The organism is Isoptericola variabilis (assembly GCF_050311655.1).
Classification (GTDB): domain Bacteria; phylum Actinomycetota; class Actinomycetes; order Actinomycetales; family Cellulomonadaceae; genus Isoptericola; species Isoptericola variabilis.
This window is the reverse complement of the sequence record NZ_JBNOZM010000003.1, coordinates 1-57364: the sequence shown is the minus strand read 5'-3', so window position 1 is coordinate 57364 and position 57364 is coordinate 1. Positions and strand designations below refer to the sequence as shown.

General features: G+C 74.7%; 47 protein-coding genes and 3 tRNA genes (1 of these 50 cut by a window edge). 26 read left to right on the top strand and 24 right to left on the bottom strand.

The features are described 5' to 3' along the window. A protein-coding gene (locus tag ACQP60_RS07495; protein ID WP_429730134.1) for an ABC transporter ATP-binding protein crosses the window boundary here: on the bottom strand, positions 1–1574 show its 5' portion. 298 nt of this gene lie to the left of the window's left edge; only the first 1574 of its 1872 coding nucleotides appear in the window; it begins with the start codon at positions 1572–1574; its stop codon lies beyond the left edge, outside the window. A 130-nt stretch (positions 1575–1704) separates the two neighbouring features. Here ACQP60_RS07495 and ACQP60_RS07490 point away from each other — a divergent pair, with 130 nt between their 5' ends. Next, entirely contained in the window at positions 1705–2262 is a 558-nt protein-coding gene (locus tag ACQP60_RS07490; RefSeq protein ID WP_429730131.1) for a TetR/AcrR family transcriptional regulator, read from the top strand. Between the two features lie 74 nt (positions 2263–2336). Here ACQP60_RS07490 and ACQP60_RS07485 read toward each other — a convergent pair whose 3' ends face one another. The 7 genes from ACQP60_RS07485 to hemE all read right to left on the bottom strand — a co-directional run bounded on the left by ACQP60_RS07485 (position 2337) and on the right by hemE (position 9973). Next, positions 2337–2906 carry a cysteine hydrolase family protein gene (locus ACQP60_RS07485; RefSeq protein ID WP_429730128.1) on the bottom strand — a complete coding sequence of 190 codons (570 nt, stop codon included), beginning with the start codon at positions 2904–2906 and terminating at the stop codon, positions 2337–2339. 5 nt (positions 2907–2911) lie between these two features. Then, positions 2912–4261, bottom strand: coding sequence for a glutamate-1-semialdehyde 2,1-aminomutase (hemL, locus tag ACQP60_RS07480; RefSeq protein ID WP_429730125.1), 1350 nt, complete (start codon positions 4259–4261; stop codon positions 2912–2914). Beyond that, on the bottom strand, positions 4249–5211 hold the full coding sequence (hemB, locus tag ACQP60_RS07475; RefSeq protein WP_429731388.1) for a porphobilinogen synthase: 963 nt from the start codon (positions 5209–5211) through the stop codon (positions 4249–4251). The genes hemL and hemB overlap by 13 nt, the downstream gene beginning before the upstream one ends. A 56-nt stretch (positions 5212–5267) precedes the next feature. Beyond that, positions 5268–6086 (bottom strand): uroporphyrinogen-III synthase, encoded by an 819-nt coding sequence (locus tag ACQP60_RS07470; RefSeq protein WP_429730122.1) that lies wholly within the window; start codon positions 6084–6086, stop codon positions 5268–5270. After that, a complete protein-coding gene (gene hemC, locus ACQP60_RS07465) occupies positions 6083–7171 on the bottom strand; it encodes a hydroxymethylbilane synthase (RefSeq protein WP_429730119.1) in 1089 nt (362 codons plus the stop codon). Before hemC ends, ACQP60_RS07470 begins: the two co-directional genes overlap by 4 nt. Before the next feature lie 139 nt (positions 7172–7310). Further along, positions 7311–8822, bottom strand: coding sequence for a protoporphyrinogen/coproporphyrinogen oxidase (locus ACQP60_RS07460; RefSeq protein WP_429730116.1), 1512 nt, complete (start codon positions 8820–8822; stop codon positions 7311–7313). Beyond that, positions 8819–9973, bottom strand: a complete 1155-nt coding sequence (gene hemE / locus ACQP60_RS07455; RefSeq protein ID WP_429730113.1) for a uroporphyrinogen decarboxylase — start codon at positions 9971–9973, stop codon at positions 8819–8821. The genes ACQP60_RS07460 and hemE overlap by 4 nt, the downstream gene beginning before the upstream one ends. 49 nt (positions 9974–10022) lie before the next feature. Between hemE and ACQP60_RS07450 the strand changes: the two genes are divergently transcribed. The 3 genes from ACQP60_RS07450 (at position 10023) to ACQP60_RS07440 (ending at position 13045) form a co-directional block, all read left to right on the top strand. Continuing rightward, positions 10023–11429, top strand: coding sequence for a glutamyl-tRNA reductase (locus tag ACQP60_RS07450; protein ID WP_429730110.1), 1407 nt, complete (start codon positions 10023–10025; stop codon positions 11427–11429). A gap of 175 nt (positions 11430–11604) precedes the next feature. Continuing rightward, positions 11605–11979 carry an SHOCT domain-containing protein gene (locus tag ACQP60_RS07445; RefSeq protein ID WP_429730107.1) on the top strand — a complete coding sequence of 125 codons (375 nt, stop codon included), beginning with the start codon at positions 11605–11607 and terminating at the stop codon, positions 11977–11979. 115 nt (positions 11980–12094) lie between these two features. Then, positions 12095–13045, top strand: a complete 951-nt coding sequence (locus tag ACQP60_RS07440) for a Ppx/GppA phosphatase family protein (protein WP_429730104.1) — start codon at positions 12095–12097, stop codon at positions 13043–13045. A gap of 22 nt (positions 13046–13067) precedes the next feature. Here ACQP60_RS07440 and ACQP60_RS07435 read toward each other — a convergent pair whose 3' ends face one another. The 4 genes from ACQP60_RS07435 to ACQP60_RS07420 all read right to left on the bottom strand — a co-directional run bounded on the left by ACQP60_RS07435 (position 13068) and on the right by ACQP60_RS07420 (position 16132). Further along, positions 13068–13340, bottom strand: a complete 273-nt coding sequence (locus ACQP60_RS07435; protein ID WP_429730102.1) for a DUF6510 family protein — start codon at positions 13338–13340, stop codon at positions 13068–13070. Continuing rightward, entirely contained in the window at positions 13340–14050 is a 711-nt protein-coding gene (locus ACQP60_RS07430) for an FAD-binding oxidoreductase (protein ID WP_429730099.1), read from the bottom strand. Before ACQP60_RS07430 ends, ACQP60_RS07435 begins: the two co-directional genes overlap by 1 nt. Beyond that, positions 14047–14640 (bottom strand): molybdopterin-dependent oxidoreductase, encoded by a 594-nt coding sequence (locus ACQP60_RS07425; RefSeq protein ID WP_429730097.1) that lies wholly within the window; start codon positions 14638–14640, stop codon positions 14047–14049. The genes ACQP60_RS07430 and ACQP60_RS07425 overlap by 4 nt, the downstream gene beginning before the upstream one ends. 94 nt (positions 14641–14734) lie before the next feature. Next, positions 14735–16132, bottom strand: a complete 1398-nt coding sequence (locus ACQP60_RS07420; protein ID WP_429730094.1) for a CoA transferase — start codon at positions 16130–16132, stop codon at positions 14735–14737. 66 nt (positions 16133–16198) lie between these two features. Between ACQP60_RS07420 and ACQP60_RS07415 the strand changes: the two genes are divergently transcribed. From ACQP60_RS07415 to ACQP60_RS07395, 5 genes are all read left to right on the top strand, one after another. Beyond that, positions 16199–17032 carry a DUF5926 family protein gene (locus ACQP60_RS07415; protein WP_429730091.1) on the top strand — a complete coding sequence of 278 codons (834 nt, stop codon included), beginning with the start codon at positions 16199–16201 and terminating at the stop codon, positions 17030–17032. 366 nt (positions 17033–17398) lie between these two features. After that, on the top strand, positions 17399–18196 hold the full coding sequence (locus ACQP60_RS07410) for a glycosyltransferase family 2 protein (protein ID WP_429731386.1): 798 nt from the start codon (positions 17399–17401) through the stop codon (positions 18194–18196). Positions 18197–18349: 153 nt separating this feature from the next. Further along, the gene (locus ACQP60_RS07405; RefSeq protein WP_429730088.1) at positions 18350–19381 is read left to right on the top strand and encodes an ROK family protein; all 1032 of its coding nucleotides are present in this window, start codon (positions 18350–18352) and stop codon (positions 19379–19381) included. Next, the gene (locus tag ACQP60_RS07400; RefSeq protein WP_429730084.1) at positions 19378–20334 is read left to right on the top strand and encodes a ChbG/HpnK family deacetylase; all 957 of its coding nucleotides are present in this window, start codon (positions 19378–19380) and stop codon (positions 20332–20334) included. Before ACQP60_RS07405 ends, ACQP60_RS07400 begins: the two co-directional genes overlap by 4 nt. Further along, positions 20331–21698, top strand: a complete 1368-nt coding sequence (locus ACQP60_RS07395; protein ID WP_429730081.1) for an MFS transporter — start codon at positions 20331–20333, stop codon at positions 21696–21698. Before ACQP60_RS07400 ends, ACQP60_RS07395 begins: the two co-directional genes overlap by 4 nt. Here the strand turns inward: ACQP60_RS07395 and ACQP60_RS07390 are convergent. The 5 genes from ACQP60_RS07390 to ACQP60_RS07370 form a co-directional block, all read right to left on the bottom strand. Then, a complete protein-coding gene (locus ACQP60_RS07390) occupies positions 21650–22897 on the bottom strand; it encodes an MFS transporter (RefSeq protein WP_429730078.1) in 1248 nt (415 codons plus the stop codon). The two genes, ACQP60_RS07395 and ACQP60_RS07390, sit on opposite strands and share 49 nt — an antisense overlap. A 125-nt stretch (positions 22898–23022) precedes the next feature. Then, entirely contained in the window at positions 23023–24702 is a 1680-nt protein-coding gene (locus tag ACQP60_RS07385) for a glycoside hydrolase family 13 protein (protein ID WP_429730075.1), read from the bottom strand. 55 nt (positions 24703–24757) lie between these two features. Continuing rightward, the gene (locus ACQP60_RS07380; RefSeq protein WP_429730072.1) at positions 24758–25645 is read right to left on the bottom strand and encodes a carbohydrate ABC transporter permease; all 888 of its coding nucleotides are present in this window, start codon (positions 25643–25645) and stop codon (positions 24758–24760) included. Then, positions 25645–26571: a carbohydrate ABC transporter permease gene (locus ACQP60_RS07375; protein ID WP_429730069.1), complete on the bottom strand. Its 927-nt coding sequence runs from the start codon at positions 26569–26571 to the stop codon at positions 25645–25647. The genes ACQP60_RS07380 and ACQP60_RS07375 overlap by 1 nt, the downstream gene beginning before the upstream one ends. Before the next feature lie 45 nt (positions 26572–26616). Further along, positions 26617–27882 carry an ABC transporter substrate-binding protein gene (locus tag ACQP60_RS07370; protein ID WP_429730066.1) on the bottom strand — a complete coding sequence of 422 codons (1266 nt, stop codon included), beginning with the start codon at positions 27880–27882 and terminating at the stop codon, positions 26617–26619. Positions 27883–28075: 193 nt separating this feature from the next. On the opposite strand from ACQP60_RS07370, the gene ACQP60_RS07365 reads away from it, so the two are divergent. Then, positions 28076–29287: an ROK family protein gene (locus tag ACQP60_RS07365; RefSeq protein WP_429730063.1), complete on the top strand. Its 1212-nt coding sequence runs from the start codon at positions 28076–28078 to the stop codon at positions 29285–29287. Between the two features lie 58 nt (positions 29288–29345). After that, positions 29346–30368: a prolipoprotein diacylglyceryl transferase gene (gene lgt, locus ACQP60_RS07360; RefSeq protein ID WP_429730060.1), complete on the top strand. Its 1023-nt coding sequence runs from the start codon at positions 29346–29348 to the stop codon at positions 30366–30368. 4672 nt (positions 30369–35040) lie between these two features. Here lgt and ACQP60_RS07355 read toward each other — a convergent pair. Then, positions 35041–36156 (bottom strand): diacylglycerol/lipid kinase family protein, encoded by a 1116-nt coding sequence (locus ACQP60_RS07355; protein ID WP_429730057.1) that lies wholly within the window; start codon positions 36154–36156, stop codon positions 35041–35043. A 131-nt stretch (positions 36157–36287) separates the two neighbouring features. On the opposite strand from ACQP60_RS07355, the gene serS reads away from it, so the two are divergent. Both serS and ACQP60_RS07345 read left to right on the top strand, forming a co-directional pair. Beyond that, a complete protein-coding gene (serS, locus tag ACQP60_RS07350) occupies positions 36288–37559 on the top strand; it encodes a serine--tRNA ligase (protein ID WP_429730055.1) in 1272 nt (423 codons plus the stop codon). Next, entirely contained in the window at positions 37556–38374 is an 819-nt protein-coding gene (locus tag ACQP60_RS07345) for an HAD family hydrolase (protein ID WP_429730052.1), read from the top strand. The genes serS and ACQP60_RS07345 overlap by 4 nt, the downstream gene beginning before the upstream one ends. Before the next feature lie 51 nt (positions 38375–38425). Here ACQP60_RS07345 and ACQP60_RS07340 read toward each other — a convergent pair whose 3' ends face one another. After that, positions 38426–38746: a winged helix-turn-helix transcriptional regulator gene (locus ACQP60_RS07340; RefSeq protein WP_429730049.1), complete on the bottom strand. Its 321-nt coding sequence runs from the start codon at positions 38744–38746 to the stop codon at positions 38426–38428. A gap of 167 nt (positions 38747–38913) precedes the next feature. On the opposite strand from ACQP60_RS07340, the gene ACQP60_RS07335 reads away from it, so the two are divergent. Continuing rightward, entirely contained in the window at positions 38914–39210 is a 297-nt protein-coding gene (locus tag ACQP60_RS07335; protein WP_429730046.1) for a DUF1330 domain-containing protein, read from the top strand. A gap of 34 nt (positions 39211–39244) precedes the next feature. On the opposite strand, the gene map is transcribed toward ACQP60_RS07335, so the two are convergent. Continuing rightward, positions 39245–40027, bottom strand: a complete 783-nt coding sequence (gene map, locus ACQP60_RS07330; protein ID WP_429730043.1) for a type I methionyl aminopeptidase — start codon at positions 40025–40027, stop codon at positions 39245–39247. Between the two features lie 219 nt (positions 40028–40246). On the opposite strand from map, the gene ACQP60_RS07325 reads away from it, so the two are divergent. The 3 genes from ACQP60_RS07325 to ACQP60_RS07315 all read left to right on the top strand — a co-directional run bounded on the left by ACQP60_RS07325 (position 40247) and on the right by ACQP60_RS07315 (position 43688). Further along, positions 40247–41638 (top strand): ABC transporter substrate-binding protein, encoded by a 1392-nt coding sequence (locus tag ACQP60_RS07325; protein ID WP_429730040.1) that lies wholly within the window; start codon positions 40247–40249, stop codon positions 41636–41638. 110 nt (positions 41639–41748) lie between these two features. Continuing rightward, complete coding sequence (locus ACQP60_RS07320; protein ID WP_429730037.1) at positions 41749–42738, top strand: carbohydrate ABC transporter permease; 990 nt, start codon at positions 41749–41751, stop codon at positions 42736–42738. Next, entirely contained in the window at positions 42735–43688 is a 954-nt protein-coding gene (locus ACQP60_RS07315) for a carbohydrate ABC transporter permease (RefSeq protein ID WP_429730034.1), read from the top strand. Before ACQP60_RS07320 ends, ACQP60_RS07315 begins: the two co-directional genes overlap by 4 nt. A 77-nt stretch (positions 43689–43765) precedes the next feature. Here ACQP60_RS07315 and ACQP60_RS07310 read toward each other — a convergent pair whose 3' ends face one another. Further along, entirely contained in the window at positions 43766–44233 is a 468-nt protein-coding gene (locus tag ACQP60_RS07310) for a DUF805 domain-containing protein (protein WP_429730031.1), read from the bottom strand. A 245-nt stretch (positions 44234–44478) separates the two neighbouring features. On the opposite strand from ACQP60_RS07310, the gene ACQP60_RS07305 reads away from it, so the two are divergent. Then, on the top strand, positions 44479–45309 hold the full coding sequence (locus ACQP60_RS07305; protein ID WP_429731383.1) for an EamA family transporter: 831 nt from the start codon (positions 44479–44481) through the stop codon (positions 45307–45309). A gap of 34 nt (positions 45310–45343) precedes the next feature. On the opposite strand, the gene ACQP60_RS07300 is transcribed toward ACQP60_RS07305, so the two are convergent. Continuing rightward, the gene (locus ACQP60_RS07300) at positions 45344–45934 is read right to left on the bottom strand and encodes a bacterial proteasome activator family protein (RefSeq protein ID WP_429730029.1); all 591 of its coding nucleotides are present in this window, start codon (positions 45932–45934) and stop codon (positions 45344–45346) included. 45 nt (positions 45935–45979) lie between these two features. Then, the gene (locus ACQP60_RS07295) at positions 45980–46957 is read right to left on the bottom strand and encodes an NAD(P)H-quinone oxidoreductase (protein ID WP_429730026.1); all 978 of its coding nucleotides are present in this window, start codon (positions 46955–46957) and stop codon (positions 45980–45982) included. A gap of 181 nt (positions 46958–47138) precedes the next feature. On the opposite strand from ACQP60_RS07295, the gene ACQP60_RS07290 reads away from it, so the two are divergent. The 5 genes from ACQP60_RS07290 (at position 47139) to ACQP60_RS07270 (ending at position 52937) form a co-directional block, all read left to right on the top strand. Beyond that, positions 47139–50879, top strand: a complete 3741-nt coding sequence (locus ACQP60_RS07290; RefSeq protein WP_429730023.1) for an ATP-binding protein — start codon at positions 47139–47141, stop codon at positions 50877–50879. Between the two features lie 33 nt (positions 50880–50912). Beyond that, positions 50913–51362: a roadblock/LC7 domain-containing protein gene (locus ACQP60_RS07285; RefSeq protein WP_079573344.1), complete on the top strand. Its 450-nt coding sequence runs from the start codon at positions 50913–50915 to the stop codon at positions 51360–51362. Between the two features lie 10 nt (positions 51363–51372). Next, on the top strand, positions 51373–51789 hold the full coding sequence (locus ACQP60_RS07280; protein ID WP_429730019.1) for a DUF742 domain-containing protein: 417 nt from the start codon (positions 51373–51375) through the stop codon (positions 51787–51789). A 385-nt stretch (positions 51790–52174) separates the two neighbouring features. Then, a complete protein-coding gene (locus ACQP60_RS07275; RefSeq protein ID WP_429731380.1) occupies positions 52175–52729 on the top strand; it encodes a GTP-binding protein in 555 nt (184 codons plus the stop codon). A 123-nt stretch (positions 52730–52852) separates the two neighbouring features. Further along, positions 52853–52937: transfer RNA gene (locus ACQP60_RS07270), tRNA-Ser, on the top strand. Between the two features lie 69 nt (positions 52938–53006). On the opposite strand, the gene ACQP60_RS07265 is transcribed toward ACQP60_RS07270, so the two are convergent. Next, positions 53007–54851 (bottom strand): GMC oxidoreductase, encoded by a 1845-nt coding sequence (locus ACQP60_RS07265; RefSeq protein WP_429730016.1) that lies wholly within the window; start codon positions 54849–54851, stop codon positions 53007–53009. A 112-nt stretch (positions 54852–54963) separates the two neighbouring features. Here ACQP60_RS07265 and ACQP60_RS07260 point away from each other — a divergent pair. The 3 genes from ACQP60_RS07260 (at position 54964) to putP (ending at position 56994) form a co-directional block, all read left to right on the top strand. Next, a tRNA-Ser gene (locus ACQP60_RS07260) sits at positions 54964–55055 on the top strand. Positions 55056–55210: 155 nt separating this feature from the next. Then, positions 55211–55283 (top strand) — tRNA-Arg (locus ACQP60_RS07255). Between the two features lie 199 nt (positions 55284–55482). Continuing rightward, positions 55483–56994: a sodium/proline symporter PutP gene (gene putP, locus ACQP60_RS07250; RefSeq protein WP_429730013.1), complete on the top strand. Its 1512-nt coding sequence runs from the start codon at positions 55483–55485 to the stop codon at positions 56992–56994. The last annotated feature ends 370 nt before the right edge of the window (positions 56995–57364 follow it).

Genomic DNA, 57364 nt, shown 5'->3' with positions numbered 1-57364 from the left:
TCCGGCTCCTTGAGCAGCGCGCGGGCCAGGGCGATGCGCTGCCGCTGCCCGCCGGAGACGGCGGACGACACCAGCGAGGTGTCGAGCCCGTCCGGCAGGGCGTCGAGGTCGGCGGCGAGCCGGACGGCCTCGAGCACCGCGCGCACCTCGTCGTCGGTGGCGTCCGGCCGGCTGAACAGCAGGTTCTCCCGGATGGTGCCGGGCACGACGGGCGTCTCCTGCTCCACGTAGGCGAACCGGGCGCGCACCTGCGCGTGGGTCAGGTCGCGGTAGGGCACCCCGTCGAGGCGGACCTCGCCGCCGGTCGCCTCGAGGAACCGCAGCAGCAGCGAGAGGATCGTCGTCTTGCCCGCACCCGACGGCCCGACGAGCGCCACGTGCCCGCGGCGCGGCACCTCGAGGGTGACGCCGTGCACCACCGGCGCGTCCTCCGCGTAGCCCGCGGTGACGTCGTCGAGCACGAGGACCGGCCGGGCCGGTCGGCCGTCGTCCGCCGCGGCCTCGGGCGCGCGGGGCGCGGCCGCCGGGCGCGCGGCGTCGTCCTCCTCGAGCTCCATCGTCCCGACCTCGCGGATCCGCTCCGCGGCGGCGAGGCCGGACTGGAGGGTGGTGAACGCCTGGGTGAGCTCCGAGATCGGCCCCACGATGTTGAACGCGTAGAGCAGGAACGCCACGAGGCTGGACACGGCGAGCAGGTCCTGGGAGACGCGCCAGGCGCCCAGCCCGAGGATGACGATGATCGCGAGCTGGATGCCGCCCCACGAGACGGTCCACGCGACGGCCTCGGTCTTCACCGCCGTCACCGCGTGCCTGCGCGCCTCCTGCGCGTCGCCGAGGATCTTCGCCCCCTGGCGCTCCTCGGCGCCGCTGGCCTTGACCGTCCGCACCGCGCGCACCGCGCCCTCGACGGCGCCGCCGAGGCGGCCCACCGCCTCCTGCGTGCGGTGCTGCGCCTTGCCGATGCCCGGCAGGAGCAGCCCCATCGCGACGGCGACGACGACGATCGCGACCACCGTGGAGCCCAGCAGCGTGAGGTCCAGCACCGCCATGAGGACGAGCGTGCCGACCAGCGAGATGAACCCGTTGACGAGGCTGACCAGGCTGTTCGACGTCGCCTCGCGCAGCAGCAGGGTGTCGGAGGTGACGCGGGTGACGAGCTCGCCGGCGGGCTTCGAGGTGATGGCGCCGACCTTGGCCCGCAGGTAGCGCGTGACGATCGACGACCGGGCCTCGTAGACGACGTCCTCCGCCAGGCGCCCCAGCAGCACCCACTGGAACAGCCCCACGACGGAGCCGACGACCATGAGCGCGAGGAGCCAGGCGACCGGGCCGCCCAGCGGCGCGCCGGTCGACAGGGTGTCGAGCACCCACTTGGTGACCATCGGGGTGGCGAGGCTCATCGCCGTGGCCAGCAGGCCGAGCGCCAGCCCCAGGGCGAGCGTGCGGCGGTGCGGGCGCACGAAGCCGAGCAGGATGCGCAGGCGCTCGCGGCCGGAGCGCCCGGGCGCGGGCGCGGTCTCGGGTGCGGAAGCTTCGGGGGGCGGGTTCTCGACGGCGGCCATGCTGTCAACCATGGTTGACGCTCCTCAATTCGTCAACCCTGGTTGACGAGTTCGCGCGGCGGGGTGACTCTGAGCCCAAGTGGAACACTGCTGTTCCAACCTGGTCAAGCATTGGCCCATTCCCGGGTGTAGCGTTCGCCGCATGACGGAGGTGCACGAGGCCGAGACCGGCGCCCGGGCGCGCACCCGGCGCGCGATCGTGGAGGCCGCGGTGCGGGAGCTCGCGCGGGAGGCCGCGGCCTCGCTCGGGCAGATCGCCGACGCCGCCGGCGTCGGACGCACCACCCTCCACCGGTACTTCCCGGACCGCGCCGCGCTGCTTGAGGCGGTCGGCGCCGAGACGGTCGCGCGCCTCACCGACGCGCACGCGCGCGCCCGCCTCGACGAGGGCGACGCGCGGGCGGCGCTGCGCCGGCTGTGCCCCGAGTACCTGCTGCTCGGCGACCTGCTCACCCTGCTGTTCACCGGCGTCGTCCCCGACGCCGTCCTCGAGGGGGAGGGCGCCGCCCCGCTGGCCGCCCTCGTGGCGCGGGGGCAGCGCGACGGGAGCATCGACCCCGAGCTCGACGCCGAGTGGGTGGTCGGCGTCGTCTGGGCGCACCTCTACCTCGCGTGGGCCACCCTGCGCGAGGGGCAGGCGGCGCGGCACGACGTCGTCCCCATGCTCGTGCGCACCGTGGACAAGGCCGTCGCTCCCTGACGTCCTCGGACCGGGACCGGATCACCGAGCGCGAAGGCTTTCGCGCCCCGCGGGCCCCCGCCCGGGCGGTCGCGTCAGGCCTGCAGGTCGACGCTGTCGTGCGCGGCCACCCCGTGCGCGGCGCCCGGGTAGCGCAGCCCGGAGAAGTACATCGTCGTGTGCGCGACGATGTGCTCGGCCGGCACGACGACGCCCTCCCACTCGGCGTCCGTCGTCGTGTGGGCGTCGCTCACCAGCGTGACGTCGAGACCGCGGGCCGCGGCGGCCTGCGTGGTGGTGCGGATGCAGTAGTCGGACTGTGCCCCGGCGACGACGAGGCGGGTCGCGGCGAGATCGTGCAGCACGACGTCGAGGTCCGTGCCCGCGAACGAGTCGCGGTACGCCTTGCGCACCAGGGGCTCCCCGGGGGCTCGCTCGAGCGGCGGGGCGAGCTGCCAGCCGGGGGTGCCCTCGGGCAGGTCGCCGTGATCCTGCACCCAGACCACCGGTGTGCCCTCGCGCCGCGCGCGGTCCACGAGCGCCGCCGTGCGGCGCACCACGCCGTCGGCGTCGAGGCACCCGTCGAGCACCCCGACCTGCAGGTCGATCACGAGCAGCACGGTCCGCCCGGTCGCGGTGGACCGGGGCGCAGGAGTCGTGTCCACCGGCGTCAGGCGGTCGCCGCCGCGGCGGCACGGGCGCCGGCCGGCAGGGTGTCGAGGATGCGGTTCACGGCGTCGTCGTCGTGCGCGGCGGAGACGAACCACGCCTCGAAGACGGACGGCGGCAGGTTGACGCCGGCGTCGAGCAGGGCGTGGAACAGCGCGCGGTAGCGGTACGCCTCCTGCGCCTGGGCCTGCGCGTAGTCGCGCACGCCCTCGGCGGCGGCGAACGGGCCGAAGAACGTCGAGAACAGCGAGCCCGCGCGCTGCACGCGGTGCTCCACGCCCTCGGCGGACAGGGCGTCGCCGAGCGCGGTGGCGATCGTGTCCGCGACGGCGTCGACCCGCGCGTAGACGGCGTCGTCGGCCAGGCGCAGCGTGGTGAGGCCGGCGGCCACGGCCACCGGGTTCCCGGACAGCGTGCCCGCCTGGTACACCGGGCCGGTCGGGGCGAGCTGGTCCATGATCGCCGCCGGGCCGCCGAGGCCCGCCACGGGCATGCCGCCGCCCACGACCTTGCCGAACGTGATGAGGTCGGGGGTGTACCCCTCGCCGCCCTCGCCGCGGATGCGGGCGTTCTCCAGCCCCCACCAGCCGGACGGACCGACGCGGAAGCCGGTGAGCACCTCGTCCATGACGAACAGCGCGCCGTGCGCGCGGGTGATGCGGCGCAGCCCCTCGTTGAAGCCCTCGGCCGGCGGCACCACGCCCATGTTCGCGGGGCTCGCCTCGGTGATGACGGCGGCGATCTGCGAGCCGCGCTGGGCGAAGGCCTCCTCGACGGCGGCGAGGTCGTTGTAGGGGAGCACCAGCGTCTCGGCGGCCGAGGCCTCCGTGACCCCGGCGGTGCCCGGCATGGCGAGCGTCGCGACGCCCGACCCGGCCTCCGCCAGCAGCGCGTCGACGTGCCCGTGGTAGCAACCGGCGAACTTCACGACGAGCGGGCGGCCGGTGACGCCGCGCGCCAGGCGGATCGCCGTCATCGTCGCCTCGGTGCCCGTGGACACGAGGCGCACGCGCTCGGCGAGGGGCACCCGGCGGCGGACCTCCTCCGCGAGCTCCACCTCGGCCACGGTGGGCGCGCCGAACGAGAGGCCGCGAGCGGCGGCGTCCTGCACGGCCGCGACGACCTCGGGGTGGGCGTGGCCCAGCAGCGCCGGGCCCCAGGAGCACACCAGGTCCACGTACTCGCGCCCGGCGACGTCGGTGACGTACGGGCCGCGCGCGCTCGCGAGGAACCGCGGGTCGCCGCCCACGGAGCCGTACGCCCGCACGGGCGAGTTCACGCCGCCCGGGATGGCGGCCTGCGCGCGCAGGAACGCGGCGTGGTTGTCGAGGTGCTCCGTCACTTGATCCACTCCGCGATCTCGTTGGCCCAGTAGGTGAGGACGATGTCGGCGCCGGCGCGCCTGATGGCGGTCACGGACTCGAGCACGGCGCCCTTCCGGTCGATCCAGCCGTTCGCGGCGGCCGCCTCGATCATGGCGTACTCGCCGCTGACCTGGTACGCCGCCACGGGGACGTCGGACCGGTCCGCGACGGCGCGCAGCACGTCGAGCGACGTGCCGGCGGGCTTCACCATGACCATGTCCGCGCCCTCGGCGAGGTCGAGGTCCGCCTCGCGCAGCCCCTCGCGCGCGTTCGCCGCGTCCATCTGGTACGTGCGGCGGTCGCCCTGCAGGGCGCTGTCGACGGCCTCCCGGAACGGGCCGTAGAACGCGCTCGCGTACTTGGCGCTGTAGGCGAGGATGCTCACCTGGTCGAACCCGGCGTCGTCGAGCGCGTCGCGGATCACGGCCACCTGGCCGTCCATCATCCCGGACGGCGCCACGACCTCCGCGCCCGCCCGCGCCTGGGCCACGGCCATCGCCGCGTACCGGTCGAGGGTCGCGTCGTTGTCCACCGTGCCGTCGGCGGCGAGCACGCCGCAGTGGCCGTGGTCGGTGAACTCGTCCAGGCAGGTGTCGGCCATGACGACGGGGCCGGGCCTGCCGGTCGTGCCCGACGACTCTGCCTCGACGGCGGCGACGGCCTCGCGCGCGATGCGGATGCCGCGCTGCAGGACGCCGTCGGGGTCGTCCCCGGCGGTGCCGGTCGCGTCGCGCTCGGCAGGGATGCCGAACAGCATGACGCCGCCCAGGCCCGCGCGGGCGGCGTCGGCGACGGCGTCGCGCAGCGTGGCCTCCGTGTGCTGCACCTGGCCGGGCATCGACGTGATCGGCGCCGGCTCGTCCAGGCCCTCCTTGACGAACAGCGGCAGCACGAGGTCCGCCGCGTGCAGGCGCGTCTCGGCGGCCAGCCGCCGCATCCGGGGGGTGGTGCGCAGGCGGCGCGGTCGGTACACGATGCCGGTGCCCGAGGTGCTCACGGGTGCTCCTTCGTGGAGGTGGGGTCGGTCGCCGTCGGGTCGGCGGCGAGGGCGGTGGTGACGGCCGCGGCGAGCGCGTCGTCGGTGGGGTGCGCCGCGACCGCCGCGACGCGCAGCCCGGCCTCACGGGCGGCGTCGGCCGACGGCGTGCCGATGGCGACCACCGGGGTGCCGGTGCCGGCCTGCGCGGCGATCTCGCGCGCGACCGAGCCGGACGAGACCACGACGACGTCGAAGCCGCCGGCGCGGGCGCGCTCCGCGACGTCCGCGGGCAGCGCGTGGCGCACGGTGCGGTACGCCGTCACGACGTGCGGCGCCCAGCCCCGGTCGGCGAGCCCGTCGTCGAGGGTCGGGCGGGCGAGGTCGCCGAGCGGGAGCAGCACGGCCGGCGTCTCCGGGTCGGTGACGGCCGGGTCGGGGAACGCCGCGACCAGTCCTGCGGCGGTGGCGTCGTCCCCCGGCACGAGGTCGGTCGTGACGCCGGCCGCGGCGAGGGCGCGCGTCGTGGCGGGCCCGACGGCGGCCCACCGGGCGGGGGTCTCGGCGAGGCTGGTGCCGGTCCGGGCGGCGGCGTCGACGAGCGCGTCGACGGCGTTGACGCTGGTCAGGACCGCCCACACGTAGGCGCCCCGGGCCAGGCCGCGGACGGCGGCGTCGAGCGCGGCGAGGTCGTCCGCCGGGGCGCGCTCGATCACGGGGGCGACGACGACCTCCAGCCCGGCGTCCCGGAGCCGTGCCGCGAGGCCCGCCGCACGCGCGGGGGCCCGCGCCACCAGCACGGCGCGGGGCGGCGTCGCGGGGGCGGCGGGTGTCACGCGCCCTCCGGGTCGTCGGTGCCGGTGGGCGTGCGCAGGGGCTCGACGCCGGGGCGCGGCGCGACGTCGTCGTCCTCCCCGGTGCGGGGCTCGCCCGTGCCGCCCACCAACGGCGCGAGGCGGGCCGCGCCGTCCGCGAGCAGCGACTCGGCCACGCGGACGCCCAGGGCGGTCGCGGCGTCGTCCTGCGCGGTGTGGTCGAGGGGGGCGCCGTCGGCGGCGAGGGCCGCCGTCGCGCTGTGCGTGAGCTGCTCGGTCCCGTCGACGCGCGCGACGACGGCGGTGAGCTGCAGCTCGCCCGCCTCCACGCGGGCGTGCGCGCCGACCGGCGCCGCGCACCCGGCCTCGAGCCGCGCGAGCACCGCGCGCTCGGCCAGCACCGCCAGGCGCGTGGGGCGGTGGTCGAGGGCGGCGAACGCCTCCGCCAGGGGGGAACCGGGGAGCAGGTCGGCCGTGCGGGCCTCGACGGCGAGCGCACCCTGCCCGGGGGCCGGGGCCACGACGACCGGGTCGAGCGCCTGCGTGACCACCTCGGTGCGGCCCAGCCGGGTCAGGCCGGCGAGCGCGAGCACGACGGCGTCGAGGTCGGCGTCCGGGCCGAGCGCGCGGGCCAGGCGGGTCTCGACGTTGCCGCGGATGTCCACCAGCTCGACGTCGGGGCGCGCGGCCTGCACCTGCGCCGCCCGGCGCGGGGAGCCGGTGCCGACGCGTGCGCCGCGGGGCAGCGTGTCGAGGGTGAGGCCGTCGCGGGCGCACAGCGCGTCGCGCGGGTCCTCCCGCTCCGGGGTGACGATCGTGAGGTCGGCGGGCTGCGCCGTCGGCAGGTCCTTGAGCGAGTGCACCGCGACGTCGCAGCGCCCGTCGAGCAGCGCCTCCCGCAGCGCGGTGACGAAGACGCCGGTGCCGCCGAGCGAGGCGAGCGAGCCGGTCTTCACGTCGCCCTCCGTGCGAATGCGCACCAGCTCGACCGGCCGGCCCAGCAGCTCCTCCAGCCGGCGCGCGACCAGGCCGGACTGCGTCGTCGCGAGGGCGCTGCCGCGGGTGCCGAGGCGCAGCGGGGCGGGGGCGGGCTCGGGGGTGCTCACCGGTCCAGTGTCGCGCAGCGGCGGCGCCTGTGGACAACTCCCGGCGGGCCGGGCGACCGATCTCACACGGTTCTCCCCGACTGCCGCCGACATGGTGACGCCGGGTCACGACGATGCGTCACCACCGCCCCGCGAGCTGTCAGAGGGCGGCGACGGCGGCCTGCGCGTGCGCGACGATCGCGGCGAGGCCGGTGCCGGCCACCCACCCGCCGGTCACGGCCAGCCCCGGCGTGTGCCCGACGGCGGCGCCGAACGCGGCGACCTGCGCGCGGTAGGCGGGGGTCGGCGGGGGGAGGGCGCCGGCCCAGCGCTGGAGCAGGTGGTCGCGGACCCGGTCGGTGAGGTCGACGCCGAGCAGCGCGGACGCGTCGCGGGCAGCCTCCTCGGCCGACGGCGGCTCGGTGGCGGTGCCGATGCGCCCGTACGACAGCCGCACCACGTGCACCCCCGGCCCGGCGGCCGCGCGCACCCGGTCGGCCAGCCACGGCCACTTCGCCGTCGCGTGCGTCAGGGCCTTGGCGCGTACGCCCGACGCCGCGTCTTCGGCGTCCTCGGCGTCGGGCGCGACGAGCATCCCGGGGCCGCGGGGGGCGTCGTCGAGCTCGGGCGCGTCGAGCAGGAGCGTCGCGAGCCAGATGTCCGCGCCCGCCTCCGGCGTCGGCACGGCCACCGCCGCGCCGTCCCCGGGCCGGGTCACCCAGGGCGCCAGCAGCGGCGCGACGTGCGGCGTCGTCACGACCAGCCGCGGCGCCCGCACGGTGTCACCGACGGTCGTCGTGACCTGCCAGTCCGCGCCCACCCGCTGCACGCCGTCGACCTGTTGCCCCACCCGCACGGCGGCGTGGATGGGGCCGGTCGCGTCGGTACGCGGCGAGTCGGCGAACTCCTCGGCGCTCGCGGCGATCTCGCCGGTGAGCGCCTCGACGACGGCGTGGATGCCGCCGTCGATCCCGCGGACGGCGGACCCGGCGGGGGCGGCGGCCCGCAGCTCGGCGACGGCGCGTGACAGCGAGGCCGTGCGGCCGAACGCGTCGAGCAGCCCGGGCGCGACGGCGGCGACGTCGAGGCGGTCGAGCGGCGCGGAGTGCACGCCGGTCGCGACGGGCGCGACGAGCCGGTCCGCCACGCGCCGGCCCAGCCGGGACCGGACCAGCGTGCCGAGGTCGGAGGTGTCCGCGACGAACCGCGGCAGCACGCGGTCGAGAGCCGCCCGCGCGACACCGGGCCAGCCGATCGCGCGCCGGACGTCCGCGGCCCACGGCACGGACGGGATACCGAGCACGCCCGCCTTCGGCAGCGGGAAGGCGCGGCCCGCGGCGTACCCCCAGGCGGACAGCGGGGCCGGGCTCACGACGTCCAGCCCGAGCTCCTCGGCCAGGTCCGTGACGGCGGTGCCGCGCGCCGCGAACGACTCCGCCCCGAGGTCCAGCCGCACCGGCAGCGAGCCGAACGCGCCGCCGCGCACGGGCCCGCCCACGCGGTCGGACGACTCGAGCAGCACCACCTGCAGGCCGCGGTGCACCAGCGTGCGGGCCGCGACGAGCCCGCCGATCCCGCCGCCGACCACCACCGCGTCGACGTGCTCGGGCGGCCGCGCGGGCCGGCCGGAGGGCACGTCGTCGGGGGCGCCGAGCGGCGGGAGAGGGGTCACAGCGCGTGCACCAGCTCGACGACGCGCGTGAGCACGGTCGGGTCGGTGTCCGGGGGCACGCCGTGGCCCAGGTTGACCACGTGCCCGGGGGCGCCGGCGCCGCGGGCGACGACGTCGCGCACGTGCGCCTCGAGCACCGGCCACGGGGCGCCCAGCAGGGCGGGGTCGATGTTGCCCTGCACGGGCACGGCGCCGCGGGGGTGGTCCGCCAGCAGGGCGGCGGCCTCGTCCAGCGGGGTGCGGTAGTCGACGCCGACGGCGGGGTGCGTGACGCCGGCGGCGTCCAGCACGTCGCGCAGCGCGGGCAGCAGGTGCCCGGTGCCGGTGCCGAAGTGGATGGCCGGCAGCCCGCCGTCGTCCCCGGGGGCGCGCAGGTCGGCGACGTGCGCCAGCGCGGCGGTGGACGACGGCGCGACGTGCGCGGTGTAGTCGGCCAGCGACAGCGAGCCCGCCCACGAGTCGAAGAGCTGGACGGCCGACGCGCCGGCGAGCACCTGCGTGCGCAGGAAGCGCCCGGTGAGCTCGGCGGTCCAGGCGGTGAGGCGGGCCCACGTCTCCGGGTCGGCGTGCATGAGGGTGCGCGCGGCGAGGTGGTCGCGCGACGGCCGGCCCTCGACCAGATAGGCGGCGAGCGTGAACGGCGCGCCGCCGAACCCGAGCAGCGGCACGTCGCCCAGCTCGGCCACCGTCAGCCGCACGGCCTCCGCGATCGGGGCCAGCGCGCCGTCGTCGAGCGTGCGCGACGTGAGCCGGGCGACGTCCTCGGCCGTGCGGTACGGCTGGTCCATGACCGGCCCGACGCCGGGCTTGATGTCCACGTCCACGCCCGCGAGCCGCAGCGGCACGACGATGTCGCTGAAGAAGACGGCGGCGTCCACCTGGTGGCGCCGCACGGGCTGGAGGGTGATTTCCGCGGCGAGCGGTGGCCGGAGGCAGGAGTCGAGCATCCCTACCCCCTGACGGACCTCGCGGTACTCGGGCAGGGAACGGCCCGCCTGCCGCATGAACCACACCGGGGTCACGTCCGGACGGTCGCCCCGCAGGGCACGGACCAGCGGGGAGCGCGTCGTCCGGCCGCCGACCAGCGGGTGGTCGGCGGGCAGCGGACGGGTCTCGCGACTCGGCTCGGGAGCGATCGTGGGGGATGTCACGGTTCATGATTCTGCCCCGCCTGTTCGGCCCTCTTAAAGTGGAGCCACTGTGGTACTCCTCTCCCTCACCGCCTCGCACCGCGAGCTGGACCTGGACGCGCTCGAGCGGCTGTCCACCGGGTCCGGCTCCGTCGGGCGCGTCGCCGTGGGGTCCTGCGGGCCCGTGCAGGGCGCCGTCGTGATCTCCACGTGCAACCGGTTCGAGCTCTACCTGGACGTCGACGCGCCGGTGCACGGCGACGCCGTCCGGCACACGACGAAGCACGTCGCGGCCCTCGTCGCCGCCGGGTCCGGGGTCACCGAGGACGTCGCGGCCGACTCGTTCACCGTCCGCACCGGGCCGGAGGTCACCTCGCACCTGTTCACGGTCGCCGCGGGGCTCGACTCGATGGTCGTGGGGGAGCGGGAGATCGCCGGGCAGGTGAAGCGCGCCCTCGCCGAGGCCCGCGAGGACGGCACCACGTCCAAGACCCTCGAGCTGCTGTTCCAGACGGCGTCACGCACCTCGAAGCGCGTCGGCACGCGGACGGAGCTGGGCGCCGCCGGGCGGTCCGTCGTGTCGCTCGGGCTGGACCTCGCGGGCCGCGACCTGCTCCGCGGCCGGGGCGACCAGGACGGCTCGTGGCGGGGCGTGCGGACGGTGCTCATCGGGACGGGCTCGTACGCAGGGGCGTCGGTGGCGGCCCTGCGCGCCCGCGGCTGCGACGACGTGCGCGTGTACTCGCGCTCCGGCCGCGCGGAGGTCTTCGCGGAGGGTCACGACGTCGAGGCGGCGCCGGACCTGATCGAGGCGCTCGCCGACGCCGACCTCGTGGTGTCGTGCTCGGGCGCCCGCGGCCGCCGGCCCGCCGGCGGGTCCGGGGACGGGCGCGCCGAGGCGTCCCTGGAGTACGTGCTCGACGCCGCCGCCGTGGTGCGCTCGCGCGAGCGGGCCGCGGCCGCCGCGGGCGACGAGCCGGAGCCGCGCCCCCTCGTGGTGCTCGACCTGGCGCTGCACCGCGACGTCGACCCGCGCGTCGCGGACGTCGAGGGCGTGCTGCTGTACGACCTGGGCACGCTCAAGGCGCACGCCCCGGCCACCGCCGCGGATGTCGTCGACCGGGCCCGGCGGATCGTGGACGACGCGGCCGCGGACTTCGAGGAGACGCGCCTGGGCCGCGCCGCGGACGCCGCCGTCGTGGCGCTGTTCGACGCGGCCGAGGAGCGCGTGCGCGCCGAGGTCGACGCCGCCACCGCGCGGCTCGCCACCGAGCTCGCCGTCCGCGGCGAGACCCCCGACGAGTCCGACGTCGACGCCATCGCGCGCGACGTCCGCAAGCGGGTGCACGCCGCCCTGCACGGCGAGATCGTCGCCGTGCGCGCCGACGCGCTGGCCCGGGCGCGGGCCGAGGAGGCCGCCGTCGTCGCCGGCGCCGAGGAGCTCGTCGAGGACGCCGAGCGCGCCGGTCGTCGCTGATCGTCCCGCCTGTCGCGAACCTCCCGCAGAGCCCGGTTCGCCGGGTCGCGGCCCAGATCACCCCGTTTCGGCGCGCGCGTCCGGCATGTCGCCACTAGCGTTCCGAGCGCGGGCACCGGGTCCGCCGCCGGACGACCTCCGAAGGTCGTGACCGCCTCGAAAGGACACGCTGAGCATGGACACCTTCTGGGACTTCTTCTGGTACCTCGTCTGGATCTTCCTCTTCGTCGCCTACCTGATCGTCCTCTTCCAGATCCTCACCGACCTCTTCCGTGACCGGGAGCTGTCGGGCTGGTGGAAGGCCGTGTGGGTCATCTTCCTGATCTTCGTCCCGATGATCACCGCGCTGGTCTACCTCATCGCCCGCGGCCGCGGGATGTCGGAGCGGCAGATCGCGGCGGTGAAGGAGGCCAAGGCCGGCACCGACGCGTACATCCGGGAGGTCGCGGGTTCTCCGGCCGACCACATCGCCTCGGCGAAGAAGCTGCTCGACGAGGGCACCATCACGCCCGAGGAGTACGAGCGCCTCAAGGCCAAGGCGCTCTCCTGATCGTCCGACGCCGACCGGTCCACGACGCCCGGCCCCGCACCGCGGGACCGGGCGTCGTCGTGCGCGGACCGGTCCCGGTCCCCGGACGCGGGCGGCGCCGCTACGCTCGGCTGCCATGACCAGCGCAGCCCCGGCCCCGGCACGGCGTCTCGGCGTGATCGACATCGGCTCCAACACCGTGCACCTGCTCGTGCTGGACGCCCGGTACGGCGTGCGGCCGGTGCCGCACGCGGAGCGCAAGATCACGGTGCGGCTCATGCGGTACCTCGACGACGCCGGCGCGCTGTCCGACGAGGGGCGCCGCGCGATGCTCGCGGCCGTCGACGACGTCATGGAGCTCGCCCGCGAGTCCGCCGTCGACGAGCTGCTGCCGATGGCGACCTCCGCGCTCCGGGACGCCACGAACGGCGCGGCGGTGCTCGCCGAGATCGCCGGGCGGGTGGGGCGCGAGGTGCAGGTGCTGTCCGGCGAGGACGAGGCCCGGCTGACGTTCCTCGCCGCCCGGCGCTGGCACGGGTGGGCGGCGGGCCGGCTGCTGGTGCTCGACGTCGGCGGCGGGTCGCTGGAGATCGCGTCCGGCGTCGACGAGGAGCCCGACCTCGCCGCCTCCGTGCCGCTCGGCGCCGGCCGCACCACGCGCGAGTACCTGCCCGACGACCCGCCCCCGCCCGACCAGGTGCAGGCCCTGCGCGTGCACGCCCGCGCGCTCCTGGCGCCCGTCGTCGACCGGCTCGCCACGGTGCCCGCCCCCGACCACGTCGTCGCGACGTCGAAGACGTTCCGCTCGCTCGCGCGGCTGGCGGGCATGCAGGTGGAGGCCGTCGGCCCGGACGACCGGTGGCGGCTGCGGCTCGCCCAGCTCGCGGACTGGGTGCCGCGCCTGGCCCGCCTCACCGCCGAGGGCCGCACCGCGCTGCCCGGCGTCACGCCGGAGCGCACCTACCAGATCGTCGGCGGGGCGGTCGTGGCGGAGGAGACCATGCGCGCGCTCGGCGTGGACGAGGTCGAGATCTGCCCGTGGGCGCTGCGCGAGGGCGCCGTGCTGCGGTGGCTCGACCACCTGTAGGCGCCCGGCCGCACGGACGGGGTCAGCGGGGCGGGGCCTGCACCCACGCCGCGCCGGACGCGGACACGCGGACGCCGTCGGGCCGTTCGACGACGACGAGCAGGACGGCGGTGCACGTCGCGCAGCGCACGACGCCGCCCATGGCGGACAGGTGCACGGTCGTGCGGGCGAGGACGTCGGTGTGCCCGCAGGACGCGCAGCGCAGGACGGCGCGCGTGGCGTCGAAGGCGTAGACCTCGCTCAGCGTGCCGGCCAGGGCCGACCCGTCGAGGACGGCGCGGTCGACGGACGTCATCAGGCACCTCCGAAGCGTTCGGTGCGGACCCGGTCGGGCGGGTGCCCGAGGCCGGTGAGCAGGCCGGCCGCCGCCTCCACGAACCCGGTGGGGCCGCAGACGAACACGGCGGTGCCGTCGTCGGGGCCGAAGCCCGGGGCGACGAGGTCGTCGGCCGTGATCCGGCGGGGCGTGGCCGGCCACCCCGGCGGGGCCTCGCGGGTGAAGACCCAGCGCACGTCGAACCCCCGGTCGGGGGTGTCGACCTCGTCGCGCTCGATGGCGTCGGCGGGCGTGCGCACGGAGCACACGAGGTGGAACGGCGCCCGGCGCCCGGTGCCGCGGCGGGCGCGCAGCATCGCGAGGAACGGCACGACGCCGGAGCCGCCGGCCACGAGCAGCACCGGCGCGGTGTCGGCGTCGTGCCAGACGAAGTACCCGCCGAGCGGGCCCCGCACCTCGAGCTGGTCGCCCGGCCGGGCGTCGCGCACCAGGTAGGGCGACACCTCGCCACCCGGCACCTCGTCCACCACGAGGTCGACGCGCTCGTCGCGCCCCGTCTCGGCGAGGGAGTAGGCGCGGGTGGCCTGGTAGCCGTCGGGCGCGGTGAGCCGCAGGTCGACGTGCTGGCCGGGCAGCGCGCCGGCGAACCCCGGCACCGCCAGGGTCAGGGCGCGCGCGGTGCGCGTGAGGGGCCGGGTCCCGACGACCGTCGCGACGTGCCAGCTCACGCGTACCGCTGCTCGAGCCAGGGGTCGCCGTAGGCGTGGTACCCGTTCTGCTCCCAGAAGCCCAGGTCGTCGTCGTCCATGAGGTCGAGGCCGCGCAGCCACTTGGCGCTCTTCCAGAAGTACAGGTGCGGCACCAGCAGCCGGGCCGGGCCGCCGTGCACCGGCTCCAGCGGCTCGCCCTCGAACTCGTACGCCACCCACGCCTGCCCGTCGAGCAGGTCCTGCAGCGGCAGGTTCGTGGTGTACCCGCCGTACGAGCGCGCCATGACGAACTCCGCGCTCGTCTCGACGTCGGCCAGCAGCGTGTCCACGGAGACGCCGCGCCACGTCGTGCCGAGCTTGGACCAGTGCGTGACGCAGTGGATGTCGGTGACGACGTCCTCCGCCGGCAGCGCCAGGAGCTGCTCCCACGTCCACGAGACGCCCTCGCCCGTCTCCGTGCGGACGGTGAGCTCCCAGCGCGACTCGTCCACGTCCGGCGTCGGCCCCGCCGACAGCACGGGGAAGTCGTCGGTGACGAACTGCCCCGGCGGGACCTCGTGCTCCGGCTCGGGCCGCCGGCCCCCGAACCCCCGCGTCACGACCGCCATCGCCGACCCCTCTCGTCGTCGCCCGGGCGGTGCGCGCCGGGTCAGGTCCGATGAGACCAGAGGCTCGGCCGTCTCGCACGCGCCGGGCCGAGGATCACCCCGGGGGCGGCGTCGACCAGGCGGCGTGGTCGGTGCCCCAGGGGTGGGCGGGCGCGGGGTGGTCGTCGTGCCCGGGCAGCGCGGGGCGGGCGGTCGTGACGCGCGGGCGGTGGCCGTGGCTCACGACCGCCTCCAGGCCGGGAGCGGCGGCCGTCGGATGCCCGGGGTCTCGCCCGTCGGCGTCGAGCAGCCAGGCCGCCGTGCGGGCGAGGGCCGCCGCGACCTCGCGCCCGCGGCCGTCGGCGGCGCGGGCGGCGAGCGCGTCCACCACGCCGGCGGCGAGCAGGTAGCCCGTCGCGTGGTCCAGCGCCTGCGCGGGCAGCGCGCCCGGGGTGCCGCCGTCCGCGGACTCGAGCAGCGCCACGCCCGACGCGGCCTGCACGATCGAGTCGAACCCGCGCCGATGCGCCCACGGCCCGGCGTCGCCCCACGCGGACACGTGCGCGACGACGGCGCCGGGCGGCGGGCGCAGGCCGAACCGGTCGAGGGCGCCCGGGCGGTAGCCGCTGACCAGCACGTCGGCGTCGTCGAGCAGCGCCTGCGCGCGCTCGCGGTCGCCGGCGTCGCCCAGGTCGAGCAGGGTGGTGCGCTTGCCCTGCCCGACGTCGAGGTGCTGGTGGCGGATCTCGGCGGGCACGGGTGGGTCGACGCGCAGCACGTCGGCGCCGAGGGCGGCCAGCGCCCGGGTGGTGACGGGGCCGGCGATGACGCGGGTGAGGTCGAGCACGCGCAGGCCGGCCAACGGCGCGGCCCCGCCCGGGAGGGAGGTGGGCCGGGCGGCGACGTCGTCGCGCACCCCCGCCCGCACGAGGGGCCCGCGCACGGCGGCCCGGCCGGGCGCGGACGCCCGCCACTCCGTCTCTCTGCGCACGCGGACGACGATCGCGCCCGCCGCAGCGGCGTCGTCCTCCAGGGCGGCGGCGGAGGCGTCCGCGAGCCGGGCCGCGAGGTCGTCGCGGTCGGCGCCGTCGGGCAGGCCGAGCAGGTGCAGCAGCCGGGCCCGGTGGTGCGGGTAGTTGGCGTGGGTCCGCACCCAGCCGTCCCGGGTGCGGAAGAAGCCGGACAGCGGCGCGAACCCCGGGACCGGCCGCCCGTCGAGCCGCAGCAGCCGGTCGGAGCCGAACGACGCCGCGACCCGCGCCGGCGACGGCCCGCGCTCCACCAGCGGGCCCGTCGCTCCGGCCTGGGCCGTGGCCGAGCAGAGCGCCGCGACCGAGCCCAGCGCCAGGTCCAGCGCCGGCAGCGTGGCGGCGAGCCAGGCGTCCCGCGCGCCGTCGAGCGGCGGGCCGTCGCCCGGCCGGGTGTCGTCGGGCCGGGCGCCGTCGCCGAGGCCCGACCGGTAGTCCGCCACGAGGCGGCGCCACGGCTCCATCCCGTCACGGTACCCACCCACCTACCCACGCTCCGGGGCCACCTCCGAGGGCGGGCGGACAGGCCTCCGGCGGCTAGGATCGCGGGCATGGCCAAGAGCTCTGCGACCGCCCCTGTCCTGCGTCCGTTCGAGGGTCTTCCCGGGGAGGCGGACTGGGTCGCGCTGCGCGAGGTGGTGCCGTCCGCCACGGCGACGGCGCGCACGACGGCCGACCACGGCGGGCGCGACGTCACCGTCACGACCGTGCTGCCCGGCGGCTGGTGCGCGCTGCACCGCGAGGACGGCACGGTGCTGCTCGCGCTGCAGGGCCTGGGTGCGTCCGACGACCTCAGCCGCGACCTGGCCGCCGCGCTCCTCGCGGCGCTCGCGGCGGAGCCCGGCACGGGCCTGCTGCCCGAGGAGCTGCCGGCCCCGGCCGACGACGACCCGCGCCTCCAGGACGTGCTCGACCTCGACGTCCCGTTCGAGGTGACCGTCCACGACGGCTACGAGTACTGGATCGACGCCGGCACGCAGATGACGGACGAGATCCGCGCGTCCCTCGACGAGGCGGCGGAGTCGTCCATCCCCACCGTGAAGCTGGCGTCGGTCCCCGCCGCGTACTGGTGCCGGATGTCCCGCGAGTTCCTGCGCTGGGCGCGCACGGAGGACGAGGACGCCGTCGTCGACGCGATCGCACGGCTGCACGCGCGCCGCGAGTCGGGCCTCGCGGGCGGCAAGTTCCTCGGGATGTTCCGCGCCTGCGGTCTCGTCGTGCCGGTGTGGGAGCTGCCGCGCGGCACCGAGGCGGCGGAGCTGGAGGAGCCGGTGGCGGAGCTCGCGGCCCGGCTCGACGACGCGCTCGCGATCACCGAGCCGCTCGACGCGAACGAGCGGCGCGCCCGGGCCGGTATCGTCTCCCGACAGGTGACGCTGCGCTGACGCGGCGCCTCCCGGCGGTCCCGGCCGCCGGCGGTCCCCGCGAGGTCGCGGGCTCCGCACGATCTTCACGGACCGTCCCGCTCGACACCGTTTCTTGACCAGGGGTCGGGCGTTCCGGGGGAGTACAGTTTCTCAGGAAAAGATTGCTCTTCTGATCCCCGGTGATTCCCCCAAGGGGGCACCGCACAGCACGCCGGCGGACCGCCGGCCGACACGGGCGAGATACCCAACAGGCAGGGAGTCGTGAACACGGACCACGGGGCGACCCGTACGGGCGCTGAGGTGTCCACCAGCCAGGACGAGGCCGGCGAGCGGAACTCCGTCGCCGGCGGCGAGGGCAGCGGGACGACGACGCGTGTCGGCGCGCTGCCCGTCGCCAAGACCCCACGACCTCCGGTCGCGCAGGGGCGGCGCAACCCGCAGCGCGTCGCGGTGATCATCCCCGCGAAGGACGAGGCGGCGCGCATCGCGGCGACCGTGCGCTCGGCCCGCGCGATCCCGCACGTCGACCTCGTGCTCGTGGTCGACGACGGCTCGACCGACGACACGCAGCACGTCGCGCGGGACGCGGGCGCCGTCGTCGTGCGGCACTCGCACAACCGCGGCAAGGCGGCCGCGATGGAGACCGGCGCGGCGGTGGTCGCGATGCGCGACGCCGACGGCCGCGCCCCGCGGCTCCTGCTGTTCGTCGACGGCGACCTCGGCGACACCGCCGTCAACACGGCCCCCCTCGTCGCCCCGGTGCGCGAGGGCGTGGCCGACCTCGCCATCGCGCTGCTGCCGAAGCAGACCGGCGCCGGCGGCCGCGGCATCGTCGTCGGCACGGCGCGGCGCGCCATCCAGCACCTCACCGGGTGGAGCCCCAGCCAGCCGCTGTCCGGCATGCGCTGCCTCACCCGCGAGGCGTTCGAGGCCGCGACGCCGCTGGCGCACGGGTGGGGCGTGGAGACCGGCATGACGATCGACCTGCTCCGCCAGGGGTACGTGGCCGTCGAGGTGCCGTGCGATCTCAAGCACCGCGCGTCGTCGAACGACCTCAAGGGCCAGCTGCACCGGGCCGGGCAGTACCGGGACGTCGTGCTCGCGGTCAACGCGCGGCGCGTGCGCGGGGCGGTGGACGCGGTGCGCGGCATCGGGCGCTCGCAGGAGAGCGCGCAGTCCTGACGCGCAGTCCTGACCGGGCCCCCTGAGCCGGCCGCTCGGGGTCGATCTGGCACCTGAGCAGCGCCGACACCTCGCGTCGACAACCTCGCCGGGGCGTGGCTAGGCTCGCAGCGCCGGGACGAACGCGTCCCGTCCCGCCCCGACGGAGGCCAGATGCCCACCACCCCTGACACCGGAACTCCAGGCCCGCTGCGCGGGTCCGACGTCCTGGAGGTGGACCCGGACTCCGCCTTCGGCCTGGGCGTCGACGTCGCCCGCGACCGGGTGCGCGTCGCCCTCGTCGACGCGTCCGGTGCCGTCCGGGCGCGCGCGGAGCGGCGCGACGTGCAGCGCACCCCGGTGGCGCGGGCGCGCGCTGCGGCGGTGCTCGCGAACTCCTGCCGGGAGGACGTCGAGGCGCGGCTCGAGCCGGGCCGCCGGGTCGACGTGCGCCTCGCGGTCGTGGCGTTCCCCGCCGTCGTGGGCGCCGACCGCACGACGGTGCTGCACGTGCCCGGCTACGAGAAGGGCGGCACGGCCCTGCACGACGCCCTGGTGGACGCCCTGGGCTGCCCCGTGACGCTGGACAACGACGTGAACCTGGCGGCCGTGGCGGAGCAGCACCGGGGCGCCGGGCGCGGGCGCTCGTCGTTCGTGACGGTCGCGTTCGGTGACGGCTTCGGCGCCGGGATCGTGCTCGACGGCCGGGTGCACCGCGGCGCCGCCGGCATCGCGGGCGAGGTGGCCTTCCTGCCGCAGCCGGGGCACGCGCTGGGGGAGCAGGTGCTCGGCGACGTCGCCATCGCGGCGCTCGCCAAGGACCACGACCTGCCGGAGGACGTCACCGTCCACGAGCTGATCGACCGGGCGGAGCAGGGCGACGGCGTCGCCGACGACGTCGTGGCGGAGCTGGCCCGCCGGGTCGCCGTCATCGTCGCGTCGCTCGCGATCGTGCTCGACCCGGAGGCGTTCGTCCTGGCCGACGAGGCGGCGCGTCCCCCGATCCACGAGCGGGTGGCCACCTACCTGCGCGACCGCATCGGCGTCCTGCCCGTGCGCGTCGAGGCGTCGCCGCTGGGCGCGGACGGCGTCGTGCTGGGCGCCGCGTGGGCGGCCGGCGAGGCGCTGCGCGCAGCAGCCCCCGACCGTGCGGCGGACGACACGGTGAAGGACGACGCGGCGGCCACCGACGGGGCGACGCGGTGACCGCGGCCGACGCACCGCCGTCCGACCTCACCGCACGCCTCGGCCTCGGCGCCGACGCCCGCGCGATCATCCTCAACGCGGACGACCTGGGCATGTGCCGTGCCGCCAACCGCGCGATCCTGCCGCTGCTCCGCGAGGGGTTCCTCGACTCGTCGACCGTGATGGTGCCGTGCCCGTGGGCGCCGGACGCCCTCGCGGCGGCCGCGGCGGACCCGGGGCTGGACGTCGGCGTGCACCTCGTCCTCACCAGCGAGTGGACCCGCTACCGGTGGCGCCCGCTCACGGGGACGGGCACGTCGCTGGTGGACGGCGCGGGCTACTTCCCGGGGGCGGTCGACGTCGTGGAGCGGCAGGCGCGCGACGAGGACGTCGCGGCGGAGCTCGCGGCGCAGCTCGACGCGGCGCTCGCGGCGGGCGTCGACGTCAGCCACCTCGACAACCACATGGGCTCGGTCTACGGGCTGGCGACCGGGCGGTCGTTCCTGCCGCAGGTGCTCGAGCTCGCGGCCGCGCGGGGCCTGCCGTTCCGGCTGCCGCGCTCGCTGGACGGGCTCGGGGCGATGGGCGCCGACCCCGACGCGCCGGGCTCGCAGGCGATCCTCGACGCCGCGACCGCCGCCGCCGACGCGGCGGGCGTCGTCATCCTCGACCGGTTGTGGACGCACCCGTTCGAGCTGGCGGGGGAGGGCACCCCCGACGCGGAGGGGTACGACGCGGTGAAGGCGGGCTTCCTCGACCTGCTGCGCGGCGTGCACCCGGGGGTCACGGAGATCTTCCTGCACCCGATGCTGCACGACGACGAGCTGCGCGACGCCGTCGACTACGCGGCGCCCAAGCGCGGCTACGAGGAGCGGCTGCTGCGCGACCCGGACGTGGCCGCGGTGATCGCGGACGAGGGCCTGGTCCGCGTGGGCTGGCGCGACCTGCGCGCGGTGCAGCGGGGCGAGCGGTGAGCGACACGCAGGCGCGGGCGGGCGCGCTCGCGCGGCTGCGCGACCGGCGCCTCGAGGGCGCTCCGACGCGGGCGCAGTCCGTGGCGTACGGGGCGTCGGCGTTCCCGGCGAACCTCATGCTGCAGACGTTCTCCGCGTTCGTCGTCTTCTTCTACGTGGACCACCTGGGCGTGCCCGCCGGCTGGGTCGCGGGCGCGATGGTGGTGCACGGCGTCCTCAACGCCGTCCTCAACCCGGTGGTGGGCGCGGCGTCCGACCGGCGCCGCACGCGCTGGGGCCGGCGGGTGCCGTGGATCGTGCTGGGGATCGTGCCGCTCGTCGTGTCGTTCGCGCTGGTGTGGGCCCCGCCGCCCCTGCCGCCGGCGGGGCTCGTGGTGTGGTTCCTGCTGGTCGTCGCGGTGTTCGACGTCGCGTACGTCGCGGTGGTGCTCAACGTGTCCGCGCTGTTCCCGGAGATCTTCCGCACGACGGCGGAGCGGGCGCGCGGGAACAGCCCGCGGCAGCTCTTCGCGCTGGTCGGGATGATCCTCGGCACCGCGGGCGCGCCCCTGCTGTACGACGCGATCGGCTGGGCCGGGATGGGCGTGGCGCTCGCCGCGGTGTGCGCCGCGTTCTTCGCCTGGTCGTTGCTGGGGATGGTGGAGCGCGACGCCGACGAGGCTGTGCGGGCCCGCGAGTCCGCCGTCGGGCTGCGCGACCAGCTGCGGTACACGTTCGCCAACCGCGCGTTCGTCACGTACGTGCTGGGGTCGCTGCTGCTGCAGAGCACCACGGCGGTGCTGCTGGCGGGCGTCCCGTTCTACGTGAAGTACACCGTGGGCGGCACGGACGCCGACGCGACACTGCTGCTCGCGCCGATCTTCGTGGCCGCCATCCCCGCGATCTTCGGCTGGTCGTGGGTGGTGCGGCGGCTCGGGCCGCGCACCACGATGCTCGCCGTCGTCGCCGTGTACGGCCTCGCGACCTGCCTGTACCTGCTGCCCACGACCGTGCTCGGCGCCGCGGCGGCCGGGCTCGCCGTCGGGCTCGGCGTGGCCGGGCTCATGCAGGTGCTGGAGGTGGCCCTCGGCCAGGTGATCGACGACGACGAGCGCCGCACCGGCCTGCGCCGCGAGGGCATGTACTTCGGCGCGAACGGCTTCGTGGTGCGCGGGTCCGTGGTGGTGCAGGCGGTGGTCGTGGCGGGCGTGCTGGCCGCGAGCGGGTACGTCGAGGGCGCGGCGACGCAGGTGCCGCAGGTGGCCACCGGCATCCGGCTGCTCCTCGGCGGGGTGCCGGTGGCCCTCGCGGCCCTGGCGTTCGTCTGCTTCTGGCTCTACCCCCTGCGTTCCGCCGCGCCGACCGCCCCCGCCGTCGCACCCTGATCCGGCCCGGCGCCCCGCCGGGCGACGAGCCGGTTGAGCCGCTCGGACATGAGCAGGCCGAGAGCCACGAGCACGGCGAGGAACAGCGGGAACACCCCGGCGCCCACCCAGGCGGACAGCACGCCGAAGGCGGGCGGCGCGAGCGTCGAGCCGGTGTAGGCCGCGGCCATCTGGATCCCGATGACAGCCTGCGAGCTGCGGGCGCCGAAGTTGGCCGGGGTGGAGTGGATGATCGCGGGGTAGATCGGCGCGCACCCCAGGCCCGCCACCACGAGCCCGACCAGGGCGGGCACCGGGGTGCCCACCGGGAGGGCGATGAGCACGACGGCGAGGCCCACCACCGCGAAGCCGCCCCGGATCAGCCGCTTGTCGCCGACGCGGTCGGCGAAGAAGCCGGCGAGGAAGCGCCCGGCGGTGATGCCGAGCAGGAACAGGGAGGCGAACGCGGCCGCGGTGGCCGAGTCGACGCCGCGGTCCGTGACCAGGTATGTCGAGGCCCACAGGATCGCGGTGCTCTCGAGCGCGCAGTAGGCGAAGAAGGCGGCCAGGATCAGCAGGACGCCGGGGATCCGCAGCGCCGTCGCGAGCGGGACGTGGGAACGGCCACCCGAGGGTTCGGCGTCGTCGGGGTGCTCGGCCTCGGGGGCCGGCTTGACCTTCCCCCAGAGCGGGATGCTGGCGATCAGCACGACCGTGAGCACGGCCTGCGCGACGCCGACGATGCGGTACGCGCTCGACCAGCCGAGCCCCGACGTGAGGGCGTAGCTCATGATGAACGGGCTGATGGAGGCGCCGAGCCCCCAGAAGCTGTGCAGCCAGTTCATGTGCCGCGCCGCGAAGTGCAGGGCCACGTAGTTGTTGAGCGCCGCGTCGACCGCGCCGGCGCCCAGGCCGTAGGGGAGCGCCCACAGGCAGAGCAGCCAGAACGAGCCCGAGACGGAGAAGCCCACGAGGGCGGCGGCCGTCAGCCCGACGCTGACGGCGGTGACGACCCCGGCGCCGAACCGCTTCGTCACCCGCTCGGACGCCAGGCTGGAGAGGATCGTGCCGCCGGCGATGATCATGGTGATGATGCCGGCGAAGGAGACGGGGACGCCGAGGTCGGTGTGCATGACCGGCCAGCCGGCCCCGACGAGGGAGTCCGGGAGCCCGAGGCTGACGAAGGCGACGTAGATGATCGCCAGGAGGAGCGAGTACACGGCGGGGTGGTGGGCCTTTCAGGTGCTTGCGGGAGTCACGGCCGGGTCCATCCTCGCAGCCGTCGCCCTCGGGTCGAGCCTGCCGCACTCCGGGCAGGGGTGCGGCAGGCGGGACGCGACAGGTGTCAGGACCGGAGCCAGACGGTCGTGCCGCCGGGCAGCGCGCCGTCGGCGAGCGGCGCGCTGCTCAGCAGCACCTCGCCGTCGGGCAGCGGCACGGCGGTCGCGCCGAAGTTGGTGACGCTGGTCCACCCGTTCGGCCGGCGGAACCCGAGGACGTCCGGCGAGCCCGTCTCCAGCCACTCGAGCTCCTCGGCGGTCTGCAGCCGGCGGCGAAGGGCCAGCGCGGCGCGGTAGAGCTCCAGCGTCGAGCCCTCGACGCCGTCCTGGGCGTCGGCGGCGTGCTCGGCGAACCACGCCGGTTGCGGCAGGTGCGCGGGCCCGTCGCCGAAGCCGAGCGACGGCCCGTCCGCGGTCCACGGCAGCGGTACGCGGCAGCCGTCACGGCCGACCTCCACGCCCCGGTTGCGGAAGAACGTCGGGTCCTGGCGCTCGCCCTCGGGGATGTCCGCGACCTCGTGCAGGCCGAGCTCCTCGCCCTGGTAGAGGTACGACGAGCCGGGCAGGGCCAGCTCGAGCAGCGTCGCGGCGCGCGCCCTGGCCACCCCGGCCTCGCGATCGAGCTGGTCCTCCGGGCCGCCCGCGAGCAGCCAGTCCGTGCCGCCCTTGCGCGGGTCGTCCCCACGGGGGGCGAGGCCGTAGCGGGTGGCGTGCCGCACCACGTCGTGGTTGGAGAAGACCCAGGTGGTCGACGACCCGGACGCCGCGGCCAGCTCCAGGTTGGCCGTGATGATGCGGCGGAACTGCGCGGCGTCGAAGTCGGCCTCGAGCAGGTCGAAGTTGAACGCCTGTCCCAGCCCGTCCTGGCTGGCGTACCGCGCGCGGCGTTCGGCGGAGCCCACCCACGCCTCCGCGACGGCGGTGCGGGGCGGGTCGTAGGAGTCGAAGACCTCGCGCCACCCGGCGTACACGTCGTGCACGTCGTCGCGGTCGAACAGGGGATGCTGGCCGTCGCGCGGCAGCGCCTCGAGCTCGTCCTGGGAGGGGAGCGGCTCGCCCTCGGGCGGCAGGTCCTTGGTGAGCATGTGCGCCACGTCGATGCGGAAGCCGTCGACCCCGCGGTCGGACCAGAACCGCAGCGTGCGCAGGAAGTCCTCGCGCACCTCGGGGTTGTCCCAGTTGAGGTCCGGCTGCTCGACGGCGAAGTGGTGGAAGTACCACTGCCCGTCGCCCACCGGCTCCCAGGCCGGGCCGCCGAACGTGGAGGTCCAGTCGGCGGGCGGCAGCTCGCCGTGCTCGCCGAGGCCGTCGCGGAAGAGGTAACGGTCGCGGGCGGCCGAGCCCTTCGGGGAGGCGAGCGCCTCGGCGAACCACGGGTGCAGGTTCGAGGTGTGGTTGGGCACGATGTCGACGACCACGCGGATCCCCGCGCCGTGCAGGGCCGCGACCATCTCGTCGAAGTCGGCGAGCGTGCCGAGCCTCGGGTCGACGTCCCGGTAGTCCGCGACGTCGTACCCGCCGTCGGCCAGCGCGGACGGGTAGAACGGGCTGAGCCACACGGCGTCGATCCCGAGCGCGGACAGGTAGTCCACCCGAGAGGTGATGCCGCGCAGGTTGCCGATCCCGTCGCCGTCGGAGTCCGCGAAGCTGCGGGGGTAGATCTGGTAGACGGCGGCCTGGCGCCACCAGGTGGCGTCGGCGGCGTCGAGCCCGCGGGTCGTGGGGAGGTCGAGCAGGTCGCTCATGGGTGCAGTGCCCTTCGTCGGTGGTGCGGTCTTCGGTGGTGCGCTCCGGCGCCGGTCAGCCCTTCACCGCGCCCTGGGTGACGCCTTCCATCACCCAGCGCTGCGTGAACAGGTACGCGACGATCGCCGGCGCCATCGCCATGAGGTACGAGGCGAACGAGACGTTGTAGTTGTTGCTGAACTGGGTCTGGAACAGCTGCTGGCGCACCGGCAGGGTCTGCAGACCGGGGTCGGAGATGATGAGGGACGGCATCATGAAGTCGTTCCAGGCGTAGAGGAACGCGAAGATGCCGACCGTGGCGCTCATGGGGGCCAGCAGCGGGAAGATCAGCCGCCAGAACGTCTGCCACGTGGTCGCGCCGTCGATCCGTGCGCTCTCCTCGAGCTCCAGGGGGATCGAGCGCAGGAACGCCGTGAACAGCAGCACGCTGAAGCTCAGCTGGAACATCGTGGCGAGCAGGATCACGCCGGCCGGGTTGTCGAGGCCGAGCCGCCCGGTGAGCTGGATCTGCGGCAGCGCGACGACCGGGAACGGGATGAACATCGCGCCGAGCAGGTAGAAGAACGACCAGCGGAAGAGGCGGCGCTCCCAGTTGCGCATGATGGCGAACGACGCGACCGCTGCCAGCAGGATCGTGGCGGCGACGGTGCCCGCCGTCACGAGCAACGACACCGCCAGCCCGACGGGGAACTCGGTGAGCTGCCAGGCCTGGACGAAGCCCTGCACGTCGAACGGCGCCGGCAGCGAGAACGCGTTGCCGTCCACGGCCTGGCCGGTCGTCTTGAACGCCATCGCGACGGTGACGTACAGGGGGAGCAGCACGGTCACCGAGCACAGCAGGAGGAGCAGGGTGCCAGACCTGTTCCGGCGCTCGCGCGTCGGGCGCAGGGGGCGGACGGCGGTGCGTGAGGCCCGCGAGGTCGGTGCGGTGAGCGTGGCCATCAGAGGGAGTTCCTTCCGCGGGTGACCGAGAGCTGGAGGAAGGCGATCAGCACCGTGACGACGAAGAAGATCGTCGCGTTGGCCATCTGGTACGCGTAGTCGCCGCCGTTGAAGCCGGTGATGATCGTCATCGCGATGCTCCGGGTGGCCGTGCCGGGCCCGCCGTTCGTCAGGCCGACGATGATGTCGTAGGCGTTGAGGAAGTTCTTGAAGCCGAGGATCACGTTGATGACGACGTACCCCGCCATGAGCGGCAGCGTGATCCGGGCGAGCCGCTGCGCCCTGGTCGCGCCGTCGATCTCGGCAGCCTCGTACACGTCGCCGGGGATGGCGAGCAGGCCGGCGATGTAGATGAGCAGGGTGCCGGGGACGGCCTGCCAGGCCGTCACGACGACGATCGCGAGCCAGGCCAGGTCGGGGTTGGCCAGGAGGCTCGTCTCGAGGAACGGGATCCCGACGGCCTGCCCGGCGGCGGGCAGGGAGTTCGAGAACAGGAAGTTGAAGACGTAGGCGATGATGATGCCGGAGACGACCATCGGGATCACGAAGACCGCGCGCAGGCCCACCTTCAGCCGGATGCGGGAGGTCAGCCCGACCGCCAGGAGGAACGCGACGACGTTCACCAGCACCACGGTCACGAGCGAGAAACCGAAGGTGAACAGGTAGCTGCGCAGGATGGCGGGGTCGGTGAACGCCACGGCGTAGTTCGTGAGGCCGACGAAGTCCCAGTCGCCGATGCCGACCGAGTTCGTGAAGCTGAAGAAGATGCCGATGATCGCGGGGACCGGGATCGCCAGGGTGAACAGCACGAGGCTCGGCAGCAGGAAGAGGTAGTAGATCGGTTCGGTCCGCCGGGCGCCCCGCGGGCGGTGCCGCGCGGCGTCCGGGGCGGGCACGGCTGCCGCGGTCGTGGTGAGGGTGGACATGAGCAAGGACTCCTTCGTTCCGCTCGGGCTGCTGGCGGCGGGGCTCTACTGACGCCGGGCCAGGCGGGCCCAGTCCGTGTCGAGGGTGCGCATCGTGGCGCCGACGTCGGCGCCGAACGCGATCCCCTGGGTGTAGGCCATGACCGGGATCGTCTTGGGCACGAGCACCGAGGCGCCCTGGTAGACCCGACCGTCGTCGTAGTACTCCGTCATCCCCGCCAGGCGCGGGTCGGAGGGAGGCGGCGCGTCGGTCGTCGGGGTGTAGCCGAGCTGCGACTCGTTGTAGGCCTCGATGATCTCGGGCCGGTACAGGTACTCGAGGAAGTCGCGCGCGGCGTCCTGGTGGTGCGATCCCTCGGGGACGATCGCCGCGAGGTCGACGTTGACGCGCACCTTGAGGTCGGCAGGGTCCTCGGTCATGGGCAGGGGGAAGGTGCCGAGGTCGAGGTCGGGCGCGGTCTTCGCGATCTCGCTGAACGCCCACGGGCCCTGGAGGTACATCGCCGCCTCGCCCTGGGCGAAGGCGAGGTTCCCGTCGCCGTAGCCGCGGCTCGCGGCGTCGTCGTTGGTGAAGTCCGCGAGCTGTGTCATCTGCTCGAGCGGGCGGCTGAAGTCCTTCTCGAAGGACACGGTCGAGCGCGGACCGACGTCGGCGCCCTCGGCGGTCAGGCGGTCGAAGAAGTCGAGGGTGTCGACCTGGCCGCCCACGGCGTAGTCGAACCACCCCTGCGCGACGGTCCAGTCGTCCTTGAACGTGCCGTAGAACGGCGTGACGCCCTCGTCCTGGAGCGTCTCGGCGACGTCGAGGAGCGCGCTCCAGGTCCGCGGCACCTCGAGGTCGTGCTCCGCGAAGATCTGCTTGTTGTAGATGACCGAGGCGGCCATCACCGAGTAGGGCAGGGCGCTCGTGCGGCCGTCGCAGCGGCCGTACTGGTCCATGAGGGGCTGCAGGTCCGGCCGGATCCGGGCCGCGGCCGCCGTGTCGCCCAGGTCGCTCAGCGTGCAGCGGTCCACGAACCGCGCGACCTCCATGTTGTAGTTCGCGAGCATGAGGTCGGGCGGGTTGCCGCGCACGAAGCTCGCGGACACGACGTCGACGCCCGAGGTGTCGAGCTCCACGCGCACGTCGTCCTGCGACGCGTTGTAGTCGGCCACGACCTGGGTCATGTACGGGATGGCCTCGCGCTTGCTGAACGTGAAGCGGACCGTCTCGGCTCCGCCGTCGCCGCACCCCGCGAGGAGGCTGCCGACCAGGGCCAGCCCCAGCGCCCCGGCGATCCCGCGCGCCGCACGTCTCGGTTCCTCAGACACCGTCGTCCTTCCGTCGAGAAGCTCGGAGCGGATAGATTTCCGCACTAAATGTTGTGCCGAAATTAACTCCGTGGAAGCACCCTCTCACCGGCGTGCGCGCAGGGTCAACCCCTCCGGGCGAGAAAATCTCGGCCTAGAATCAACCCGCCCGGCGGTGGGAGGCCGGGACCGGACCACGACGCGAGGCGGAACGATGACGAACGGCCCGGAGGCGGCTACGACGCCCTCGTCGCACCTGGTGCGACGGCTCAACGCCGACCGCGTGCTCCAGGAGGTGTGGGACGGCGAGCCGGTGACGGCCAGCGACCTCATGGCCGCCACCGGCCTGGCGCGCTCCACCGTCCTGGCGCTGTGCCGGGAGCTCATGGACCGGGGCTGGCTCGTCGCCCTCGACGACGCCCGTGCCGCCGGTGCCTACACCAAGGGGCGCCCCGCGCTGCGTTACGCCTTCCGGCCCGACGCCGCGCTCGTCGTCGGCGTGGACGCGGGGCAGCACCGCGTCTCGGCGGCGGTGGCGGACCTGCACGGCCGGGTGCTCGCCGAGGAGGCCGTGCGGGTGGACCCCGCGAGCGACGCGGACGCGCGCCGGGCGACGGTCCGCGACGCTGTGGACGCCGCCGTGGCGAGGTCCGGCCGCGACGGTCGGGCCGTCGCCGCCGCGGTATTGGGCGTCCCCGCGCCCGTGGGGACGGGGAGCGAGCCGGCGGGCGCGCGGAACCCGTTCTGGGCGCTGATGAACCCGGGCCTGGGCGACCTGTTCACGGCCCGCGGCTGGGACGTCGTCGTCGAGAACGACGCGAACCTCGCCGCCGTCGCGGAGACCGAGCACGGCGACGGCGCCGCGGCCTACGCAGCGCTCCTCGTGGGGGAGCGGATCGGCGCCGGGATCGTGCTGGACGGCGCCCTGCGGCGGGGGCCGCGCGGGGCGATCGGCGAGATGCGGATCCTCGACCTGGTCGAGGGGGTGGGAACCAGCGACGGACTGGGCGCCCTGGCCCGGGACGAGGCGGGCCGCCTGCTCGACGCCGGACGGGCCGGGAGCGTGCTCGCGGACGTCCCGCGCGACCGCCTCGACGCCGAGCACGTCCTGGCGGCGGCGGACGCCGGCGACGCCGTGGCCCGGGAGGTCGTCGACGGGCTCGCCGACCGGCTCGCCCGGGTGTGCGCCGTCCTGTCCGGTCTCCTCGACCTCGACCGGGTGATCGTCACGGGGGCGATGGCGCCCGCGCTGGGGCCCGTCGTCGAGCGTGCCCGCGCGCTGCTCCCGGATCACCTGCACGACCCGGCGGTCGAGGTGGTGCTGTCCGACCTCGGCCCGGACGTCGTGCGGACGGGGGCGGTGCGCCTCGCGGTCGAACGCGTCCGGGCCCACGCCCTCGACCGTGACGTGCACGTCGGCGCCTGACCTGCCGCGCGCGCTCGTCCCGGTCCGGCGGCCCGGGCGCGCGCGGTAGGTTCGGGACATGCTCGCCGCCGGAGGACTCTCCACCTCGATCCCCAGCCCCGACCCCGCCTGGGCGGTGCTCGAGCTGGGGCCGCTCTCGGTCCACGTCTACGCGCTGTGCCTGCTGGCCGGGATCGTACTGGCCACGTGGATCACCCACCGCCGCCTCGTCGCGCGCGGCGCGGACGCGGAGGCGACCCTCGACATCGTGATGTGGGCGGTGCCGCTGGGCATCGTCGTCGCGCGGATCTACCACGTGCTCACCCACCTGGGCGACTACTCGGACGGCACCGGCCCGTGGGGCTACTGGGAGTGGGTGCGGATCTGGGACGGCGGCATCGCCATCTACGGTGCGCTCATCGGCGGCGCGCTGGGCGTGTGGATCGGCTGCCGGCGCGCGGGGCTGCGGTTCTGGTCGTTCGCGGACGCGCTCGCGCCCGGCATGCTCGCGGCCCAGGCGGTGGGCCGGCTCGGCAACTACATGAACCAGGAGCTGTTCGGGGCGCCGACCACCCTGCCGTGGGGGCTCGAGATCGACCACCCCGTGGCGGGCTTCCCGGACGACACCCTGTTCCACCCGCTGTTCCTGTACGAGATGCTCTGGAACCTGCTGGGCGTCGCCGTCCTGCTGCTCGTCGAGCGCGCGGTGCGGCGGCGGGCCGAGGTCCGCGCGGACGCCGTCGGCGAGCCCGGCTATGGGCTGCGCTGGGGCCGCCTGTTCGCCCTGTACCTGATCTGGTACGGGCTGGGCCGCAGCTGGCTCGAGGCGCTCCGCATCGACCCGACGAGCAACGCCTGGCTCGGCATCCCGGCGAACATCTGGACGTCGTTCGTCGCCGTCGCGCTGGGGGTCGCGCTGTTCGTCGTCCGCGGGCGGCAGCACCCGGAGCCCGAGACCTCCGTCTACGTGCCGGGGCGGTCCGCGCGGTCCGCCGACGACGCGCCGTCGTCCACCGACGACGCGCCGTCGTCCACCGACGACGCGGCCGACGGCGCCGCGACCTCCGACGACGCGGGCAGCCGCTCCGCCGACGCGGGCTGACCCGGCTCGTCGGGCGCGGCCATCCACGACCGCACGACGATGATCCCGACGAGCGGCACGGCGGCCATGAGCATGATCGACACCATGCGGATGCCGTAGTCGTTGACGACGGCGCCGCCGACGCCGGCGAGGAGCAGGCTGACCAGCACGGGGCGCAGCAGCGGCCAGTCGTCCTCGGTGCGCTGCAGCCACCGGGCCCGCAGGCGCGGCCCGCCCCACAGCACGGCGACGAGGCCGACGAGGACGGCGAGCGCGAGCCACGCGGGCACGCCGCCGCCGAGCGACCGCAGCGCGTAGCCGGCCTTGCGCGCGATGGTCTCGAGGGCGGTGCCGTCGACGACGGACTGCACGAACGCGCCGAGGTGCGTGCGCTGCGCGGGCGGGCGCAGCCAGTCGACGACGCCGATCGCGGCGACGAGCGCCACGCCCGCGAGGCCCGCGAGGAGCAGCCGCTTCCAGGTGACGCGGGCCTCCAGCACGCCGAGCACGAGGACGACGAACACGGGCAGCAGCACGAGCCCGCCGCCGACGTCGGCGCCGAGGGTGGGCCACACGCTCACGACCAGCGTGACGAGGCCGACGGCGGAGGCGACCACCGCCGCGGGGAGCTTCCCCCAGCGGCGCCGGACGGCCGTGGCGAGCCCCGCCGCGGCGATCACCGCGGCCGTCGCGTAGATCGAGTAGGTCGGGTTGCCGAAGCCGTAGTAGCGGCCGCCCAGGGTCGGGGCCGAGCCCAGCGGGCTGCCGCGGTGCAGGGGCGTGCCGAGCATCGCGTCGACGGTGAGGAGCAGGAAGGTGAGCGTCGCGATCACGGTCGCCCCGGCCCACGCGGGGCGGCGGGGCGCGAGCGCACCGACGAGCGCGACCACGACGGTGCTCAGGCCGAGCGTCACCCACAGGGAGGTGGCGGGCTCGGCGAGGCGCCACCAGCCCCACGCCGTCATGAGGAACGCGGCGGCGGGCACCGCGGCGCACGCCAGCAGGACGACGTCGAGCACGCGCGCCCACGCCCCCGCGGCCCGCGGCGACCTGCGGCGCAGGCGCGGCAGCAGCAGGACGACGAGGGCGAACGCCGCGAGCCCTACGTACGCGGGGGCGGTGGTCACCGTGCCGGTCGTGACGCGGAGCATGTGGTCGCGCTCGGTGAGGCCGGCGAGCTCGCGCACGGTGGCCCCGGTGCCGCCGGGGCGCTCGGCCGCGAGCTCGATGGGCGAGCCGCTGAGGTCAGCGGGCACGGGCAGCCCGAACGCGGTGACGAGCGTGGTCGGCACGTCGAGCAGCCGTACGACGCCGAGCCAGTGCGTGGCGCCGGACGTGAGGTAGGCGGGCGCGTCGTCCGCGTCCGCGTCGGCCACGCCGACGCCGAGGGCGGGGCGGCCGGGCGCGGGGTTGCCGACGTCCATGACGAGCACGGTGGCGTCGGCGGGCACGGCCGCGAGCACCCGTCCGACGGTCGCGTCGACGGCGCGCAGGGCGGCGTCGCGCTCCGGGCCGTCGGCGGTCGCGTCGTCGGACAGGGGCACCAGCCCGGTGTAGCCCTCCGGGTCCGGGTGGTACGGGGCGCTGCCGGCGTCGACCAGGGTGACGGGGCAGGAGAAGGTGTCGGCCGGGTCGGCGAGCGCCGTCTCGAGGTCGCGGTAGCGCGGCACGGTGCCGTCGCGGCCGGCGAGGGCGAGGGCGGCGCCGGGCGCGACGGCGGTGGTGCACACGCCGCCGTCGGCGAGCGCGTCGCCGAGCACGCCGAGCGTCGGGCGGAACTCGGACGACGACTGCAGCGCGGCGAGGTCGTCCCAGCCCGCGACGGTCGCGGAGCCGTCGTCGCCCGTGCCACCGGACGCGCCGTCCGGGGTGACCTCCCACGGCGCGCACGACCAGGCGCCGTCCGCGGCCTGGCCGGTCACGGGGCTGCGCCCGGAGGACAGGCCGAGCCACCCGGCGGCGGGGCAGGTGGCCGAGGCGCCACCGACGGCGGGCGTGACGCCGGCGCCGCTGGCGCCGTCGCGCAGCACGTTCCACAGGGTGGGCGTGGCGGACGGGCTGACGTCCTCCCAGCGCACGCCCTGCGTCCCGACGACGACCACGGGGTGCGCGTCGTCGACCACGGGCGCGCCGGCGCTGGAGACGTCGCCGGCGCGCGCGGACGTCGGGCCGGGCAGCGCCGTCGTACCGACGAGCAGCGCCACGAGCAGCCCCGCCGACGCGCCGACCAGCACGGCCGGCACGCGGGTGAGCACCGGCCCGGCGGCGCGTGCGGCGTCGCCCCGGACGGGCGCGTCGGCGGCGTCGGCAGCGTCGGCATGGGCGAGCCGACCGGCGAGCAGCACGGGCAGCGCGAGGGCGAGCACGATCACGGCCACCGCGACGCCGGAGTCGTTGAGCAGGGTGCCGACGCCGGCCGTCACGACGAGCGCGACGACGAGCCGCCACAGCACCGGGTCCTGCCGGTAGGCGCGGTCGAGGCCGTCCAGGCGCGCGCGCCCCGGGGCGAGCACGGCCCACGCGGCGCCGACGCACACGAGCAGGGCGGCGGCCCCGGCGGGGTTGGCGACCGTCGCCCACGCACCGGCGGCCTTGCCCGCCACGACCCCGAGAGCCTTGCCCTCGACGACGGACTCGACGAAGCCGCCGAGGTGGCTGCCCGGGCCGGGCAGCAGCCAGTCCACGACGGACACGACGGCGACGACGAGCACCGTCCCGGCGGCCACGAGCAGCACGCGCCGCCAGGTGATCCGCACCCCGGCGACGCCGAGCGCCAGCACCGCGAAGCCCGGGACGAGCGCGAGGATGCCGCCGAAGTCCGCGCCGAACGGCGGGAGCCCGTCGACCAGCACGGTCACCAGGCCCACCGCGGCCACCGTCCACCCGGCCCGCGCGGGGCTGCCGCCGCGGGCGCGCACGGCCGCCGCGAGCCCGGCGGCGAGGACCAGGCCCACCACCGCGTAGACCGCGAAGACGGTGTTGGAGAAGCCGTAGAACCGCGCGCCGAGGGAGGGCGCCGGGCCCAGCAGCGAGCCCTGCTGCAGGGTCGTGCCGGTGAGCCCGTCCACGGTGACGACCAGCCAGGTCACGCCCGCGAGGCTCGTCGCCAGGCGCCACGGCGACCGCGGCAGCAGCAGGCGGGCGAACCACGCGACCAGCGCGGCGACCAGGGCCGCGACGGTGAGCGACAGCACCAGCGTCGTGACCGGCGACGGCGCCGCCCACCAGCGCGACAGGGTCGCCAGCGACGCCGCGACGGGCAGGCTCGACGCGACCACGAGGACGGCGAGGCCCACGCGGCGGGCGGCACGGGTCACGGGGGAGGCGGGGGCGGACGTCGACCCGCGGCGGCGGGCCAGCAGCAGCGCGCCCACGACGACGACGTCGGCCAGGCCGACGAGCCCCAGCACCAGCGGGGACAGGCGCGGCACGGTGTCCGTGAGCACGCTGAGGTACTGCCGGTTCTCCACCGTGCGGGACACGGAGATGCGGCGGTCGTCCCCGCGCTCCAGCGGGGAGCCGGTGAACGGGGTGAGCGCCTCGGTGAGCGTGTCGTCGGAGTCGTCCGCCTCGTCGGCGTCGTCCGCCGTGCCCGTGGGAGTCTCGGTGTCGGTGCCGGCCTCCTCCTCGGGCGCGGTCCCGGACAGGGCGCCCCCGGTGAGCGTGTCGGCGAGGGTCGCGGACAGGTCGGCCAGCACCACCACGCCGGCCCACCGCGACGACGTCGAGCTGAGCCACGTGGCGCTGCCGCCGGGCGACGTCCAGTCGACGACGACCTGGAGGTCGGACGGCCCGAGCGGCGTGTCGGAGATCCCCGCGACGACGAGCCGCCCGCCCGCGGGCAGCAGGTCCGCGAGCCGGCCGACCTGGGCGTCGAGCTCCTCGACGGCGGAGGTGCGCTCGCTCGCGGCGTCGGGCAGCACGCCCAGGTCGACGACGGTGGCCGGGCACTCGGCCACCTGCGCGGCCGTCAGCCGTCCCGCGTCGGGGAGGTAGCGCGGCACGTCGCCCGCCGCGTCGGCGAGCGCGACGGCGGCGCCCGGGCCGACGGCCGTCGCGCAGGACGTCGCGACGTCGGCGACGTGGCCGAGCGCGCCCGGCTCCGCCGCGTTCGGCGTGAGGGGGTCCGTCGCGGCGAGCTCGGTCCATCCCGGGACGTGGGTGCGCTCCGGGTTCTCCGCGCTGCCGGCGTTGTCCGCCGTGCCGCCCGCCGTCGTGGGCGGCACGGGCACGGTGGGGCAGCCGACCGCGGGCGCGCCGTCGAGCGGGGCCTGCCCGGCGTCCTCCTCGGTGTCGTCCGCGTCGTCGGTGACGGCGGGCTGGGCCACGGCCTTGCTCCCGGCGGACAGGGTGAGCCAGCCCTCGACCGGGCAGGTGGGCGTGAGCGTGCGCACCGCGATCGACGCGACCGACCCGCCCCCGATGAGGCGCCACAGGTGCGGGGTGCGCGCGGCGTCCACGTCCGACCACTGCAGGCCGGACACGCCCGCGAGGACCAGCGGCGTCTCGGGCGGCTCCGCGTCCGCCGGCGCCGGGGCCGCGGACGCCGCGGGTGCCCCGAGGAGCAGGGCGACGAGGGCGGCGACGAGCACGAGCGCACGGGCGCGGACGGGGCGGATCACGCGGGCCAGCCTATGCACCGCCCGGTCGCGGGGGCCGCGAGGCCGCCGCGGGGCGCCGGACGTTCACGCGATCATCCCGTCCGGACCACGAGCGCGCCGGGCTCCACCCAGGTCTCCAGCTCGACGGCGTTGCCCAGCGGGTCGCCGTCGACCTGCGCCTGCTCGCCGTCGTCGACCCGGATCGTCGCGCGGCGGGCGCGGGTGTGGTCGATCCGGCCGATCTTGCCCGGCAGGTCGTTGCGCACGCCCAGGCCCTGCGCCACGACCTCGCCGAACAGCTGCGCCCACCCGGCGAGGCCGCCGCGGGTGTCGATGGCGGCGACGTCGAGCTCGCCGTCGTCGATGACGGCGTCGGGCAGCAACGTGATGCCGCCGGGCAGCTTGCCGCAGTTGCCGACCATGATGCTGCGCAGGCGCGCCTCGACGGGCTCGCCGCCGTCGAGGCGGATGGTCGCGCGCATGCGCCGGCCGTGCAGGTGCCGGGCCCCGGCGAGGAAGTAGGCCACCCAGCCGACCTTGGCCTTGAGCTGGTCGTCCGCGTCGGCCACCATCGCGGCGTCGAAGCCCAGCCCCGCGATGACGAGGAAGAGGTGCGCCTGGTGGGGGTCGCCGTCGACGAGGGGCTCGGCGTCGGGGGCGAACTCGCTGACCCGGGCGCGGCCGACGTCGATCGCGCGGTCCGTGCCGCCCAGCACGATGGCGACCGCGTCGGTCACGGAGGTCAGCGGCAGGTCGAGGTTGCGGGCGAGCAGGTTGCCGGTGCCGACGGGGATGAGGCCCATCGGTCGGCCGGACCCGGCCAGAGCCTCTGCCACGGCGCGCACCGTGCCGTCCCCGCCCGCCGCGACCACGACGTCCGCGCCGTCGGACAGGGCGCGCCGGGCCTGGCCGGTGCCGGGGTCGTCCACGGTGGTCTCGTAGAAGAGCGGGTCGGGCAGCGCCGCGTCGGCGCACACGCGCTCCACGACGGCCCGGACGTCCGCCGCGCCCTCCTTGGAAGGGTTGATGACGACGGCGAGCCGCATCCCGCGCGACTCGTCGTCCTGGGCGCGCTGCGCGTCCCGCGCGGCGAGGGCGTGCTCGCGGGTGCGGGCTCGCCGCAGCAGCACCAGCGTCGCGACGAGCGCGCTGAGCACGATCACCAGCGCGACGACCAGCGCGACGATCCCCGCATACTCGTCCGGCATGACGGCAACCTACGACGGATCGGGCGGACGGACCCGGCGAAGTCGCCCATCTCATGCCCGCCCCGTGCGGCACAGGCATCCCCGCGGGTATCCGTGGGGCCGCGAGCGGCCCGGCCGTTAGGCTTGCGGGCGTGATCGACCTCCGACTGCTGCGCGACAACCCCGACGTCGTCCGTGCGAGCCAGCTGGCCCGCGGCGACGACCCCGCCCTCGTGGACGCGGCGCTCGACGCCGACGCGCGCCGTCGCTCCTCCCTCACGGAGTTCGAGTCGCTGCGCGCGGAGCAGAAGGCGCTCGGCAAGCAGGTGGCCAAGGCGCAGGGCGACGAGAAGGCCGAGCTGCTGACCCGCACCAAGCACCTCGCGGAGCAGGTGAAGGCGCGGCAGGCGGAGGCGTCGGACGCGGAGAAGCAGCTCGACGAGCTGCTCTACGGCATCGCGAACGTCGTCGAGGGCGCGCCTCCGGGCGGTGAGGACGACTACGTCGTCGTCAAGGAGGTCGGCACGCCCCGCGACTTCGCCGCCGAGGGCTTCGCCCCGCGCGACCACCTGGAGCTCGGCGAGGGCCTGGCCGCGATCGACACGGCGCGCGGCGCCAAGGTGTCGGGCTCGCGGTTCTACTTCCTCACCGGCATCGGGGCGCGCCTCGAGCTGGCGCTGCTGAACGCGGCGGTCGACCAGGCGGTGGGCGCGGGCTTCACGCCGATGATCACCCCCACGCTGGTCAAGCCGGACACGATGCGCGGCACCGGCTTCCTCGGCAGCCACGCGGACGAGGTGTACCACCTGGAGAAGGACGACCTGTACCTGGTCGGCACCAGCGAGGTGGCGCTCGCGGGCTACCACGCCGACGAGATCATCGACCTCTCGGCGGGCCCGAAGCGCTACGCCGGCTGGAGCGCCTGCTACCGCCGCGAGGCCGGCGCCGCGGGCCGCGACACCCGCGGCATCATCCGCGTGCACCAGTTCCACAAGGTCGAGATGTTCAGCTACTGCGACCCGGAGGACGCGGCCGCTGAGCACCAGCGCCTGCTGGCCTGGGAGGAGGCCATGCTGGCCAAGGTCGAGCTGCCCTACCGCGTCATCGACACGGCCGCCGGCGACCTCGGCACGTCCGCCGCGCGGAAGTTCGACTGCGAGGCCTGGCTGCCCACGCAGGAGCGCTTCCTCGAGCTCACCTCGACGTCGAACTGCACCACGTTCCAGGCCCGGCGCCTGGGGGTGCGCGAGCGGACCGTGGACGGCACCACGCGCCCCGTCGCCACGCTGAACGGCACGCTGGGCACCACCCGCTGGATCGTCGCCATCCTCGAGAACCACCAGCAGGCCGACGGCTCGGTCCGCGTGCCCGAGGGGCTGCGGCCCTACCTGGGCGGCCTCGAGGTGCTCGAGCCGGTCGCGTGAGCGGGCAGCCCGCCCCGCAGCCGACCGGGCGGCTCGTCGCCCTCGACATCGACGGCACGCTGCTCGGGTACGACGGCGGTCTGTCGCCCGCGGTGCGCGACGCGGTCGCGGCGGTCCAGGCGGCGGGGCACCACGTGGTGCTGTCGTCGGGGCGGTCGCTCGTCGCGATGACGCCGGTGGCGGAGCTGCTCGGCATCACCACCGGCTGGATGGTGTGCTCCAACGGCGCGGTGACCGTGCGCCTCGACGCGGGCCTCCCGCACGGCTGGGAGCTCGACGAGGTGCGCACCTTCGACCCGGGCCCGGCGCTGCGCCTGCTGCGGACCGAGCTGCCCGACGCGCGCTACGCCGTCGAGGACATCGGCATCGGCTTCCGCATGAACGCGCTGTTCCCCGACGGCGAGCTCGACGGCGTCCACGAGGTCGTCGACTTCGAGCAGCTGTGGGCGCGCGAGGTGACCCGCGTCGTCATCCGCAGCCCCGAGCGCACCCCCGAGGAGTTCAGCGAGATGGCCGCCCGCATCGGCCTCGGCGACGTCACCTACGCCGTCGGCTGGACCGCCTGGATGGACGTCGCGCCGAAGGGCGTCACCAAGGCGTCCGGGCTGGAGCGGCTGCGCGAGCGGCTCGGCGTCGACCCCGCCGACACCGTGGCCGTCGGCGACGGGCACAACGACGTCGACATGCTGCGTTGGGCCGGCCGCGGCGTCGCCATGGGGCACGCGGACGACGTCGTGCGCGCCGCCGCCGACGAGGTCACGGGCACCGTCGACGAGGACGGCGTCGTGCCCGTGCTGCGCTCGCTCCTGCGATAGCTCCTGCGTGGCCCGGCCCCCGCAGCTCGAGGTGGTTCGGGGACGACGGCGTCAGTGGTCGGGCCGGCCGTCGCCCGTCTGCTCGGGGGAGGGCGAGGGGTCGGAGACCTCGGCAGCCCACCGCAGCGACCATTCGATGAGCGGACGGAGAGCTTCGCGCGCGTCGTGGCCGAGCGGGGTGAGGGTGTAGCTGCCGTCGCTCAGCACCGCGGCGAGCCGGGCTTCCTGGAGCTCGGCGAGACGTTGCTGCAGGACGCTCGACGACATGTCGTCGCAGCGCCTCTGCAGGAGCCGGAAGCCGAGCGGCTCGTCCCCCAGCTCCCAGACGATGCGCAGGGTCCAGCGGCGCCCGAACAGGTCCAGCGCCGCCATCAAGGATCGGCCGGTCGTGGACCCGCGGACCGGTCGGCCCGGCATGGGCGTCTGCGGCGCGTTCATGGCTCCCGCCCCTCTTGTGCTTCGGATTCCGAATCGGTAGCGTCGCACACCATGGCGCTTCGAATTTCGAAGCGCACTCTCGTACGCGAGCTGGAGGTGCCATGTCCAAGGGCTACTGGGTCAGCGTCTATCCCGCCATCGACGACCCCGCGACGCTCGCCGCCTACAACACGCTGGCCGGGAGGGCCGTCGCGGCGGCGGGCGGGCGGGTGCTCGCCAGCATCGGCAGCCGGATCGTCGCGCACGAGGCCGGGATCGCCGATCGCGTCGTCCTGATCGAGTTCGACGACTTCGAGCAGGCGGTCGCCGCATACGAGAGCGCGGCGTACCGGGAGGCGCTGGCTGCACTCCCTGAGGGATTCGAGCGCGACTTCCGCATCGTCGAAGGGCTCGGCTGACGAGCGGCGCGGCCCCCCGCCGTGCCGCGCCGGGTCAGTCCCGCGCGGTGAGGACGACCGGCCCGTCGGCGGTGATGGCGATGGTGTGCTCACTGTGCGCGCCGCGGGACCCGTCGGCGGACCGCAGGGTCCAGCCGTCGGGGTCGGTGAAGATCTCGTCGGTGGTCTCGAGGAACCACGGCTCGATGGCGATGACGAGGCCCGGCTTGAGGGGGAAGCCGCGGCCGGCGCGGCCGTCGTTCGGCACGTGCGGGTCGCCGTGCATCGTCCGCCCGACGCCGTGCCCGCCGAAGTCCGTGTTGATCTCGTAGCCGGCGCCGCGTGCCACCTTCGCGATCGCGGCGGAGATGTCGCCGATCTTGTTGCCGGCGACGGCGGCCGCGATCCCGGCCTCGAGCGCCACCTCGGTGGTCTCGATGAGCTTCGCGTCGGCGGCGGCGCGCTGCGGCGACGTGGAGGTGCCGACGACGAACGACACGGCGGAGTCGGAGACCCAGCCGTCCACCGACGCGGCGAAGTCGATGCTGAGCAGGTCGCCGTCGCGCAGCGCGTAGTCGTGGGGCAGCCCGTGCAGGACGGCGTCGTTCACGGAGGTGCAGATCACCTTGCCGAACGGCATGGCCCCGAACGACGGGTGATAGTCGATGTAGCAGGACTCGGCGCCGCGGTCGCGGATCATCCGGTGCGCCAGGGCGTCGAGCTCGAGGAGGTTCACCCCGACGTCCGCGGCGTCACGCACGGCCGTGAGCACCTCGGCCACGAAGCGTCCCGCGGGGCGCATCTGGTCGATCTCGCGCGGGCTCCTCAGCTCGATCATGGGTGTCCTCTCGGAAGTATGTGACGGGTCCGGTTCCCAGGGTGTCATGGATCGTCACCGAGTCGTGACCGTGAAACGCGTTGCAGGAACTTGCACCCGCAGGTCAGGGTGCGATGGACTCTGGGTGGAGGCAGTATCCCGGTCAGGGGGACCTGGGACCACGGGCCGCCGACCGGTAGGCCACTTCCAAGGACCACGACGCAGTGGAGGAGCTCGGCAATGACCACACGAACGACGACGGCGCGGCGACGCGCACTGGCGCTGGCGGCCGGCGGGGCGGGCCTCGCGCTCGTGCTGGCGGCCTGCAGCGACCCCGACGGCGAGGGCGGTGTCGGCGAGGAGGAGACCAGCGCCTCCAGCGCGGAGATCGACTGCGCCGCCTACGACGAGTTCGGCGACCTGGACGGCAAGACGGTGAGCGTCTACACGTCGATCGTGGACCCCGAGGGCGCCACCCAGCAGGACTCCTACAAGGCGTTCACCGAGTGCACGGGCGTGAAGATCGACTACGAGGCGTCCCGCGAGTTCGAGGCGCAGCTGCTGGTGCGGATCAAGGCGGGCAACGCGCCCGACATCGCCTACCTGCCGCAGCCCGGCCTGCTGAACACGATCGTCAAGGACTACCCGGACGCCATCAAGCCGGCGCCCGACGCCACGGCCAAGAACGTGGACGAGTTCTGGAACGAGACCTGGAAGGGCTACGGCACGGTCGACGGCACCTTCTACTCCGCGCCGCTGGGCGCCAACGCGAAGTCCTTCGTCTGGTACTCGCCGTCGATGTTCGCCGACGCCGGGTACGAGGTCCCGCAGACGTGGACCGAGCTGATGGACCTCACCCAGAAGATCCACGACGACACCGGCGGCCAGGTCTGGTGCGCGGGCGTCGAGTCCGGTGACGCGACCGGTTGGCCGGGCACCGACTTCATCGAGGACATGATGCTCCGCACCGCGGGCGTCGAGGACTACGAGAAGTGGTACACCCACGAGATCCCGTTCAACGACCCCAAGGTGGTCAAGGCGTGGGACACGGCGGGTGAAATCCTCAAGAACCCGGACTACGTCAACGCCGGCCTCGGCGGGGTCGACTCGATCGCCACGCAGTCGTGGACCGACGCCGGCAACGGCATCCTCGACCAGCAGTGCTGGATGCACCGCGCGGCGAACTTCTACCAGACGCAGTGGCCCGAGGGCACCGAGGTCTCCGAGCAGGGCGACGTGTTCGCCTTCTACCTGCCGACGGACCAGACCGACGTCAAGCCGATGCTCGGCGGCGGTGAGTTCGTGGCGGCGTTCAACGACCGCCCCGAGGTGCAGGCCTTCCAGACCTACCTGTCGAGCGACGACTGGGCCAACCAGAAGGCCCTCAGCACGCCCGACGGCGGTTGGGTGAGCGCCAACAGCGGGCTCGACCCGAACAACCTGGCCACGGAGTTCGACCAGTACGTCGCCGGGGTGCTGGCCGACCCGGACACGGTCGTCGCGTTCGACGCGTCCGACCTCATGCCGGGCGAGGTGGGTGCCGGGACGTTCTGGACCGGCATCGTCAACTGGCTGACGGGGTCGAGCACCCAGGAGGTCACCGACAAGATCGAGGCGTCCTGGCCGAAGTGATCCGGCCGGGGACGTGATCCCCGCTCGACGGCGCGGTCCGGGCACGTCGCACGACGTGCCCGGACCGCGCGTCCCCGACACCCGTCCCAGAATCCTCGAGGAGGTCATCGATGACCTGGTTGCTCGAGCCTGACACCACCACGGAGAAGCTGCTCCTCATGGTGGTCGCCGTCGCCCTGTTCGTCGCGGTGATGGGGCTCATCCTGTATCTGGTGGACCGCCCGAAGCGGATCCCGTCCTGGGTGGTGGCGGCCGGCTTCGTCGGCGTACCGCTCCTGTTCCTCGCCTGGGGCCTGCTGTGGCCGGGGCTCATCACCCTGAAGAACTCGTTCTTCAACCGCAACAGCACCGAGTTCATCGGCTTCGACAACTACGTCACCGCGTTCACGGAGAGCCAGTTCCAAAAGGTGCTGCTCGTCACTGCGGCCTGGGTGATCCTGGCGCCGCTGCTCAGCGCCGTCATCGGGCTGGCGTACGCGGTGCTCGTCGACCGCACCCGGTTCGAGAAGCTCGCCAAGGCGCTCGTCTTCGTGCCGATGGCGATCTCGATGGTCGGCGCGTCGATCATCTGGAAGTTCGTCTACGAGTTCCGGCCCGATCAGGTGAACATCCAACAGATCGGCCTGCTCAACCAGCTGTTGGTGTGGGTCGGCCTGCCGCCCCAGCAGTTCCTCATCGGGCAGCCGTGGAACACCTGGTTCCTCATCGTGGTGATGATCTGGATCCAGACCGGGTTCGCGATGACGGTGCTGTCCGCGGCGATCAAGGCCATCCCGGACGACATCGTCGAGGCCGCCAGGCTCGACGGGCTGCACGGCTTCGGGATGTTCCGCTACATCACGGTGCCGAGCATCCGCCCGGCCCTCGTCGTGGTGCTCACCACGATCGCGATGGGCACGCTCAAGGCCTTCGACATCGTGCGCACCATGACCGGTGGCCAGTTCGGCACCCAGGTGGTGGCGAACGAGTTCTACACGCAAGCGTTCCGACAGGGCAACGACGGGCTCGCGGCGGCGCTCGCCGTGGTCCTGTTCATCCTGGTGATCCCGATCATCGCGTACAACGTGCGGCAGATGCGCAAGTCGGAGGAGATCCGATGACCTCGACCCCCACGCCCGGCCAGGCCGTCGCGGGCTCCGCGGTCGACGACGGCGTCCCGCAGTCGCAGGCAGCCCGGAAGCTCTCGCGCCTCGAGAAGCGGGCCATCGCCACGAAGGGCAAGCTCAGCTCCCCGTGGGCGTCCGGGATCGCGATCATCATCGCCATCCTGTGGACCATTCCGTCGCTCGGCCTGCTCATCACCTCGTTCCGGCCGCAGGAGGACATCCGTCGCAGCGGCTGGTGGACGGTGTTCACCGGCAACGCCCAGCTGACGATGGACAACTACAACGAGGCGCTCTACGGGAACAGCAACGACCTGGCGACGTTCTTCGTCAACTCGTTCGTCATCACGATTCCCGCGGTCCTCATCCCGATCTCGTTGTCCCTGCTCGCCGCCTACGCGTTCGCGTGGATCAAGTTCCCGGGCCGGAACTTCCTCTTCGTCGCGGTGTTCTCGCTGCAGGTGGTGCCGCTGCAGGTCGCGCTCGTCCCCCTGCTGTCGCAGTACGTCGACTGGGAGATCAACGGCAGCTACTGGACCGTGTGGCTCTCGCACTCGATCTTCGCGCTGCCGCTGGCGATCTTCCTGCTGCACAACTTCATGAAGGACATCCCCGCGTCCCTCGTCGAGGCGGCCCGCGTCGACGGGGCGGGGCACGTGAAGATCTTCTTCCGGGTGCTCTTCCCGCTGCTGGTCCCGGCGATCGCGTCGTTCGGCATCTTCCAGTTCCTGTGGGTGTGGAACGACCTGCTCGTCGGCCTGACCTTCGCGGGCCCGGCGTACCGGCCGCTCACGGTCGCGGTGGCGGAGATGGCGGGCACGCGCGGCGGTGACTGGTACCTGCTGTCGGCCGGCGCGTTCATCTCGATGATCGTGCCGCTGATCGTGTTCATCGCGCTGCAGCGGTACTTCGTCCGCGGCATGCTCGCGGGCGCGGTCAAGGGCTGAGGCGCCCCAGGGACGACGACGGCCCGGTCGCTGGTCACCACCAGCGCCGGGCCGTCCTGTCATACGCCTGCGCTCGGTCAGACCGCCGGGGCGCCGTACGGCGCGGGCGCGGCCTGGACGCCCTTCGGGTCCGCGCCGAAGCGGTTCGGGCCCACGGTGCCCGGCTGGGCGTAGAGCACGAGCATGATGATCCCGCCGACGAAGGGGATCACGCTGAGCCACCAGAAGAAGCCCGAGCGGTCCTGGTCGTGCAGGCGCCGGATCATGACGGCCAGCGTCGGCAGGACGAGGGCAAGCCCGACGAGGGACCAGATCCCGACGACCACCATCGCGCCGGCCGCCAGACCGGTGGACGCGTCGGTCATGGTGCCGTCCGCGGACATGGTCGCGGCGGAGGCCCCACCGGTGACCAGGAACAGGATCCAGAACACGACGTTCACGAGGAGGAGGAAGAGGTAGAAGTACCAGAACTCGGAACGGCGGGCACGCCCCGAGAAGTTGGCGTACTGCGAGAAGACGGACTTGATCGCGTCCGAGAACGACATGACGGCCTCACTGGGTTCGGTGGGGTGGGGGACACGCGGCACGCGTCCCGTGCTGGGTCGCCGGGCGACCCGACAGCCCCGTGAGCGTAGAGTGCGCGTCCACGTGACGTCCAGGGCTCGTCCACGTTCTGTCCACATCCCGGGTGGGGAGTGCTCCCCGTCGCGGGTTCGGGCCGGATGTGCTGCGCCCGTATGCTCCGGGAGTGCCGACCCCCGCCCCCTCCACGCGCGGAGCGCTGGACCGCGTGCCGGCGCCCGCCCTGTTCCTGGTCTCGGGGCTCACCCTGTACGCGGGCGCGGCGGTCGCGGTCGGGCTCTTCGACCGGCTCGGCGCCCCGACGGTCGGCTGGTGGCGCATCGTCCTGGCCGCCGTCGTCCTCCTCGCGTGGCGGCGCCCGTGGCGGCGGCGCTGGACCCGGCGCGACCTCGTCGCCGCCGCGCTGTTCGGCGTCGTGCTCGCGGGGATGAACGTCGTCTTCTACGTGGCGGTGGACCACCTGCCGCTCGGCGTCGCGGTCGCGATCGAGTTCCTCGGCCCGGTGGCCGTCGCCGCCGTTACGGGCCGCGGCTGGCGGGAGCGGGCCGCGATCGTGGTGGCCGCGTCCGGGGTGGTGCTGCTCGCCGGCGTCACCCTGGGCTCCGGGATCCCCCGGGAGGACGCCGTGATCGGGCTGATCGCCGTCCTCGCCGCGGCCGCGTGCTGGGCCGGCTACATCGTGCTGGGCAAGCGGGTGGCCCACGCGGGGTCCGGCGTCGACGGGCTCGCGCTCGGCATGGCGGCGGGCGCCGTCGCCTTCGCGCCGTTCTTCGCGTGGTCGACGCCGGAGGTCGTGACCGACCTGCCCCTGCTGCTTTTCCTGCTCGTGGTGGCGGTCTGCTCGTCCGTCGTCCCGTACGTGCTCGACCAGGTGGTGCTGCGCCGGGTCGGCATGGCCACCTTCTCCGTGCTGCTCGCGCTCCTGCCCGCGACCGCCGTCCTCGTCGGCGCCGTCGTCCTGCAGCAGGTCCCCACCTGGCCGGAGCTGGCCGGCCTCGCGCTCGTCTCCGGCGCGATCGTCATGACGGCGCGGTCGTGACCGAGGTCGGCGCGCCGGACCGTGCGGGCCGGCGTCAGAGGTACTGGCCGGGGGAGGGGCGCCGGTCGTCCTGCCCGGGCTGACCCGGCTGTCCCGGGCCTGCCGGCCCGCCGGGGCCGAACGGCGCCGGGTGCGCCCCGGGCGGCAGGGCGCGGCGCATCTGCGAGAGCTGCGCCTGCGCGGCCATCTGCTGCGCGACGAGCGCCGTCTGGATGCCGTGGAAGAGCCCCTCGAGCCAGCCCACCAGCTGGGCCTGCGCCACCCGCAGCTCGGCGTCCGACGGCACGCCCTCGTCGGAGAACGGGAGCGTGATGCGGTGCAGCTCCTCGACGAGGTCGGGGGAGAGGCCCTCCTCCAGCTCCGTGAGGGAGCGCTCGTGGATCTCGGCGAGGCGCGTGCGGGCGGCGTCGTCGAGCGGGGCGTCGCGCACCTCGTCGAGCAGCCGCTTGATCATCCCGCCGATGCGCATGACCTTGGCCGGTTCCTCGATGCGCGAGGTCTCCTCCGGCGAGCCCTCCTCGTCGGGGGGCGGGCCGCCCTCGGGCTCGGTGCTCTCCCCGTCGGGGGTGACCACCCGCGGGGCGGTGCCGTCGGTGTCGCGAGTGCCGTCGTCGCTCTCGGTCATGCCTCCCAGTGTGGCCCACGGGCCCGACATGGGCCGGTCGGCGGGTCAGGGCACCAGCAGCACCTTGCCGAACACCTCGCCGGACTCGAGCAGCTCGTGGGCGACGGGGGCCTCGGCGAAGGGCACCCGGGCGTGCACCACCGGCCGCACCCGGCCGTCGGCGACCAGCGGCCACACCCGCTCGCACACGGTCGCGACCAGCGCCGCCTTGTCCTCGGCGCTGCGCGGGCGCAGCAGCGTCCCGGTGACCCAGGCGTGCTTGGCCATGAGGGCGTTGAGGTCGAGCTCGCCCCGGCGGCCGCGCTGCAGCCCGATGACCACGAGCCGGCCGCCGGGCGCGAGCGCGCGCACGTTGTCGGCGAGCCCGCCGCCACCGAGCACGTCCAGCACGACGTCGGCCCCGCGCCCGTCCGTCGCCTCGCGCACCGCGGCCACGACGTCCTGCGTGCCGTGGTCGACGCCGACGTCCGCGCCGAGCTCGACGCAGCGCGCCACGCGCTCCGGGCCGCCCGCGGTGGCGACGACGCGCGCGCCGAGCGCGGCGGCGAGCTGGACGGCGACGCTGCCGACGCCGCCTGAGCCGCCCTGCACCAGGAGGGTCTCGCCGGCGTGCAGCCGGCCCGTGTCCACGAGGTTGGTCCAGGCCGTGCAGACGGCCTCCGGCAGCGCGGCCCCATCGACGAGGTCGACGCCGTCGGGCAGGGGGAGCAGCTGGGCGGCGCGCGCCACGACCTGCTCGGCGTAGCCCCCGCCCTCGAGGAGCGCGACCACGCGGTCGCCGGGCGCCCAGCCGGTCACGCCGGGCCCGAGCGCGCGCACCGTACCCGAGATCTCCAGACCCGGCCACTCGGGAGCGCCGGCCGGCGGCGGGTAGTTTCCGGCACGTTGCAGCAGGTCAGCACGGTTGACGCCCGCGGCGGCGACGTCGATCAGCACCTCGCCGGGGCCTGGTTTGTCCAGGTTGACGAGGGATAGGGTGAGTTTCCCTGGACCGCCTGGTGCCGATATCGTGACCGCTCGCACACCGATGGAGCCTACTCGCGTGCCTGGAAGCCCAGCCGGGCGCGGGGGGTGGTGCCGGACGTGATGGCACCCACCCGAGGTCCGGACGACGCCGGTCGCCCGCCTCGACGAACAGTGTTGGAGAGAGGTTCAGATGCTCCGCAGGTTGGGCGTTCGCGGGAAGATTCTTGCGACACTCGCCGTGCCGATCTTCGTCCTGGCGTTGACGGCGGGCTGGATCACCTGGCAGTCGCTGCAGGAGAACCGCAGCGCCGAGCAGACCGCGGCCCTCATGGAGTCGCTCGAGCTGCAGGACGAGGCGGGCTCCGCCGTGGCCGCGGAGCGCGCCACGAACATCGCCGCCGACATGGGGATCCCGGGCGCCAAGAAGGCGCTCGTCAAGGCGCAGGAGGAGACCGACCGCGCGCTCGACGCCCGCGACGCGGCGCTCGAGGTGCTCGACACCAGCGCGCTGCCCACCAACGTGCAGGACGCCGTGAACCGGACGCTCCGGGACCGGACGGTCCTGGACGACGTGCAGCGCAAGGTCATCTCCGCCCAGCTCTCGGAGTCGCGCGCGACCGAGCGGTACACGGCGCTGAGCGAGAACGCGCTCGACGTCCCGCGCGCCATCGCCCAGAGCAGCGACGACGCGGGCCTCACGCGCCACATCAACGCCTACGTCGCGCTCGACGAGGCGATGCTCGCGAACACCATGGAGCGACCCGTCGCCGGTGCGGCCCTGAACCTCCTCGGGCAGGGCGAGACCCCGCCGACCGACCTCAACGGTCGCCTGGTGAGCCTGCTGCAGACCACCGACGGCCTCGTCGCGACCGCGCAGGAGCAGCTCGACCTGATCCCCGGCGACCTCGAGATCCCCGACTACGAGGACGACCTCGACCGCGCCCGGCTGCAGCTGCGGTACCTGAACTTCTCCGGCGTCGACCCCGAGGTCGCGAGCCATTGGGACGAGCTCTCGCAGGGCTGGGTCGACGCGACGCAGCCCGTGCGCGACGAGGCCCGCGAGTCCGCGGTCGAGTACTCCAAGGACCTCGCGGGCAGCGCGCAGACCGCCGCGCTGCTGACGGGTGGCGCGGCCTTCGGCGTCGTGCTCGTGTCCTTCCTCCTGGCGCTGCTCATCGCGCGCCGCATCGTGCAGCCGCTGGCACGCCTCACCTCCGCGACGTCGGAGGTCCGCGACCGCCTGCCGCGCATGGTCGAACAGATGGCCGTGCCGGGCCAGGCGCCGTCGATCGACCTCGTCCAGGTGCCCGTCGAGTCCAGCGACGAGATCGGGCGGCTCGCGGCCGCGTTCAACGAGGTGAACGAGACGACCATGGTCGTCGCCCGTGAGCAGGCGGCGCTCCGTGGCTCCATCGCGGAGATGTTCGTCAACGTGGCCCGCCGCGACCAGGTGCTGCTCAACCGCCAGCTCTCGTTCCTCGACGAGCTGGAGCGGTCCGAGGAGGACCCGAGCACGCTGTCGAACCTCTTCCGGCTGGACCACCTGGCCACGCGAATGCGTCGTAACGCCGAGTCGCTGCTCGTGCTCGCGGGTATCGACTCGGGCCGCCGGGTGCGCAACCCGATGCCGATCTCCGACGTCGTGCGGACGGCGTCGTCCGAGATCGAGCTCTACGACCGGGTCCGGCTCGACCTGGGCGTCGACCCGCACATGCTCGGGCACAACGCGCTGAGCTCCGCGCACCTGCTGGCGGAGCTGCTGGAGAACGCGACGATGTTCTCCGAGCCGCACACCCCCGTCGAGGTGATGACGTCGCGGGACGAGCGCGGCGTGATCGTCACGGTGCGCGACCACGGGCTCGGCATGAGCCCCGAGGAGATCGCGGACGCGAACACGAAGGTCTCCAGCCGCGCCGCGTCGGACGCCGTCGGCGCCCAGCGCCTCGGCCTCTTCGTGGTCGGCCGTCTGGCCGACCGCCTCAACGCGCAGGTCCGGTTCCAGGCCGGCGCGTCCGGCTCCGGCACGGAGGTCACGGTCGTCTTCCCCGCGGACCTGTTCCTGCCGGACGACGCGCTCCCGCTGCCGCAGCCGACCGACCCGCTGGAGGTGGCCACGCAGAACGCGGCCGCCGATCTCGGCGGTCAGATCGCGGAGGCGTTCGAGGAGCACACCGCCGTGGCGCCTCTCGCGGCACCGGAGCCCACGTCGTCGTTCGCCGTGCCGGACGCGGTGGAGGCGCCCACGACGCCGACCCCGGCGGTCTCGGCGCCGGTGTCGGCGGCGTTGCCGGTCGAGCCCGAGCCGCCGGCGGCGGTGCCCGTCGACCTCGACGCGCTCACCGACGGCACGACGTCGGTCGGCATGCCCCGTCGGCGTCGTACCGGCGTCGGTTCCGGCGACGCCACGTCCCGCCCGGACACGGGCCCGATCGTCCTGCCCCCGCTCGCGACGCCCGAGCTGCCGGACCTCGACGAGACGACGACCGACTCGTGGCGTCCCCCGGCCGAGGTCGAGGCCCCGGGGGGCACGCTGCCGAGCCGGCACCGCGCGCAGCCCGAGCCCGTCGCCGAGCCGGAGCCCGTCTCGGCGCCCGTGCTCGGCGTCGACCAGCGGGCAGGCCTGTTCTCCAGCTTCCGCTCGATGGGCTCCCTCGACGTCGGCGACGCCGAGAGCACCCTCCAGCTCGACGCGGTGACGGAGGACCCGGCTGCGCTGCCGGACGGGCTGGCCCCGCTGGCTCCCGTGGACCCGGCACCCGAGGCGCCGGCCCCCGTGCAGCCCGTCGCCCCGGTGGCAGCGCAGGACGTCCCCGTCGCGCCGGCGCCCACCCCGGCGCCCGCGCCGGTCGAGGCGACCCCGGAGGCGGCCGCTCCGGCCGAGCCGTACCGACCCGCCACCGAGGCGGCGCCGGCCGTGGCCCTGCCCACGCGGGACGTCGCACCCGCCGCGGCCGAGCCCGCCCGCCCGGCCCCGCCCGTCGCGCCGGCGCCCCCCGTCGTGGAGCCGGTGCGGCACGAGCCCGCGCCCGCCCCGTACGTGGAGCCCGTGGCCTCGTCGTTCGACCCGGTCGTGCGCGAGGTCACCGAGCCCGCTGGCGCAGCCCCGTCGGCGGCCGTCCCCGGCCCGTCGTTCGACCCGGTGACGCCGCCCGTGTCCTCGAGCCCGTTCGCGCGGACCGACTCGCCGGCCCCCGCGGAGGCGCCCGGGCAGGATGCGTTCCAGCAGCTGCCCCCGTTCGAGGACCTGCTCGCCGACGTGCCGGCCCGTCGCACCACGCGGGAGACGCCGGCGCAGGGCGGCCGCAAGCGCGGCCTGTTCGGTCGCAAGCCGTCGGCCGACGAGCCCGCGGCCCCCGCGGTCCCGACCGTCGCGCCGTTCCCGGCGGCCCCCCAGCCCGCGCCGGAGCCGGCCCGGACCGACGCGCCCGCGTTCGGCGCGGCCCCGTCGTACGAGGCGCCCCGCACGGACGCGCCGCAGGACGACGCGCCGTGGCAGGCCGCGGCCGACGAGCCGGCCTCCGCGGCCGCGACGTCGTACGGCGGCTCGGTGCTGCCGCTGCGTCCGACGGAGCCGGCGGGCTACGACCCGCTGGACCCGCACTTCGTGCCCGACACGGTCGAGGCGCGGTCCGAGTGGATGGCCTCGGCCGTCCTGTACGAGGAGATGTCCACGATGCTGCAGCGCGGCGTCTTCCAGGAAGGGAACGTGACTTCGACGAACGAGCAGACGTACCGCCCGACGACGGTCGCGAACGAGGCCGGCGGCCTCGCGCGACGCCAGCGGGCGGGGGAGTCGACCGCGTCGACCGAGCGGTTCACGGCCCGCATCGAGCGGGACCCGGAGCAGCTGAGGTCGCGACTGTCGGCTTTCCAGTCCGCCACGAGCCGCGGCCGGAACGACGCCGGGGCCGTCCGGGCCTCGACGCAGGCCGCCCCTACCGTGAATGATGTCCCTGGATCCGCGCCGCACCAGCGGTGACCTGCGCCTTCGGCGTATCGACGAGGAGGAAGCGTGACCCTCAGTACTGAAGCGACCAACTTCGGGTGGCTTCTCGACAACTTCGTGCGCACCGTCCCGGGCAGCCGCCACACCCTGGTGGTCTCGGCGGACGGTCTGCTCATGGCGATGTCCGACCAGCTCGACCGCACCAGCGGTGACCAGCTCGCGGCGATCGTCTCCGGCATGTCGAGCCTGACGCGCGGGGCGGCGCGGCAGCTCGACGGCGGCAACGTCCGGCAGGCCGTCATCGAGATGGACAACGGCTTCCTCTTCCTGATGAACGTCTCGAACGGGTCGGTCCTCGCGGTGGTCGCCGAGTCGTCGTGCGACATCGGGCTCATCGGCTACGAGATGGCGCTGCTGGTCTCGCGGACCGAGGCCACGCTCACCCCGCAGCTGATCTCGGAGATGCGCGGGAACCTTCCGGTGGACGGCTCGACGCGCTCCGCGCGGGTGGGATGAGGTCGCGACCATGACGCACGCATCGTTCGGTTCTCTGGGTGCGCACTCGGCAGACGGCTACGAGGCCTCGACGGTGCGTCCCTATGCGGTGACCGGTGGCCGCGTCCGATCCGCGCTCTCCGACCTGCCGCTCGAGGCGCTGGTCGAGGTGATGCCCGGTGCCGTCACGAGCGTCGGGCTCACGCCGGAGAAGCGGGCGATCCTGCAGCACGCCGCGCACACCTACGTCTCGATCGCGGAGCTCTCCGCGCTGCTGCGCCTGCCCCTCGGCGTCGTCCGCATCCTGGTCGCGGACATGCAGGAGGAGGGGCACATCACCGTGCACACCTCGACCCCGGTGAACGTCCACACGGGTCACGGCAGTTCCCACTCGGGCCTGTCTCTGAGCGTCTTGGAGAGTGTTCTCAATGGCATTTCCGCCCTCTGACAGCCCGGCGCCCGGAGCCTCCGGGGGCATCTCCCCGGCGTGGGCTCCGGTGTCCCCGGCCTTCGGCGCCGTGAGCGCGCCGGTGGTCGGCGGCGCGCCGGCGGCGGTCGGCGCCCCGCAGCGACAGAGCGTCCTCGGCGGCGCCCCGGCGCCCGCTGCGACGGCCCAGGGCCCGATCACGTCGGTGCCCTCCGCGTCGGCGACGCCCTCAGGTGCGGCCGCCCGTCCCGTGGCGCAGCAGGTGCCCGCGACCCCGCCGCAGGCGGCGCCCCAGGCGTCCGCCACCCAGCCGACGACGGCGCCGCAGCCCGCCGCCTCGGGCCCCGCCGACGGCGCCGCCACGCAGGCCGCCGCGGCCCCCGCGCCGCCGGCCGGCGCCCCGACGGTGACGAAGATCGTGGTGGCCGGCGGCTTCGCCGTCGGCAAGACGACGTTCATCGGCTCCATCTCGGACGTCGAGCCGCTGAACACCGAGGCCGCGATGACCGAGCACTCGGTCGGCGTCGACGACGCGGGCGGCGTGTCCGACCGCAAGACGAGCACCACCGTGGCGATGGACTTCGGCCGGGTGAACCTGCCGGGCAACCTGTGGCTGTACCTGTTCGGCACCCCGGGGCAGGACCGCTTCCTGTTCATGTGGGACGACCTCATCCGCGGGGCCATCGGCGCCGTCGTGCTGGTCGACACGGACCGCCTGGAGCAGTGCTTCCCGGCGATCGACTACTTCGAGTCGCGGGGCGTGCCCTTCGTCGTGGGCGTCAACTGCTTCGACGGCGTGGCCAAGCACCGGCTCGAGGACGTCCGCGAGGCGTTGCAGATCCCGGCGCACGTGCCGATGCTCTACACGGACGCCCGCTCGCGCGCGGCGACCAAGCAGACGCTCATCGCGCTCGTGCAGCTCGCGATGCGTCAGCTGCGGTCGGGCGGCGGCGCGGCCTGAGCGCCTGCCCTCCGTCGTCCCCGCGGCCCCGGAACGCCTCGGCGTCCGGGGCCGCGGGCGCATGGGAGACGATCGCCGGCCGGTACACTGCTGTGCCGGACGGGCGCCCCGCCGGCCGTCCCGGGAGGGCTGACAGAGCGGCCTAATGTGACGGTCTTGAAAACCGTTGTGCAGCAATGCACCGGGGGTTCGAATCCCTCGCCCTCCGCGTCCGACGACGCCCCGACGGCCGTGCCGCCGGGGCGTCGCGCTGTCCGCACGGGGCCGGCATCTCCGGTCAGGAATGCCGGATGTCGACGAGCGGCAGGCGCAGCGCGCCGGGCGCGGCCCCGGGGACGACGGGCCGCAGGGGCGACGTCGGCGGGACGACGACGTAGCCGGCTCCGGGCGCGGGTCGGGCGTCGTCCTGCCCGCGGTTCGGCCACAGCGCGCACGCCCGCTCGGCCTGCGCGGTGATGGTCAGCGACGGGTTGACGCCCAGGTTCGCCGTCACGGTGGACCCGTCCAGCACGTGCAGCCCCGGGTGGCCGTGCACGCGGTGGTACGGGTCCACGACCCCCGTCTCGGGGGACTCGCCGATGGTGCACCCGCCGAGGATGTGCGCCGTCATCGGCACGTCGAACGGGTCGCCCGCGCTGCCGCCCGCCAGGCCGCCCATGCGGTCCGCCATCGCGCGCACGGCGTCGTGCGCGACGGGGATCCACGCGGGGTTGGGCTCGCCGGTGCCCTGCCGGGACGTGAGGCGACGGCCGAACGGCCGGCGCGTCGTGAAGGTGGTGAGCGAGTTGTCCCGGCTCTGCATGACGAGCGCGATGACGGTGCGCTGCGACCAGCCACGCAGGTCGTACAGCGAGGGCAGGTGCCGACGCTGCCGCCACAGCTCGCCCAGCCAGCGCCGCCAGCGGGGCCCCTCGCCCGGCCCGACGCCGTCGACCAGGACGGTCTGCAGCAGCCCCATCGCGTTGGACCCGCGCCCGTACCGCACGGGCTCGACGTGCGTCTGCGGGTCCGGGTAGAACGACGACGTGATGGCGACGCCCTCGGAGTAGTCGGGCTCCGGCTCCCCGGTCACCGTCCGCCCGCGTCGCCGGGGGCGCATGGCGCCGAGCAGCGCCTCGGAGTTGGTGCGCGTCAGGTGGCCGAGCCGGTCGGACAGGTGGGGAAGCTCGCCGCCGTCGCGCATCGCGTGCAGCAGCCGTTGCGTGCCGAGGGTGCCCGCCGCGAGCACGACCTGCCGGGCGCGGAAGGTGCGGCGACCGGCCCGACGGCGCCCCGTGCGGTGGGTGCGGACCTCGTACCCGCCACCCGGCCGCGGCACGACGGCGGTGGCCGTGGTGAGCGGGTGCACCTGGGCGCCGGCGCCCTCGGCCAGGTGCAGGTAGTTCTTCACGAGGGTGTTCTTCGCGTTGTGCCGGCAGCCGGTCATGCACTCGCCGCAGTGCAGGCACGGGTTGCGCTCCGGGCCGGCGCCGCCGAAGAAGGGGTCGGGGACGGCGGGCCCGGCGGTCCCGCGTGGCCGGTCGTCGCCGTCGGGCCCGAGGTACACGCCCACGCGCACCTTGCGGAACGTGTGCCCGACGCCGAGGTCCTCGGCGACGTCGCGCATCAGCTCGTCGGCGGGCGTCGTGCGGCGGTAGTCGACGACGCCGAGCATCCGCTCCGCCTGGTCGTAGTACGGCTCCAGCTCGGCCTTCCAGTCCGCGATGTGCGCCCAGGCGGGGTCGGACCAGAAGGCGTCCAGCGGCCGGTACAGGGTGTTGGCGTAGACGAGCGAGCCGCCGCCGACGCCGGCACCGGCGAGCACCAGCACGTCCTTGAGCCGATGGATCCGCTGGATGCCGAAGCAGCCGAGGGCCGGCGCCCACAGGAAGCGGCGCAGGTCCCAGGACGTGCGCGGCAGCTCGTCGTCGGCGAACCGGCGCCCGGCCTCGAGCACGCCCACCCGGTAGCCCTTCTCCGTCAGCCGGAGGGCTGCGACGCTGCCCCCGAACCCCGAGCCGATCACCAGGACGTCGTAGTCGTCGGTGGGTGGGGCATCGGGTGCGTCGGAGGGCGGGTGCGCGAGGGCGTCCGTGCCCTTGCCCGAGCGCTGCGGGTGGTCCTGGTCGTCGTCGTCCAGCATGCGCCAGACCGTAGCGCGGCCGGGCGTGTGGCGGGGACGACGCCGCGCGGCTTTGCCCCCGGGCAGCGTCGGCGGTTAGTCTGGGCGCCGCGGTGTTGCTGTGCTGCCGCGAGGAGACGTCGCATAGTCTGGTCTAGTGCGCCACCCTGCTAAGGTGGTAACGGGGCAACCCGTTCGCGGGTTCAAATCCCGCCGTCTCCGCCAGGAAGGCTCCGGCTGCTGAACGCCCGGGGCCTTTTCTGTTGCCCCGGCAGGGGCTCCGCCGGTGTCGTGCATCACGATGCGCCTCCCCGGTTTGGGGAACCGGCCCGGGGGCTGTAATGTTCTCGTCGGTCGGTGCGAGAGCAACGATCAGGACTGCGCCCGTAGCTCAACGGATAGAGCATCTGACTACGGATCAGAAGGTTGGGGGTTCGAATCCCTCCGGGCGCACCGAAAGGCACAACGGCTCGATCCTCACCCGGGATCGGGCCGTTGGTCGTTTCGGCGCCATCGAGGTGGCAGAGGGGTGGCACAGCAGCGAGGTCAGCGCCGACCGCGTACCGACCTGGCCCCGGTCCGTCGTGCATGCGGCGGTCGGCGCGTCCAGCGCCAGACGCTGCACCACACGACCGAGAGGGTGATCGATCGCATGAGCGATCAGACCTGGCAGACGATCGCGATCGTCGCGTACCTGCTGGCGATGCTGGGCATCGGCTACGCCGCGTACCGGCGCACGGACGACCTGGACGACTACATGCTCGGCGGGCGCAAGCTCCGCCCGGGCGTGGCCGCGCTGAGCGCCGGCGCCTCCGACATGTCGGGCTGGCTGCTCATGGGGCTGCCGGGGGCGATCTACGCGACGGGCCTCGTCGAGGCGTGGATCGCGATCGGCCTCACCATCGGCGCCTGGCTCAACTGGAAGTTCGTGGCGCCTCGGCTGCGGGCCTACACGGAGGTCGCGAACAACTCGATCACGATCCCCAGCTTCTTCGACAACCGGTTGCGGGACCCCGCGCACCTGCTGCGCATCGCCGCCGGGCTGATCGTGCTGGTGTTCTTCACGTTCTACGTGTCGTCCGGCATGGTCGCGGGCGGCACCTTCTTCGAGAGCTCCTTCGGCCTCGACTACCTCACCGGGCTGCTCGTCGTGGGCGGGGTGACGCTGGCCTACACGCTGTTCGGCGGCTTCCTCGGCGCCACGTGGACCGACGTCGCCCAGGGCCTGCTCATGCTCGCGGCTCTCGTGGCCGTGCCCGTCATCGCGATCGTGGACCTCGGCGGGTGGGGCGCGATGACCGAGGGGATCCGTGCCGCCGACGCGGCGACCGGCACGAACCACCTGTCCTTCCTCGCCGGGGCATCCGCCACCGGCGTGATCTCCGCCCTCGCGTGGGGCCTGGGGTACTTCGGGCAGCCGCACATCATCGTGCGCTTCATGGCGATCCGTACCCCGCAGGACGCGAAGGCGGGTCGTCGGATCGGGATCGGCTGGATGGTCCTCACCGCGCTGGGCGCCGTGATGACCGGACTCGTCGGCGTCGCCTACGCGACGGTGAAGGGGCTCGACGTGGACAACCCCGAGACGATCTTCCTCGTGCTGGCCCAGCTCCTCTTCCACCCGCTGGTCGCGGGCCTCGTCCTGGCGGCGGTGCTCGCCGCGATCATGTCGACCATCTCGTCCCAGCTGATCGTCTCGTCGTCGGCGCTCGTCGAGGACCTCGTCAAGATGACGGGGCTCCGGCTGAGCAACCGTGCCGAGGTGATGCTCGGACGCGCGGGGGTGCTGCTCGTCGCGGTCGTCGCCGGCCTCATCGCGCTGGACCGCACGTCGTCGATCCTCGACCTCGTCGGCTTCGCGTGGGCGGGCTTCGGTGCCGCGTTCGGTCCCGTGGTGATCCTCAGCCTGTACTGGCGCCGGCTCACGCGCTGGGGTGCGCTGTCCGGGATGGTCGCGGGTGCCGTCGTGGCCTTCGCCTGGGGCCGGTCGTCCCTCGCGGACACCCTGTACGAGATCATCCCCGGGTTTGCGATCGGACTGATCGTCGCCGTGGTAGTCAGCCTCCTGACGCCGCGGCCCGACGGGGCGGTGCTCGACGAGTTCGACGCCGCGCGCCAGCTGGCCCGCGGCGACCGGCCGGAGCCGGAGTCCGTGACCGCCTGAGCAAGCCTCGCAGGGCTCCGAGGCACTGCGTGGCCGGACGTGGCGCGCGCCACGTCCGGCCACGTTGCACGGAGCGGTCCGCCCGGGTAATGTTCTACGACGTCAGCCCGACGGGCCGACGGACATCGAGGAGACAGCCGAGAGGCTGGGTACCGATGGCCGGGCCGGGACTGAAAACCCACACCTTCAACGGTCGGGATGCTTCGCGCATTCTTCCCGGTGGGATTGGATCGTCTTTTCGACTTCCTGGATCTTCGGATCAGGGATTTGGAAGAGGGAAAACGGTCTGGTAGGTTTGAGGGGTTGCCCCGGCGGGGCTGGGACGGAAGTTCTGGTTCTGTGGGTGTGCGTCGGTTGTTTGAGAACTCAA

Excerpts from the sequence above, each read along its gene's own strand:
- ACQP60_RS07315 (WP_429730034.1), top strand. The coding sequence starts at position 42,735 with ATGACCTCGACCCCCACGCCCGGCCAGGCCGTCGCGGGCTCCGCGGTC.
- ACQP60_RS07265 (WP_429730016.1), bottom strand. The coding sequence starts at position 54,851 with ATGCTGGACGACGACGACCAGGACCACCCGCAGCGCTCGGGCAAGGGC.
- hemB (WP_429731388.1), bottom strand. The coding sequence starts at position 5,211 with ATGCGGCGGCTGGCCGCCGAGACGCGCCTGCACGCGGCGGACCTCGTG.
- ACQP60_RS07380 (WP_429730072.1), bottom strand. The coding sequence starts at position 25,645 with ATGGCCACGCTCACCGCACCGACCTCGCGGGCCTCACGCACCGCCGTC.
- ACQP60_RS07445 (WP_429730107.1), top strand. The coding sequence starts at position 11,605 with ATGGACACCTTCTGGGACTTCTTCTGGTACCTCGTCTGGATCTTCCTC.
- ACQP60_RS07385 (WP_429730075.1), bottom strand. The coding sequence starts at position 24,702 with ATGAGCGACCTGCTCGACCTCCCCACGACCCGCGGGCTCGACGCCGCC.
- ACQP60_RS07280 (WP_429730019.1), top strand. The coding sequence starts at position 51,373 with ATGACGCACGCATCGTTCGGTTCTCTGGGTGCGCACTCGGCAGACGGC.
- ACQP60_RS07325 (WP_429730040.1), top strand. The coding sequence starts at position 40,247 with ATGACCACACGAACGACGACGGCGCGGCGACGCGCACTGGCGCTGGCG.
- ACQP60_RS07435 (WP_429730102.1), bottom strand. The coding sequence starts at position 13,340 with ATGACGTCCGTCGACCGCGCCGTCCTCGACGGGTCGGCCCTGGCCGGC.
- ACQP60_RS07415 (WP_429730091.1), top strand. The coding sequence starts at position 16,199 with ATGGCCAAGAGCTCTGCGACCGCCCCTGTCCTGCGTCCGTTCGAGGGT.
- putP (WP_429730013.1), top strand. The coding sequence starts at position 55,483 with ATGAGCGATCAGACCTGGCAGACGATCGCGATCGTCGCGTACCTGCTG.
- ACQP60_RS07310 (WP_429730031.1), bottom strand. The coding sequence starts at position 44,233 with ATGTCGTTCTCGGACGCGATCAAGTCCGTCTTCTCGCAGTACGCCAAC.
- ACQP60_RS07340 (WP_429730049.1), bottom strand. The coding sequence starts at position 38,746 with ATGGCGGCGCTGGACCTGTTCGGGCGCCGCTGGACCCTGCGCATCGTC.
- ACQP60_RS07405 (WP_429730088.1), top strand. The coding sequence starts at position 18,350 with ATGCCCACCACCCCTGACACCGGAACTCCAGGCCCGCTGCGCGGGTCC.
- ACQP60_RS07365 (WP_429730063.1), top strand. The coding sequence starts at position 28,076 with ATGACGAACGGCCCGGAGGCGGCTACGACGCCCTCGTCGCACCTGGTG.
- ACQP60_RS07320 (WP_429730037.1), top strand. The coding sequence starts at position 41,749 with ATGACCTGGTTGCTCGAGCCTGACACCACCACGGAGAAGCTGCTCCTC.
- ACQP60_RS07425 (WP_429730097.1), bottom strand. The coding sequence starts at position 14,640 with ATGGCGGTCGTGACGCGGGGGTTCGGGGGCCGGCGGCCCGAGCCGGAG.
- ACQP60_RS07300 (WP_429730029.1), bottom strand. The coding sequence starts at position 45,934 with ATGACCGAGAGCGACGACGGCACTCGCGACACCGACGGCACCGCCCCG.
- ACQP60_RS07335 (WP_429730046.1), top strand. The coding sequence starts at position 38,914 with ATGTCCAAGGGCTACTGGGTCAGCGTCTATCCCGCCATCGACGACCCC.
- map (WP_429730043.1), bottom strand. The coding sequence starts at position 40,027 with ATGATCGAGCTGAGGAGCCCGCGCGAGATCGACCAGATGCGCCCCGCG.
- ACQP60_RS07375 (WP_429730069.1), bottom strand. The coding sequence starts at position 26,571 with ATGTCCACCCTCACCACGACCGCGGCAGCCGTGCCCGCCCCGGACGCC.
- ACQP60_RS07440 (WP_429730104.1), top strand. The coding sequence starts at position 12,095 with ATGACCAGCGCAGCCCCGGCCCCGGCACGGCGTCTCGGCGTGATCGAC.
- ACQP60_RS07355 (WP_429730057.1), bottom strand. The coding sequence starts at position 36,156 with ATGCCGGACGAGTATGCGGGGATCGTCGCGCTGGTCGTCGCGCTGGTG.
- lgt (WP_429730060.1), top strand. The coding sequence starts at position 29,346 with ATGCTCGCCGCCGGAGGACTCTCCACCTCGATCCCCAGCCCCGACCCC.
- ACQP60_RS07490 (WP_429730131.1), top strand. The coding sequence starts at position 1,705 with ATGACGGAGGTGCACGAGGCCGAGACCGGCGCCCGGGCGCGCACCCGG.